The sequence below is a fragment of the Ferrovibrio sp. genome, from assembly GCF_019636075.1.
GTDB lineage: Bacteria > Pseudomonadota > Alphaproteobacteria > Ferrovibrionales > Ferrovibrionaceae > Ferrovibrio.
Window position 1 is genome coordinate 1 of sequence record NZ_JAHBYG010000026.1, and the last position, 56,150, is coordinate 56,150.

Consider the following 56,150-nt stretch of genomic DNA (forward strand, 5'->3'; position numbering starts at 1 on the left):
CTGCCCTGGCAAAGCGAAAGCGTGATGACAAGAAGGAAAGAAACCGATGCGTAAACTCCCCGCCTTGCTGCTCGGCCTTGGCCTGGCTGCGGCTGCGCTGCCGGCGCAAGCCCACGACAAATACACCCTGCTGCTGGATTGGTTCGTGAACCCCGATCATGCGCCGCTGTTCATCGCCAAGGAAGCCGGCATATTCGACCGCCATGAATTGTTGGTGGACCTGATCCCGCCCGCGGATCCCAACGACCCGCCCAAGCTGGTGGCCGCCGGCAAAGCCGATGCGGCGATTTCCTATCAGCCGCAATTGCATATCCAGGTGGCGCAGGGCCTGCCGCTGAAGCGCATCGCCTCGCTGGTGGCCACGCCGCTGAACAGCCTGGTGGTGGCTGCCGATGGGCCGGTAAAATCGATTGCCGACCTGAAGGGCCGCAAGGTGGGCTATTCGGTGGGCGGTTTCGAAGATGCGCTGCTGAAAGCCATGCTGGAAGGCTATGGCCTGAAACTCTCCGACATCACCTTGGTGAATGTGAATTTCTCGCTCTCGCCAGCGATTTTCGCCGGACGCGTGGATGCCACCATCGGCGCGTTCCGCAATTTCGAACTGAACCAGATGGCCATCGAGGGCAAGCCTGGCCGCGCCTTCTATCCGGAAGAGCATGGCGTGCCGCTCTACGATGAACTGATCCTGGTGGCGCATAAGGACAAGCTGAGCGATCCGCGCCACGCCCGCCTGCTGGATGCGCTGGAGGAAGCAGTGGCCTATCTGCACAATTACCCGCAGAAAAGCTGGGAACTGTTCATCAAGAACAACAAGTCGCTGGACGATGAATTGAACCGCCGGGCCTGGAAAGACACCGTGCCGCGCTTCTCGCAAAGCCCGCGCGCGCTGGATGGCCGCCGCTATACCCGCTTTGCCGATTTCCTGACCAAGCAGGGCCTGATCCCGAAGGCGTTGCCGGTAACCGATTACGCAGTGGAATTGCGTTGACCCTCAGACCCTGAGCAGATTGAACAGGGTTCCCGCCGCGACCAGGCAGAGTGCAGAGCCGCAAAGCCGAAGCCAGGCTTTGCGGCTGATTCTGCCACGATCCTCGGGCGGATATTTCGGCAAACGCCGCCGCAGGAAGCCCTGACCAATCGCCGGCTGCTGCAACAATTCCATAAAATCGGCAAGCGCGGCCAATGCTGGAATCCCGCTGATGCAGAGCAGCAGATAGAGCCAGCCCTCACGCGTCGCACCCAACAGGAATTTATGGCCGCCCCAGAAACCGGCCAACAGCGTCACGTATAATGCGAATACGCGGTTGACGGTATCGGGCTCACCAGCGGCCATTGATCGGCTTGGCCGGCGAAAGCGGGCAACTGATGTTGCCCGTCAGCGATCCGGCATCGTTCAGCGGCTTGAAGATGCTGGTATCGGAACGCAGATAGCGTTGGCCTTTCAGCGGCCCGCTGGTCATGGTCAGCAGGCGCTGGGCCGGATCGAACCGGTAGGCCCCGGTGCCGCCATCGAAATTGCGATAGCGTTTCTGATCTATCAGGCCGAACATCAACCCGGTCTGCGGGCTGCCCATGATCATGCCGCCGATGCTGATCGGTGCATCGCAGGCATAAACGCCGGCAGGCGGTGCGCCGACCAGATCCTGCTTGGGCTCGGGCTTCACCTGATCGAGCGGCGTGAGCGACCCCATATAGCGCAAATGCACGGCACTGCCGTCTTCCAGGCGGGTGAATTTGCAGCCCAGCAACGGATCGCGTTCGCCCCGGGATTCCAGCGTCGATTTCTGCACATAGTTATTGCTGAAAAAACGTTCGCCTGCCGGCGGGCACGGCTCATCGCGCGCAAGCGCTGGCTGGAGATATCCAGTCAGCAGCAAGGCCGTTACGGCAAACAGAGCGCGCATCAATTGCCTGCTCCGCCGGCCACGATGGAATTCACCGCACCCAGCGAATACTTGCCACCCGCCGCGATCACATTGCCGGCACCGCCCGATACGATATTGCCACCGCCGCTGGCCACGATGTTGCCCGCACCGCCGGATACGATATTGCCGCCGCCGCTGGCCACGATGGCACCGGTCTGCTTGTTGATCAGATCGGCGCCGCGGATCGCCAGCACGGTGCCGCGCGGCGCGTTCATGTTGGGCACGCGCACCACGGTGTAGCTGAGATTCACCCAGCCCGCCGCCGGGCAAGGCCGCCCCACCACGCTATTGCCCGATGGCACGATGCACATGCCCGGATCGGCATTGTTGAACTGGCCATTGCCGGAGAATTTCCATTCCTGGAATTTCGAGAAATTGCAGGTGGCGAAAAACACCTGGCCGCTGCGATTCATCTCCAGGCATTGCGAACCCTGCTGCAACTGCCCGAAGAACACATTCTCGTTGGGAACATAGCGTATATTGTTGTTATGCCGGCTCATGCTGCACGGTGCCATCACCGCCTTGCCGCCATTATTGGCCAGGCACAAGCCGCCATGGGCGAATACATCGGCACGGGCCTGCTGGACCGGCGCCAGCAAGGCAAGGCCGAACAGCGCGGAAGCAACGGCAGTGAGCATTTTCATGGATGTTTCCTCGGCTAGACAACGGCAAGGCCGCATCGGCGGCCGGCCCGACTGTAGGCGCAGCGCCATGGCCGTTAGAATCCCCCGCCCGGGGTATTTTGTGGGGGACGCTACGTTTTACGGCTGCGCATCCGGCCTGGGCTTTGCTAGACTTGAGCCATGAACGCCGTGCCTGTTGCTTCCGGTCCGATCAATGTCGTTGTGGTGGAGGATGATCCGCTGCACCGCGAACGATTCCGCGATAACCTGCGTGCCGATCCAAGCCTGGCACTGGCTGCCGAATATGCCGGCGCACAATCGGCCATCGCCGCCATTGGTGCGGCGGGCGAGCAGACGCGGCCCGATGTGCTGCTGGTGGACCTGGACCTGCCCGATGGCTCAGGCTTCGATGTGATCCGCCATACCCGCCAGGCCAGCCCGGCCACCGAGATCATGGTTGTGTCGATCTTCGGCGGCGAGACCAATCTGATCCAGGCCATCGAGGCCGGCGCCACCGGATATCTGCTGAAGGATTCCCTGCCCGACGATTTCAACGCCGCCATCCATGCGCTGCGTGCCGGCGAATCTCCGATCAGTCCGTCGCTGGCGCGCTTGCTGCTCAAGCGCTATCAGCCCGCCGAACCGCAGGCGAAAGCCGAAAGCGCCGAACCCTCGCCGCTCTCGCGCCGCGAGATCGACATCCTGGAACTGGTGGCGCGCGGCATCGGCTTTTCCGAAGTGGCCGAGCGTTTGTTCATCTCGCCGCATACTGTAAAAACCCATGTGAAGAATATCTACCGCAAGCTGGATGCGCATTCGCGCCCGCATGCGGTGTATATCGCGCGCCAGCGCGGCCTGATCGTTTCCTGATCCGTCATGGCTATGCGTTGGCCCAATCGCATGCGTGGCGCCTTGTTGATCTGGCTGGGATTGCTGGCGGGCGGTTATGCCGCGCTGTTGGCCTATATCTCTTTCACCCAGGAAAGCCGCATCTTCTTTCCGCGCGCCATGGAGCAGGCACGGGCAAACGAAATCCTGCGCCAATTGCCCGATGCGCGTTCGGTTTGGCTGCAGAGCGCCGATGGCGTTAAGCTACATGGCTGGTGGCGCCCGGCCGAACCGGACAAGCCATCGGGCCGATTGCTGCTGTATTTCGGCGGCAATGCCGAGGATGTGCATTGGCGCCTGGCAGCATCCGGACCCGGCAGGCCGGAGAATTATCCCGGCTGGGATATCCTGCTGACCGATTATCGCGGCTATGGCCTGAGCGGCGGCGTGCCTGGACAAACCGCATTGCAGGCCGATGCGCTGCTCTGGTTCGATACCGCCAGCGCCGGGCGGATCGACGGCATCGCCAAGCCGCACAGCATCGCCGTGATGGGCACCAGCCTGGGGTCTTACTACACAACCTACCTGGCGGCGCAGCGCCCGGTGGCCGGCATCGTGCTGGTAACGCCGTTCGATAGCGTGCTGGATTACGTGCGCTCGCGGTTGCCACTCTTGCCGGTGAAGCTGCTGCTGCGCCATCCGATGGAAAGCATCCGCCATGCCGGGCAGATCAATGCGCCCAGCCTTTTCCTGGTGGCCGCCAACGACGCCACCATTCCGCCGGAGCGCGCGCGCATTCTGTACGAACAATGGGCCGGCCAGCCGCGCGACTGGGTGTTGCTGCCGCAGACCAATCACGACACGATCTCTGCCGATCCGCTTTATTGGGAGGCGCTGCGCCGTTTCCTGCGCAGCCTGCCGTGATCCGCGCCGGCCTGCTGCTGCTGGTGGCCGGCTGCCTGGCGCTGCTGGCCTGGTTCAGCCTGGCGCCGCAGCCGCTGCCGGCCGAGGTGATCCGCATCGACCGGGCCGCCTTCGTGAAGGCCACGAACGCGGAGATTCCGGAACACGCGACCGCCAATCAACCTTGGGAAAACCGCAGCCTGCCGGATTTCTGGCGCATGCACCGGCCCAACGAAGCCGGCTTCGGCTGGTATCGGGTGGAATTCGATGTGCTTTACCAGCCCGACACGCCCTGGGCGGCTTTCGTATCGTTCGCCAATTCGGCCCTGGCCCTGCGACTGAACGGCGTGGAGCTTTCACGCGAGGCTGCCTTCGATGCGGTGCATCTGGCGGCCCGCACCAGCCCGCCGCATATGGCGATCCTGCCTGCCCCGCTGCTGAAATCCGGCACCAACCGGCTGGACCTGCTGTTACGGGTGGAGCGCGACATCAACGGCGGCCTGTCGGCCCTCGAGATCGGGCCGCAGCAATGGCTGTTGCCGCGCTATCAGCAGCAGCTTTTCTGGCGCAGCGACCTGCCGCGCGCGCTGACCATGGCGGGGCTGGTCGCGGCCTTGTTCATGGCGTTGCTATGGCTGCGGCGCCCGCGTGAAATGATCTATCCCTGGTTCTGCGCGCTGGCGCTGTGCTGGAGCATCCGCGCCTTGCACGTGGCGGGCAACGATGACTGGCTGCTGCCGCTGCGCCGGCCGCTGGGGCTGGAAGGCAACGATCTGTTTCTCACCGCCAGCTTCTCGCTCGGCTTTGCATTGCTTGCGATCACGGTGAACCGCTTCGCCGCGCGGCCGGCACCGATGTGGGAGCGCGGCGCGCTGGCGCTGTGCCTGCTGCTGCCGCTCACCGTGGCGCCGCTGGGCAACCAGGTGCTGGCGCCGCTGCAACCCGGCTGGTATGGCCTGGCCATGCTGTTTGCCGGCTGGGCAGCCGCAACCGCTTTGCGCCTGGCTGTGCAAAAGCGGCATTGGAGCTATTGGCTGATCCTGGCCGGCATCGCCGCCACGACTGTGGCCGGCCTGCATGATTGGCTGGTGATCACCGGGCGGGTCGGCTTCGATCCCACGCCCTGGCTGGGTTATGGCCCGCCGGTCATGCTGGCCACAATGGTGACCGCGTTGGGCGGGCGCTATTTCCATGCCTTCGACGAAGCCGCACGGCTGAACAGCGAACTTGAACAGCGCGTGCGGGACAAGACCCAGGAATTGGAACACCATTACGAACGTATCGCGCAACTGGAGCGCCTGGCCGGCATGGCCGAGGAACGCGACCGGCTGATGCGCGAGATGCATGACGGCGTCGGCTCGCAATTGATCACCACCCTGCATGCGCTGGAAAAAGGCCAGATCGGACAGGTCGAAACCGCCAGCCTGCTGCGCGGCTGCATCGACGATCTGCGGCTGATGATCGACTCCCTGGATGCCGGCCAGCAATCCATGGCCGATGCCCTGGCCAATCTGCGTTTCCGCCTGGAACCGCGCCTCACCGCCGCCGGCATCCGTTCGGCCTGGGCTGTCAACGATGGCCCGGCCAACCTGCCGCCCGGCACCGTGCTGCAATTGCTGCGTATCCTGCAGGAGGCACTGACCAATGCCTTGAAGCATTCCGATGCCGCCAATGTGCAGGTGGAATGGCGGATCGAGGACGGAGCGGCATGCCTGCGCGTGCAAGATGATGGCTCCGGCCTTGCCAAGGCAGCAACCGCGCCGGCGAGCGGAAGTGTGGGCCGAGGGATGGCGAATATGCGCCAGCGGGCCGCGCGGATCGGCGCCCGCTTGGTCGTCAGCAATGGCCCCGACGGCGGCTGCCTGGTGGAAGCCCGCCTGCCGCTGGCCAAATAGAAAGCCGGGCTCCAACGCGCAAAGAAAGCGCAAAGAAAAAGCGCCGGCAGGTTGCCCGGCCGGCGCTTTCAAATTGTTGTGAAACGTGGGCCTGGGCGCTCAGCCCATGCGGATTTCAGCCACCTGCGGCCCCTTCGGGCCCTGGCCGATGCGCACCCGCACCGACTGGCCGGGCTGCAATTCGCCGATGCCTTCGCGGCGCAGCACTTCCATATGCACGAAGATATCCTGGCCGCCATCGCCACGCGACACGAAGCCATAGCCCTTCACGGCATTGAACCACTTCACCTTGGCTTCGAAGAATTCGCCGGTGGCCACCACCGAAGGGAAACGCGGGGCGCCGCGATCACCACCACGATCAAAACCGCCGCGATCAAAGCCACCGCGATCACCGCCACGGTCGAAACCGCCGCCGAAACCGCCCCGGTCGCCCCCCCGGTCGCCGCCGCGATCAAAGCCGCCGCCGCCGCCGAAACGGTCGTTGAATCCACGATCCTGGCGCGGCGGGCGCTGGCCACGCATGCCACCGCCAGCAGCCGGGCCACCGCCACCGCCGCCGGGTTCCGCCGTGCTGGTATCCACAGAAAGAATACGGACAGCCTGCATCCCTTTGGGCCGTCGGGCCACTTCGAGCACCAGGGTCACGCCTTCATCGAGAGTTTCGTATCCCGCTTGGCGCAAGCAGGACAGATGCAGGAAGATATCGCCGGAATCATCAACCGGACTGACGAACCCAAAACCCTTCACCGCATTGAACCATTTGACCTTACCGGAAATCTCGATCAGATCCCCGTTGTCTACGCCAAAGCCCCCTTGCTCCACTGCCATATTCCTTGTGTTTTGGAACTAACAGAGAAACCCTAACATTAAATTTTCGCGCTGCCAAATCCAGAATCGCTTCGTTTCGGCCACCAATGCAGCCCGAGGTAGACCAAAGGCGAAGCCCGGTGGGCCGTCATTCAGGCATGCTTAAGGCGGCATGCTTAAGGCAGGAATGCTTAAAGGCAGGAATGCGCGCGGGCTTCAGAGCGTGGGGCCGGTTACCCGGCGCTTGGGTCGCCAGCGGGTGACCGAACGGCCATCGGCGGTGAAACGCACTTCCTGGCTATCGGGCGGCGCGGCATGAGCGAGAGTGCCGCCCATTTCAGCAGCACCGGGCTTGACCCCAGGTTTGGTCACCTGACCGCGCAGTATACGGCCCATGCTGCTTTCGCGGGAATATTGTTCGATCCGCGCCTTCACCTCTTCCTCGAAGGGCGGCAGGTCGGCCGAACGGGCGGAGGGGCTGCGGCGGCTGCCCGGTTTCGCCAGGGCATCGCTGATCGGCATGGCATGAGCGCTGGGCTTGCCAGACGCACGATGCTGCTCGACATGCACTTCATTGCCCGGACCGCCCTCGACGGCACGCTTCCACGACGGGTCGCCCAACACCAACTTGTGCAGCGCCACCACCGGCAAGGCGCCGAAGCGCTTCCAGAAGCCTTCCAGGAAGGACAGCACGGTTTCGCTCAAATTCGGCGACCAGGGATTTTCCAGGCCGGCCTGGAAAACCAGATCCAGCGTCGGCTCGGTCGGCCCGTCATCCGCCACCACGAATGTGGCAGGCATCAGCTTGGCGCCCTCGCGCATGATGGCGTAATGCGCCTGGGCCAGATAGAGCAACCAACGCAATTTAGGCAATGTCATCGCGATCCGCTCATGGGCGGCGCGTTCCAGCATCCAGAAACTGACATCGATACCGGATCGGGTGGCCGGAACCATGGCTGCGCTCTCCCGTGGCGGCAAAAAAGGCAGGCGGCAAAAGCCACGCCTGAACCTAGTTATCACAAGCCTTAGCGGCTATATCTTAACAACTGATGAATCATTGCAAGAGGAGCTTCATCCCATGGACATGAATGGCGAACAACTTATTCCCGCGCCGCGTGCCAAGGTTTGGGCTGCCCTCAACGATCCGGACGTATTGCGCCAATGCATCACCGGCTGCGAAACCCTGGAGAAGAACGCCGAGGGCGGATTTGAAGCCAGCGTGGTGGTGAAAGTCGGCCCGGTCAAGGCGAAATTCAAAGGCAAGGTTGCGTTGTCGGATATCGATCCGCCCAATGGCTACACGATTTCCGGCGAGGCCCAGGGCGGCGTGGCAGCGGGCTTCGGCAAGGGCGGCGCCAAGGTGGCCCTGAGCGATGCGCCTGAAGGCGGCACCCGCCTCACCTACATCGTGAATGCCCAGGTAGGCGGCAAGCTGGCGCAGATCGGCGCCCGGCTGATCGATGCCACCGCTGCCAAAATGGCCGAGGAATTCTTCACCAAGTTCAACACCCTGGTTTCCAGCGCGGAAGCGCCGGCCGCGCATGCCCCAGGGGAAGCCCCTGCTGGGGCCACTGGGGAAACTACCGTGGCAGCCCCTGGGGCAGCAGGTGCAGCAAATCAGGCCGCAATCAATCCTGCGCCTGTTGCACCGCAAATAGACGCAGCCGCACCCGAAACCGATGCCGGCGGCCTGCCGGGCTGGGTGTGGATCGGCGGCCTGGTCGCCGTCGTAGCGATTGTGACAGTGCTGGTTCTGAAATTCTGAGATCAGACTTTCGTTTCCAGGCGGAAACCGCATTCGCGCTTGACGCCTGCGCAGCGTTGCGCCCACACTTGTTCAGGGCAAAAGTCTGGCTCGTATATAGTCCCGTAGCCCCAAGGGAGGAAAACGAATGACCCAAGTGTCGATGACCGTCAATGGAAAGACGGTTTCGCGCGACGTGGAGCCGCGCACCCTTCTCGTTCAGTTCCTGCGCGAACATCTCGGCCTCACCGGAACCCATGTCGGCTGCGATACCAGCCAATGCGGCGCTTGCGTGGTGCATGTGGATGGCCGCAGCGTGAAATCCTGCACCATCCTGGCCGCGATGGCCAATGGCAGCCAGGTCACCACCATCGAAGGCCTGGCCAATGGCGACACCCTGCATCCGATGCAGGAGGCCTTCCGCGACAATCATGCCCTGCAATGCGGCTTCTGCACGCCCGGCATGATCATGAGCGCGGTGGATCTCGTGAACCGCAATCCCAATCCCTCGGAAGAAACCATCCGGCATGAGCTGGAAGGCAATATCTGCCGTTGCACTGGCTATCACAACATCGTCAAGGCCGTTCAGGCCGGCGCGCAAGCCATGAAATGAAGGGGATGACGCCATGACCGAACTCGGCTCGATCGGCAAATCCGTTCGCCGCAAGGAAGATTACCGCTTCATCACCGGCCAGGGCCATTACACCGACGACATCAATCGTCCCGGCCAGGCCCATGCGTATTTCCTGCGCTCGCCGCATGCCTTCGCCCGCATCAAGAGCATCGACATCAGCGCAGCCAGCGCCAAGCCAGGCGTGGTGGCGATCTATACCGGCAAGGACATGGCCGCCGACAAGGTGGGTGGGCTGATCTGCGGCTGGACCGTGAAGGGCAAGGACGGACAGCCGCATAAGGCGCCCCGCCATGACGCCATCGCGGTGGAATGCGTGCGCCATGTGGGCGACCAGGTGGCGGTCGTTATCGCCGAAACCTATGCCCAGGCCAAGGATGCCGCCGAAGCCATCGAGGTGGATTACGAGGTGCTGAAGCCGGCCATCGACCTGCGCGATGCCCTCAAGCCGGGCGCGCCGCAAGTGCATGCCGATGCGCCTGGCAATCTCTGCTACGATTGGGATTTCGGCGACAAGGCAGCCACCGATGCGGCATTCGCCAAGGCGGCCCACGTTACCCGCGTGGAATTGCTGAACAACCGGCTCTCGCCCAATCCGATGGAACCGCGTTCGGCGGTGGCGGAATACGACCGCGGCACCGACATGACCACGGTTTATGTCACCAGCCAGAATCCCCATGTGCTGCGCTTGATCCTGTGCGCCTTCGTGTTCGGCCTGCCCGAGCATAAGGTGCGCGTGGTGGCCCCCGATGTGGGCGGCGGCTTCGGCTCGAAAATCTTCAACTATCCGGAAGAGACCGTGGCTTTCTGGGCGGCGCGCAAGCTGCGCCGGCCGGTGAAATGGACATCCGATCGCTCCGAGGCTTTCCTCACCGATGCCCATGGCCGCGACCATTACACCATCGCCCATCTGGCGATGGACAAGGATGGCAAGTTCCTCGGCCTGAAGGTGGATACGCTGGCCAATATGGGCGCGTATCTTTCCACCTTCGCATCCGCCGTGCCGACCTATCTGTACGCCCTGCTGCTGGCTGGGCAATACACCACGCCGGCGATCTATGCCGAAGTGAAAGCGGTGTTCACCAACACCGCGCCGGTGGATGCCTATCGCGGCGCCGGCCGGCCGGAAGCCACTTACGTTGTTGAGCGCATCGTGGAAGCGGCGGCGCGTGAATTGAAGCTGGATCCGGCGGAACTGCGCCGGCGCAACTTCATCGCCGCCGATGCCTTCCCGTATCAAACCCCGGTGGCCTGCGTTTACGACAGCGGGCAATACGCCCTCACGCTCTCGGAAGCGCAGAAGATGATCGACTATGCCGGATTCCCGGCCCGCAAGGCGGCGTCGGCCAAGCAGGGCAAGCTGCGTGGCATCGGCATCTCCTGCTATATCGAGGCTTGCGGCATCGCGCCGTCTGCCGTGGTGGGTTCGCTGGGCGCTGGCGTGGGCTTGTGGGAGTCGGCGAAAATCCGCTTCAACCCCACCGGCAGCGTCTGCGTCTATACCGGCTCGCATAGCCATGGTCAGGGCCACGAAACCACCTTCGCGCAATTGGTCTCCGACAAGCTCGGCGTACCGATCGACCAGGTGGAAGTGGTGCATGGCGACACCGCGCAGATCCCCATGGGCATGGGCACCTATGGCTCGCGTTCGCTGGCGGTGGGCGGCAGCGCCATCTCCAAGGCAGCCGACAAGCTGATCGAAAAAGGCAAGAAGATCGCCGCCCATCTGATGGAAGCCTCGCCGGCCGATGTCAGCTATGGCAACGGCGTGTTCTCGGTGGCCGGTACGGATAAATCCGTGCCCATGGCCGCCGTGGCCTTCACCGCCTATGTGCCGCATAACTACCCGGCCGATCTGGAGCCGGGCTTCGAGGAAACCGCGTTCTACGATCCAGCCAACTTCACCTTCCCGTCCGGCTGCCACATCGCGGAAGTGGAGATCGATCCCGATACCGGCATCACCAAAATCGCCAACTGGGTGGCGGTGGATGATTTCGGCAACGTGATCAATCCGATGATCGTGGAAGGCCAGGTGCATGGCGGCATCGCGCAAGGCGTGGGCCAGGCTTTGCTGGAAGGCGTGGTTTACGACACCGAAAGCGGCCAGCTGCTGACCGGGTCGTTCCTCGACTACACCATGCCGCGCGCCGACGATCTGCCCAGCTATAACGTGGCGATGACGCATACCCCCTGCCCGCATAATCCGCTGGGCGTGAAGGGATGCGGCGAGGCCGGGGCGATTGCCGCCCCCGCCGCGCTGATGAATGCCATCACCGATGCGTTGGGCACCGAGGCGATCCAGATGCCGGCTACGCCGCTGAAAGTCTGGCAAACCATCCAGTCCCATAAGCCCGCCCTGGCGGCGGAATAAGGGAGAGCAGACCATGTATGAGTTCAACTATCACCGGCCCACCAGCCTGGCCGAAGCCAGCAAGCTGCTGGCCGGCGCCGCCGATGGCAAATTCGTCGCCGGCGGCCAAACCCTGCTGCCCACCCTGAAGCAGCGCCTGGCCGCGCCCTCCGATCTGATCGATCTGGGCGGCATTGCCGAATTGCAGGGCATCAAGGTGGATGGCGGCAGCGTCAGCATCGGTGCCGGCACCCGCCATGGCGTGGTGGCCAAATCCGCCGAGGTCGCCAAGGCCATTCCGGCTCTGGCCAAGCTGGCCGGCGGCATCGGCGACGCCCAGGTGCGCAATATGGGCACCATCGGCGGCTCGCTGGCCAATAACGACCCGGCGGCAGACTACCCCGCCGCCGTGCTGGGCCTGAATGCCACCATCCACACCAACAAGCGCACGATTGCCGCCGACGATTACTTCAAGGGCATGTTTGAGACCGCCCTGGAAGATGGCGAGATCATCGTGAAGGTGACGTTCCCGATCCCGAAGCGCGCCGGCTATGTGAAATTCCCCAACCCGGCCTCGCGCTATGTGATGGTGGGCGCCATGGTGGCGGAAACCGCCAGCGGCATCCGCGTGGCGATCAACGGCGCCGCTCCCTGCGTGTTCCGGCACAAGGAAATGGAGGCTGCCTTGGCCAAGTCTTTCTCCGCCGATGCGCTCAAGGGCATCAAGACCGACCCAAAGACGATGAACAACGATATCCACGCCTCGGCGGAATATCGTGCGCATCTGGTGGGCGTGATCGCCAAGCGGGCTGTGCTGGCCGCCGGCTGAGCACGACGAATTTTCCGCTTTTCAGGGCCATCCGGGCAATTGTCCGGGTGGCCCTTAACATTTGGGCAACCATTCCCGGTCACTTTATGGGAATCAGAATCCAGGTACCGGGGAACGCAGAAGCATGTCTGGCCCAGCAGCTAGCAAAATAGCCGAAATGGAATGCGTCATCCTGTGCGGCGGCCTTGGCACGCGCCTGCGCGAGGAGACCGAGTTCAAGCCCAAGCCAATGGTGGAAATCGGCGGGCGCCCGATCCTGTGGCATATCATGCGGCATTATTCGTCGTTCGGCGTGCGTAATTTCGTGCTCTGCCTGGGCTATAAGGGCGAAGTGATCCGCGACTATTTCCTGAATTACCGTTTTCGCAATGCCGATGTGGCAGTGACGCTGGCCGACAACAATATCGAAATCCTGGGCCAGACCAACGTAGACGACTGGCGCGTGGTGCTGGCCGATACCGGGCCGGAAACCCAGACCGGCGGCCGCATCAAGCGCGCCATCAAGCATGTGCGCGGCAAGCGCTTCTTCGCCACCTATGGCGACGGCGTGTCGAATGTGGATATCGCCACCCTGCTGGATGTGCATGAAAAGCGCGGCCTGGAAGCCACCGTTACCGCCGTGCATCCCTCCTCGCGCTATGGCGAGATCGACATCCAGGAAGGCACCGTGCACACATTCCAGGAAAAGCCGCAGGTCGGCCAGGGCTGGATCAATGGCGGCTTTTTCGTGTTCGAGCGCCCGGTTTTCGAACGCGCGTCCGATAATCCGAAAATGGTGCTGGAAACCGATATCCTGCCGCCGCTGGCGCAATCGCGCCAGCTTGCCGCCCATCATCACGACGGCTTCTGGCAATGCATGGATACCTTCCGCGAAATGCAGATGCTGAACGAGATGTGGCAGAGCGGCCGCGCGCCCTGGCTGCGCTGAGCGAGCGACCGTGGCTCCGCTTCCCGATCCGACTTTCTGGCGCGGCAAGCGCGTATTCCTCACCGGCCATAGCGGCTTCGTCGGCGGCTGGACCGGCTTCTGGCTGAGCGAACTCGGCGCCGAAGTCACCGGCTATGCCCTGCCGCCGCCCAGCAATCCAAGCTTCTTCGCCCTCACCCGCCTGCAGGATCGCATCCGCCATATCGAAGGCGACGTGCGCGACGCTGCCTCGCTTGAAACCGCCATGCGCGCGGCCGATCCTGAAATCCTTTTGCATCTGGCAGCCCAGCCCATCGTGCGCCGGGCCTATCGCCATCCGGTGGAAAGCTTCGCCGTCAACGTGATGGGCACGGCGCATACGTTGGAAGCGGCGCGCGGCTGCCCGAATCTTGCCACCACCATCGTGTTCACCACCGACAAGGTGTATCGCAACCGCGAGACCGGCCAGGCCTATCGCGAGGATGATGAACTGGGCGGCGACGAGCCCTATTCGGCTTCCAAAAGCGGCGCCGAATTGGTGGCCGAGGCCTATCGCAACCGCTATCTGGGCGAACGCGGCGGACTGGCCTGTGTGCGTGCCGGCAATATCATCGGCGGCGGCGATTGGGCGCAGGACCGCCTGGTGCCAGATGCCGTGCGTGCCTTCGATGCCGGTAAGGCGTTGGAAATCCGCAAGCCTAATGCCGTGCGGCCCTGGCAGCATGTGCAGGAAGCCGTGCGCGGCCTGTTGCTGCTCACCGAAAAGCTCAGCCAGCAGCCGGCGGATTTTTCCGGCGCCTGGAATCTCGGTCCCGCCGCCGAGAGCGCCGCGACCGTGCGCACGGTCTGCGATATCATGGTGCGGGCCTGGGGCGAGCAATCGGCCTGGACCGATACCGGCGGCGATGGCATCCCCGAAGCCGGCCTGTTGATGCTGGATAGCACCAAGGCCGCCCAGCGCCTGGATTGGCAGAACCTGTTCACCCTGGAAGAAGCCCTGGGGGAAAGCATGGATTGGTATAAGGCAGCCCTGCGCGGCGCGGATATGGCGGCTTTCACCGCCCAGCGCCTGCAGGCCTTCGCCGCAAAGGCAAAAGCCATATGAAGATCGAACAGCGCAAACTGCCTGGTGTTTATGAAATCACGCTCAGTCCGCGTGGCGATGCGCGCGGCTATTTCATGCGCTGCTATGACAAGCAGATTTTCAGCGAGGCCGGCATCCATCGCGAATGGCTGCAAGAGAACGAGGCCCGCACGGAAAAGCGCCATACATTGCGCGGCCTGCATTTCCAGCGTCCGCCGGCAGCCGAAACCAAACTGATCCGTGCCACGGCCGGTCGTGTGCTGGATGTGTTCGTCGATCTGCGCCAGGGTTCGCCCACATTCGGGCAATGGGATGCCGTGGAACTGGCGGCCGAAAAGCACAACATGGTGCTGATCCCGCGCGGCTTCGCCCATGGCTATTGCACGCTGACGGATAATTCCGTCGTCACCTACAAAGTCGACAGCGTTTATACGCCGGAATTGGAAGGCGGCCTGCGCTGGAACGATCCGGTGCTCGGCATCGACTGGCCGGCCGCCAACCCGATCCTGTCGGACCGCGACCGCGTGCAGCCTTTGCTGGCCGAAATAGAACCGCTTGCGGAGGCCTGGCAATGAGCCTGGAGATCGATCCCACCGCACAGATCAGCCCGGATGCGCGCATCACGCCCTCCGCGCGCGGCAGCCGCATCAAGATCGGCGCGCATACCCATATCTACGATTTCGTGGTGATCCGCCCAGTGGGCGGCAGCGGCGATGTGATCATCGGCGAACATTGCTACATCAACCCCCATAGCTGCCTGTATTCCGGCAACGGCATCACCCTGGGCGATTACGTGCTGATCGCGCCGGGCTGCATGATCGTGCCGACCAACCATGCCTATGGCCGCCGCGACATCCCGATCCGGCATCAGGGCTTCCTGCCCTCCAAGGGCGGCGTGGTGATCGAGGATGATGTGTGGATCGGCGCCAACAGTGTGCTGCTGGATGGCTGCCATATCGGCAAGGGCGCCATCGTTGCCGCCGGCAGCGTGGTATCGGGCAAGGTGGATTCTTACGCAGTGGTGGCCGGCACGCCGGCCAAATTCGTCCGGTGGCGCGATGCCTGATATGATGCCTGAGTTTACCCGTCAATCCCCATCGCCGCGTTATGTGGAGATGCTCGATCTCTACAAACGCATGCATCGCCATGGCGATACCCGCAACAACCTGCCAGCGGAAAAAACCTTCGATGGCCATAGCCTGGGCCCGCATGTGCCGGCCATCACCCGGTTGCTCGCCAGCTATGGCGCGCGCAGCCTTACGGATTATGGTTGCGGCAAGGCGATTGGCTACACAGATGCGGTGATCGTGGGCCATGACGGCAAACAGCATAAGGGCCTGTTGCAATATTGGTCGCCCATCGCCATCACGCTTTATGATCCCGGCAATCCGCAACACGATGCCTATCCCGAAAAGCAGACCGACGCGGTGATCAGCACCGATGTGCTGGAGCATATTCCGGCGGAAGACATTCCCTGGGTGCTGGACAGCATGTTCAGCCTGGCGCGGCGTTTCGTGTATCTCTCGATTGCCTGTTATGCCGCCGCGAAATCTCTGCCCAGCGGCGAGAATGCGCATATCACCCAGAAATCGCCGGGCTGGTGGCTGGACCAGATCGAGGCCGCCGCCATCAAGCATGGCCGGATGGATTATCACGGCGCGATCTTCGCCACCCGCACCCACCGCATAGATATTGGCTGCCGCAATGCCTGAGGCTTTGCATATCCTGGGCGCCAGCGGCCTGATCGGGGCTGCCATCGCCGCACGCCTGGCTGCGCAACAGCCACGCCTGCTTGGCCGTGGCGCCGGCATGGATACGCCTCTTGATCTTGCCGATCTGCATGCCCTGAAAGCCGGCCTGTTCGCCGGCGGCGGCACGTTGGTGCATGCAGCCGGTGTGACCGACGAGGAATTCGCCAACGATCCCGCCGCTGCCTGGCAGCGCAGTGCGCTGGGCAGCAAGGCGCTGATCGCAGCCGCCAAGACAGACGGCGTAACGCGTATGGTTTACATATCCACCGCCCATGTCTACGGCCCGCTGGAAGGCGAGATCGACGAGGCACGGCCGGTCAATCCGATGAGCGATTATGCCCTGGCGCATTACACCGCCGAGCAATGGTTTCGCCGCGCCGCCCGCGTGGATGGCATGGATGTGCTGATCCTGCGGCCCTGTGCGGTTTATGGCCTGCCGACGGATATGACGCGTTTCAAACGCTGGTCGCTGATCCCGTTTTCGTTTCCGCGCGAATTGCTGGAACGGGGCTGCATCACCTTGAAAAGCGATGGCAGCCAGCGGCGCAATTTCGTGTCGGCCAGCGCCATCGCGGCCCAGGTGGCCGGCTTTTTGGCCGAACCGGCCTTGCCCGGCCGCTGCCGGGTGGTGAACCCGGTGGGCCCCGACGACATGAGCGTGCTGGATTTCGCCGAGCGCTGCGTGGCGCTGCTGGCGCCGCTGATGCCGGCGCGCGGGCGGGTGGAACGGCCGCAGGGCAGTTCCGCACCGGGGCCCGCCCCCCTGCTCTACCGTTCGGCCTATACAAGCGCGGAGGCCCGCTCTACGCTTGACGAAACGATTCGCGCCCTGGGCGCGCGGCTGCGCATTCCGTCAACCCGAAACGCATAAATCATCAATAACGAGGACATAGCGACCATGCCATTGCCCGCGCCGGGCCCAGCCCTCGACAAGGAGATTGCGCAGAAATATCTGCACCATCTCGTCACCCATGAGGCGAAAGACACGCCCGACACCCGCAAAGCTTTCTGCGATGCCAGCGGCATCCATCCGAAGCTGCTGTATTCCAATCCGCATATCCACGATATCGCCAAGCTGTATGGCGACCACTCGAATTTCGAGCGGCTGCTGGATATGACCCTGAAGGATTATCTGTATTACCACTACTATTACATCCATCAGGGCTATCGCTACGGCGCCTCGGATCTGCAACAGCGCTGGCTGGGGCATGACCTGATCAAGACTCCGATGGATTGCTGGATCTACCAGGAACTGATCTGGGAAACCAAACCCGATATCGTGCTGGAATTCGGCGTGATGTTCGGCGGCGCAAGCCATTTCTACGCCTCGATCCTCGATCTCGTCGGCCATGGCGAAGTGATCGGCGTAGACATCACGCTGTCCAAGGTGAAGGAAATCCGCAACAAGCGCATTTCCTATATCGAGGGCTCCTCCACCGCCGAAAGCACGCGCGAGGAAATCTTCCGCCGCTGCCACGGCAAGAAGGTGCTGATCATCGCCGATTCAGACCATGAAAAAACCCATGTGCTGAATGAAGCCCGGCTGTATCATCCGCTGGTGCCGGTGGGCGGCTATTACGTGTTCGAGGATTCGCTCAACGACGTGATGGGCTATCACCCGGTGCCCAACGAAGGCCCCAAGGCCGCGGCCCATGCCTTCCTGGCCGAGAATAAATCCTTCGAGGCCGATATGCGCTTCGCCGAACGCTACATCATGACCCTCAATCCCTATGGTTTCCTGCGGAGGATCAAGCCATGAGCATCGCGATCTCCGCCGCCCCGCATATCGATACCTCGGCGCTGGTGAAGAAACTGGCCGGCGAGAGCAAGTTGGACCTGGTGGCCGACCCCACGCCCGCGCTGGTGCGCGCCTATGGCTTCCAGACGCTGTACGACATGCCCCTGCCCTTGCAGACCGATATCCGCAAGCGGCTGATCACCGAGCATAAGGCCGCCCTGGTGGGCAAGCCCGCACTGTTCGAGCATGCGGTATTTCCCTGGCTGGCCGATTGGATGCGCTGGCATTGGGGCCAGACCCCTGCGGAAGCCTGGGAAGAGATCATCGCGCTGGGCAAGGCCTGCGCCGCCAGCTATGGCCGCATCGTGCATGTGGCCGATGGTCCGCGCAAAGGCTACGACGGCTATGCCTGGCTGGATGTGCGCAATGGCAAGCAGATCGACATCCTGCTGCATCAGCTCTATGCCCAGCTCGGCGTGACCGACAAGGTCGAGATCGTTACGCTTTAATCGGTAAAGGCTTCGGCCATCAAAGGGGCGCCCGGCGCAGGCTGTGCGCCCCTTCTATTTTGTTGTTGAGATAGAATTCGTCGCGCGGGAACAGATCCGAAAGCGGCGCCTTGTCGCGCGGCATGTCTGGCGTCCAGATCAGCGGCGCCTCGGCGAACATCGCGCCATAATCCTGTACATGGGGATTGCCCAGCGTGAGATGCGCAATGCTTTGCGGCATTGCCAGGCGGCGCGCCAGTTCGGCCGCGTCGAAGGCAATCGGATCATTGCTGCCCACCAGCACCGAACTCGGCAACAACAGCAAGACATGGGGAAACACGCTGGCGAAGGTTTCGGCCACCCGCCGCGTGGGCGCCCATTGCACATACAGCCCGCCAGGCGCTAGGCGCTGGCGCACCTGCTGCAGGAATTCGCGGCTATACAGCAGGCCGCTATGCGAGCCTTCCGGCAGGATGGCATCGGCCTGGATCACATCGTAGAGCGTGGCCTCGCGCGCCAGCAGCCGGCGGCCATCGCCGTATTCCAGCGTATAGCGCGGATCTTCCAGCATGCGGTGGATAGCGCTGCCAGGAAATGCATCCGCGTAATTCTCCAGCACATCCAGCACCGGGCCGACCAGCTCGATAGCGCGCACGCTTTCGGTGGCCGGCGAAATCCCCGCCGCCCAGGGCGTGCCGCCGCTGCCAACGCCCACCGCCAGCACCCGCTTGGGATCGGGATGCAGCAAGGGCCCCACGGCGCCGAGAAACTGGTGGATCGGCAAAAACGGAATCCGCCCCTGGGAAAACCCCTGGATGAACATCGGAAAGCCCTGGGAATCGCCACCCTGGGCATCGCTGCCCTGCGGCAGACCACGGAAATACGCCACGCCGGAGCGATCTTCCGACCAGGCCACCACATGATCGGGATTGCGCTTATGCAGCCGGTTCCAGAACGTGTCGTTGTCTGGCAACACCAGGCCCACAAGCAGGCAGCCCAGAGCCGCCGCCCAGCCGACGCGCACACCCAACTGCCGGCGATTTGCGCGCGGCAGCCAGAACAGCAGCAGCAGCAGCGACAACATTGCCAGCGCCACCAGGCTACCCGCCGTACCCAGGATATGCAGCGACAGCAAACCAGTGCCCACCGAGCCGGCGGCATTGCCCGCGATATTGGCAAGCTGCACCCAGCCCACCCGCGCGCCCACATCGGCCAGATCGCGCTGCACCGCGCGCTGCACGAAGGGGAAGGTCATTCCGATCACGAAGGCCGGCGGCCCCACCACCAACAGCACCAGCAGCAGGTTCAGTGCCAGTGCCGCACCGCCCAGGCGCGAGTGATCCACCTGCAGCAGGCCATCCAGCGGCGCCACCGGCACCAGCAGCCACAACACCAGGATCAGCAAAGCCGCCAGCAGAAAACCAAAGGATTGGGTAAGGAAAAAGGCCGGGCGCGGATCGCGGATGCGGGTGGCCATGCGCGCGGCCAACGCCATGCCGGCGCCATCGGCCAACAGAAAGATGCCCAGCACGGTGGGAAACAGATAGGCGTGATACTGCCCCACCTGCCCGAACAGCCGCACCCACACAATCTCCAGCGCCACGATCACATAGCCCGACAGAAAAACCAGCAGGCACCACAGCTTCAATCCGCCCCATTCCGGTATGCCCTGCTTCGGCTTGTCGTCAGCCTTCTGCGCGATGGGAATGGTTTCCGGCAAGCGCATGAGCAGCGACAGCGCAATGCCGGCGGCAGCAAAATCCAGCACGGCGGCCAGGATCAGGGCGCCGACGAAACCGATATTGCCCACCAGCAACCAACCGCCCAGCAGCGCGCCAAGGCCGGCACCCAGCGTGTTGAGGCCGTAAAGCTTTGCCACCTTCTCGGCCACCGTATCCAGCGACGTGGCGATGGCGCGCGACAACAGCGGCAACGAAGCGCCCATCAGCGTGGTGGGCAGCACCAGGCCGATGAAACAGAGCGCGAAGATCGCCGCCGGTTCGTCCACCGTGCCGGCCAGGCCGATGGCCAGGAAATCGTAGAGAAAGAATTTGGAGATCAGCGCGAACAGCGCCACCAGGCTTTCGGCAATAGCGAAACCCAGCAGGGCCCGGCGTGGCCCCAAACGGTCGGCATAGCGGGCCCCCAGCAGGGATCCAAGCCCCAGGCCGCAAAGGAAGGCACCCACCACCAGGGCGGCACTGATCGTATCGGAGCCGGCGAAGATGCCCAGCAGGCGTTGCCAGACGATCTGGCATAACAGGGCGGCGAAACCGGAGCAAAAAAACGCAAATGCCAAACGCGCGGTCACTGCACCACCCCTGTCTGATTACGCCCCCATTACATCCAGAGTGGCGCGAAACAGCGGCGGTTGCAACCGGATCAATCTTCCTCCAGATCCTCCAGCCCTTCGCAATGTTTGATCTGGGCGCCGCTGATATTCATGTCGGTGGTATCCGACAAGGTGAAATCCATGCCCTCCAGCACGGCGCCGCGAAAATCCGTACCCACCAGCTTGGTGCTGGAAACGATAGGGTAGTATACCCGCCCGGTGCGCGTACTATCCGGCGAATAGATATCGGCGCCAGACAGCCGGGCGCCGCGCAGGGAGGCGCCGGTGAGGTCGGCGGCGGCGAAATTGGTGCCCGAGCAATCGGCTTCGTCGAAGGCGGCCCGGCGCAGATCGGTGTTGGTGAAATTGGTGAAAGTAAGCTGGGCGCGGTTGAACTGCGCGCCCGGCATCGAGGCACCACCGAAATCCATGCCGCGCAAGTCGCAGCCGGAAAAATCCAGGCCCGGCAGTTTCTCGCCGGCAAAGCGTGCGCGCTCGCCCTGGCTGCCATTGGATGCCACCCACAGCGAATGCTGCTTCAGTTTCACTTCCACTTCGGGCGGCAGGTTGATCACCCGGCGATAGACCGCGCCGCTCAGATCGGCGCCGGAAGTATCGGCCTGGCCGAGATCGACATTGCGTAGATTGGCGCTGCGCAGGTCGCAGCCGATCAGGCGCGCGCCTTCCAGCCGCGCCCCCATCAGGTTGCATTCCTTCATCTTGGCGCCGCTGAAATCGGCACCGCTCAGATCGGCGCCGGCCAGGTTCACGCCATACAGGCTGGCCCGGGCGAAATTGGCGCCCTTGGCCGAGGAAACCGACATGTCGGCTTCGTCCAGCTTGCTGTCGGAAAGATTGGCATTCTCCAGAAAGGCCTCGCGGAACGAAGCCAGTTTTTTCTTTTTTTTGCCCTTCTCGGCCGTGAGGATCATGCCGGGTCGCAGATCCACCTGCTTCAGGGTCACACCCCGCAGGATGGCGCCCAGAAAGTTGGCGCCGCGCAGATCGGCGCGGTCCAACAAGGCATCGGTCAGATCGGCACGGGTGAAATCGGCGCCGAACAGATCGGCGCGGCGCAGCTTGGCGCCCTTCAGCTTGGTTTCCTGAAACAGGCAGCCGGGCAGCACGGCATCATCCATCACCACGCCGGTGAGATCCAGGCGCGACAGGTTTTCCGCGCGGCGTTGCAGGCGCTCGGCCTCCTTGCCTTGCTGCATCAGAAAGGAGGCATGCTTCTTCAGGGCGGTAAGGAAAGCGGGGGGCGGTGGCTTAAGCTCCGCCATGGCAAACTCCGTTATCTGTCCGGGCCTGGATTCACGGTTCGGAAATCCTTGGCGCGAGCGCACAGATTACGGATATCGCCTGCGCCTGCAAGCGGCCCACCGGCAGAATGCCGGCCTTTACACCCGGCTATACCGCCTTGGCATGACGCGGGGTGGCAACCGGTATGGCATGGGCATCGAAAGCCGCCGCAGCCAGCCGCACCAGCGGCCGGTAGGCATCGGGTACGCTTACCGCCCAGCCATTCAGTTGCACGATGCCATCCTCGGCCAGACCTTGCAGCGTGTCTTGCGACGGCAACAATACCTGCGGCGCCATGCCGAATTGCCGGGCTATCTCGGCCACGTCCACCCGCAGGTCGCACATCAGGCGCTCGATCACCGCCCGGCGCAGCCGGTCCAGCGCACTCAGCCGCACGCCGCGGGTTACCGCCAGCCGCCCGGCATCGATGGCAGCCGCATAGCGGTCCAGCGGCACGACATTCTGCACATAAAGATCAGGCAAGGCACCGATGGAGGATGCGCCCAGGCCCAGCAGGGTTTCCGAGGCATCCACCGTATAGCCCTGGAAATTGCGCCGCAGCCGCCCTGCCCGCATAGCCTGCACAAGGCTATCGTCGGGCTTGGCGAAATGATCCAGCCCCACGGCTTCATAGCCCGCTGCCAGCAGGGTATCGGCAATCGCCTGGGCCTGGGCCCAACGCGCCGGGCCATCGGGCAGGCTGGCCTCGTCGATCAACCGCATATGCTTTTTCATCCAGGGCACATGGGCATAACCGAATACCGCAAGCCGGCTGGGCCCCAACGCGGCCATGGCACGGGCGGTGGCGGCCACGCTTTCGACCGTCTGGTGCGGTAGGCCGTAGATCAGATCGATATTCACCGCCGCGATGCCGGCTTCGCGCAACCAGCCGATCACCTGCGCGGTCTCGTCCAGGCTTTGCAGCCGGTTCACGGCCTTCTGCACCCGGGTATCGATATCCTGCACGCCGATGCTCACCCGGTTCACGCCGGCCTCGGCCATGGCCTGGATGGTTTCGCGGGCCAGGCCGCGGGGGTCGATCTCGATGGCGAATTCGCTGCCCGGCTGGCGCGGAAAACGCCCATAGATATGCCGCGCCAGATCCAGGATATCTGCCGGCGCCAGAATGGTGGGCGAACCGCCGCCCCAATGCATATGCCCGGCCGGCCGCTGTCCGGTCAGATCGGCCAGCATGTCCACCTCGCGCTTGAGGCGTTGCAGATATTCCGCCACCGGAGCATAGCGCCGGGTCAGCTTGGTGTGGCAGCCGCAGAACCAGCACATCGTGTCGCAAAACGGCACATGGGCGTATAGCGACACCGCCTCCCCTTCAGGCAGCCGGCTCAGCGCGCCGGCATAATCCCAGGCATCGATGCCTTCATGGAACTGCACGGCGGTGGGATAGCTGGTATAGCGCGGCACGGGCCGCGCGGCGTATTTGGCAAGCAGGTCTGCGGATAATGTCATGCCGCCTGCATAGCCGGCGGGAAACGCCGCCGCCTTGATCTCGATCAACCTTGGCGGCGGCGGAATTGCATCGGGGTGATGCCGACATGCTTGGCGAAGAACCGGCTGAAATAGGCCGGATCCTCAAATCCCAGCGACAGCGCCACCGCCTTCACCGGCAGCATCGTAAAGGTCAGGTCTCGTTCGGCCTCGCGCAACAGGCGACGATTCAGCAGGCCCAGTGCCGACAGGCCGAATGCTGCGCGGCTGATGCGATTGAGATGGGTTTCCGATACCCCCAACTGCGCAGCGTAATGGCCGATGCGGCGCTGCTGGCGGAAATCGCGGTCGATCAGGGCCTGCAATTGCATGGCCAGGCGCTGTTGCCGTCCGCTCTCGCCGGTCTCGCGCTGCGCTGTCCGCCAGAGCCGCCAGGCCGCCAGCAGGATCACCAGCAGATGCGCCTCCAGCGCGGCTTCGCGGCCCTCTGCGCTGCCGGCGAATTCCCGCGCCAGCGCTGCCACCGCAGCCGCGATATCGGCGGCCTCGTCCCGCTCGCCGGTTCCCTCGCCCTTCCGGCCGGCAAGCGGCAACCGCACCGGGCCGGCCTGCAACAACAATCCGCTCATGTCGCCCGCCATGGCCAGCAGCCGCTCGGCCCGCCCGGTCATGGCGGTAAGCACATGGCCCTGGATATCGCGGGAAAACCGGTAGCCATGGGGCACCCGGGCCGGCACCAGCACCAGGATGGGCGGCTGCAACGCAAACCTGGTTTCGCCCAGGAGGGCTTCCGCCGAGCCCGAGCCAATGTATAGAATTTGAAAGAAATCCCGGTGCCGATGGGGCCGGATTTCCCAATCATGCAGGGCCGAGCGGGCCGCGATGGACTCGCTATGGAGCCAAGATTCATGCTGATTTTTCAGCCCCTCGCCATACAGCCCGAAGGTTGGGATGGGCGGCTGAACGGTTATGAGCGGTCTGCGAGACATGTTTGGATAATCCTATCGAATGGCGCTTTTGTCCATCGCCCGTCCGGCCCGCCCGGGGATAATCTGGCGCCATAAAGCGGGAGGAATCCATGTCCACACAGGCGGGACGCACCCAGGTCGGCATCATCGGCGCCGGCCCGGCCGGTTTGCTGCTCGGGCAATTGCTGCACCGGATGGGTATCGAAAGCGTGATCCTGGAGCAGCGCAGCGCAGAATATGTGCTGGGCCGCATCCGCGCCGGCGTGCTGGAACAAGGCAGCGTTCACCTGATGGAACAGGCCGGCTGCGCCGACAGGCTGCACCGCGAGGGCTTGATCCATGACGGCACGCTGCTTTCCATCGGCGGCGAGAATCATCGCATCGATTTCCGCCAGCGCACCGGCAAGACCGTGACCATCTACGGCCAGACCGAACTGACCCGCGATCTGATGGATGCCCGCGCTGCCTGCGGCGCCCGCACGGTTTACGAAGCCGAGGATGTGCAGCCGGTGGATTTCGATGGCGATCATCCCCGCCTGCTCTACCGCAAGGACGGCGTGCAGCATGAATTGCGCTGCGATTTCATCGCCGGTTGCGACGGCTATCATGGCATCAGCCGCACCAGCGTACCGCAGGCCGCGATCCAGCTATTCGAACGGGTCTATCCCTTCGGCTGGCTGGGCGTGCTGGTGGACAGGCCGCCGGTATCGGAAGAACTGATCTACACCCACCACGAACGCGGTTTCGCGCTCTGCTCCATGCGCTCGCATAGCCGCAGCCGCTATTATGTGCAATGCCGGCTCGACGATCGGGTGGAAGACTGGTCCGACGATCGCTTCTACGACGAATTGCGCCGCCGGCTGCCGCGCGAAACCGCCGAAGCGCTGCAAACCGGCCCCTCGATCGAAAAGAGCATCGCCCCCCTGCGCAGCTTCGTGGCCGAACCCTTGCGCTTCGGTAGGCTGTTCCTGGCCGGCGACGCTGCCCATATCGTGCCGCCCACCGGGGCCAAGGGCCTCAATCTGGCGGCCTCCGATGTATTCTATCTGGCCGAGGCCTTGCGCGATTATTACCAGGAGAAATCCAAGGCAGGGATCGACGGCTATTCCGCCCGCGCGCTGCGCCGGGTTTGGAAAGCCGAACGCTTCTCCTGGTGGATGACAGCCACGCTGCATATCTTCCCGGAAAGCGCCGGTTTCGACCGCCGCATCCAACGCGCCGAACTGGATTACCTGGCGCAATCCGACGCGGCGCAAACGGCGCTGGCGGAGAATTACGTGGGGTTGCCGTTCTAACCCGCAACACCCCTGGCAAGCGCATCGCGCTTCCACTTTATCGGCCGGCCGATTTGCGCCATTCTGGCGCGTGATGAAACCTGTCCGCAGCCCTGAACCGGCCACGCCGCCGCGCAGCGCCCCGCTTTCAGCCGGGGTAAAGCCGGAGCGCGATCTGCGGCTGGATTTCTTTCGCGGCCTTTCGCTGCTGTTCATTTTCCTGAACCATATCCCCAACAATGTGGTGAGCTGGATTTCCAACCGGAATTACGGCTTCTCGGATGCGACCGAGATTTTCGTATTCATCTCGGGCTATTCGGTGATGCTGGCCTATGGCGGATTGCCGGCACGATCCGGCTATGTCGTCACCTTCGCGCGAGTGTGGAAACGGGTCTGGCAGATCTACACCGCCCATATCTTCCTGTTCATGATCTTCATCACCCATATCGCCTATGTGAGCAGCCGGTTCAATCCGGTTTTCGCCGAGGAAATGGGTATCGCCGATCTGTTCGATGCGCCGCATATCCTGTTGCTGCAAGCCATCATCCTGCGCTTCAAGCCGGCGAATATGGACGTGTTGCCGCTGTATATCGCGCTGCTTTTCGTGTTCCCCTTCCTGCTGCCGATCCTGCAGCGCTGGCCTAACCGGCTGCTCGCCGCCTCGCTGCTGCTCTGGGCCGTGGTGCAGCGCACGCACTGGAATTTTCCGGCCCATCCGGAAGGCGGCTGGTTCTTCAATCCGCTGGCCTGGCAATTCCTGTTTCTGCTGGGCGCCTGGTGTGCGCTGAAACGGCACGAGGCGCCCTGGCGCAAATTGCCCAAGCGCCCAACCCTGGCCATTGCCGCGCTTTATCTGATCTTTTCCTTTGCCATCGTGGCCACCTGGCATTATCCGCCCTGGGGCGCCTATGTGCCGGATTGGCTGAAGCTGATTCTCTATCCGGTGGACAAGACCGAGCAGGATGTTCTGCGCCTGCTGCATTTCCTCTGCCTGGCCTATGGCATCGCGCTGTTGGTGAAACCGCAGGCGGCGTGGTTCGACTGGCGCATCGCGCGGCCGATCATCCTGTGCGGCCGGCATTCGCTGCATGTCTTCTGCGCCGGCATCTTCCTGTCGTTTGCCGCGCAATTCATCCTGGTCGAATTCCATCCCGGCTATGCGATGCAATTCGCCGTCAGCTTCGGCGGCATCGCCCTGCTGATCGGCCTGGCTGAGTTGATGACCTGGTACAAGAAAGCCGAAACCGTTCCCCCATCCTCACGCTCCGGCAGTTCCATGCCGACAAAGGCGGCCGAATGATGCGCTTGGCTTCCCTCCTGCTGCTGTTGCCCCTGCTGGCATTCGCGCTGCCCGGCCAGGCTCAGCCCCTGCTGACCATGCCAGAGCGCTGCGCCTCGCCAGACAGCCTGCATTATGTGGATGCGCCCTTACACAATCTGGCCGCGCGGCTGAAAACCGACGAACCGGTGCGACTGTTCGTGCTGGGCACTTCCTCGTCGATGCGCGAGGCAACCCATGGCCTGCCGCGCACCTATATCGCCGGCCTGCCCGAGGCTTTGCAGCCTCTATTGCTCGGCCGGTCGCTCGACATCGTCAATCTGTCCCAGCGTATGCAATCGACGCAGGAGATGCGCCGCAAGATCGCCACCGATATCATCCCAGCCAGGCCCGATCTCGTGCTATGGCAGACCGGTGCCGTGGAAGCCGGGCGGCAGACCGATGTGAACACCTTCGGCGAAGCGCTGATGGATGGCTTGCAAGCATTGCGCGCCGCGAATATCGACGTGGTGCTGGTGGGGCCGCAATACCGGCCGCGGCTTTCCGCACTGGTGGATGCCCGGGCCATCAACAATTACATGGCGTTGATTGCCGAACGCGAGAATGTGCCGTTGTTTCCGCGCTATGAGATCATGCTGTACTGGTCGGAGAATGGCCGCTTCGATGGCAGCACCAACAACACCGAATTGCAGATGCGCGAAGCCGAAATGCAAAATCGCTGCCTTGCGCTCGGGCTGGCGCAGATGATCCAGCGCGCCGTGGCAATGGCGCGGAAATGATCCATCGCGGCATGATGATACTCAGCCCGCACTGGATCGGCGCCCTGCTGATACTGGGTCTTTGCATGCCGGCCGGCGAAAGCCGGGCCAGCGCATCCCAGTCAGGCAAGCCGCAATGCGACACCCCCGCTGCCCTCACCGCCCTGCAAGCGCCGTTGCCGCACGTAGCGGCGAAATTCGCCGCGGGCAAGCCGGTCACCGTGGTGGCCATCGGATCGTCTTCCACTGCCGGCGCCGGTGCCAGCCTGCCGGGCCATAGCTACCCGGCGCAGCTGGCGCGATTATGGCCGAAATATCTGCCTGGCCTGCAAGTGACAGTGCTGAACCGGGGCCGCAATGGCGAAGAGATTCCGCAAATGCTGGAGCGCTTCGAGGCCGATGTGGCCAATGCGCAACCCGATCTGGTGATCTGGCAATTCGGCACCAACGCCATCCTGCGCAATAACGGCATCGCCGCTTTCGCTGCGCCGCTGCAGGATGGCCTGAACCGCCTGCGCGCGATTGGTGCCGATATCGTGTTGGTGGATTTGCAATACGCGCCATTGGTGCTGGGCGACGCCGATCATCAAGCCATGCAGATAATGATCGGCAAGGCCGCGCAGCAAAACGGCATCGGCCTGTTCCGCCGTTTCACCATCATGAAACACTGGGTGGATAGCGGCCAGATGGTGCTGGCCCAGCAGGTCGGCCCCGATGGCCTGCATCATAACGATTTCGGCTATCTCTGCCTGGCCAAGGGCCTGGCCAGCGGCCTAACCCAGGCAACCCGCAAAGCCCTGCGTTGAGGGGCTGTGCTACTTGAGCGCCAAGCCGGCCCTAAAAAAGACGCAACCGATGCGGGATATTTTGACGAAATAATGGCAAATTCCTGTTTCATTTAAGTTCTCATGAAATATAATTTCATAGCCCATAAGCTGAAAATAAGTAGAATATTATTAGCTTAAAACCCAAGAATCACCACCTATGGTAATAAAATGAAAAAAACCGCTGCAGCAGCCTTCATCCTCTTTGCCCTGCTTTTGGCTGCTACAGGCGGCGGATATTGGCTTGGCCTGCAGCAGGCCAACCGATCCGGCGGGACAGCCAGCGCCGAGCCCTTCGAATATCTGCGCTATAGCCTTACCCGCAAACCTGTCGAACGCGACAATCCGCTGCGCAATCAGGTGGATCCCTTCGGCCGCCCGTTCCGGCCCGTTGAACAGGTCTGTCTGGATTTCAGCCGGCCGCTGGCCAAGGCGGCAAGCTATGAGGGACGGGTCAAGGCGGCGCATGTGGAAAAGCTGGGCATGCAGGTGCAACAGCAAACCCTCTGCCTGTCAGGCTGGCCAGACAATACTGCCATTCTTGATCTTGTGCTGCCTGCCGGTTTGCCTGCCGCCGATGGCGCCCAGACATCTGCCGAAACCAAGCTGCGGATAGACTTCAATCTGCCCGACAAGGAAAAACTGGTCGCCTTCTCCGGCTCCGGCTCGATCCTGCCCCAGGTCGGCGCCACAGGCATTGCCATCGAAACCAAAAATGTGGATCGCGTGCGCCTGCGCGTGGTGCGCGTGAACGACGCCAAACTGATGCGCGATTGGCCCAAACACCGGGCAAAGAAAAAAGCCACCCCTAACAATCGTGCTGACGACGACGACGACGATTATTACGATTACGACTTCAGCACCGGCCGCTTGCTTGCTGGCGGCGGCTATGTTGTCTGGGACGGTACGATGGCGGTGGAAAATCGCGGCGACACTCGTAGCATCACGAGTTTCCCGCTGACCCAGATTCTGCCTGAACGCCGTCCTGGCGCCTATCTGCTGATGATGGAAGAGGACGGAGAGGCCGCAAAACGCCGCTATATGTCCAGCTATGATGGCCCGGTTACACGCTGGCTGATCGAAACCGATATCGGCCTCACCGTGCTTCAGGGCGAGGATGGCCTGCATCTGCAAGCGCGCTCCTACGATACCGCCAAACCGATAGCCGGCCTGGATATCGCGCTCATTGCCGAAAATGGCAGCGATCTAGGCCGCGCCATCACCGACAAGGATGGCCGCGTGCGGTTCGAACGCAGCCTGCTGCAAGGGCTGGATGGCAACCGACCCAAAGCCGTGTTCGCCTATGGCAAGGAAGGTGCCTTCGCCTTCCTCGATTTGAACCGCCCTGCTTTCGATCTGTCGGATCGCGGCGTATCGGGCCAGGCCGCATTGCGACCATTGGCCACCTTTCTCTATGCCGATCGTGGCATCTACCGCCCCGGCGAAACCCTGCATCTTTCGGCAATGATGCGCCGCGACACATCCGACGCCCTGGCCTCGCCGATCACCCTGGTGATCCAGCGACCCAACGGCGCCGAGTTCCGACGCCATACGCTGCAGCCCGATGCTGGCGGCGGTGTGCATTTATCCAGCGAATTGCCGCCTGGCGCCGCACGCGGCCTGTGGACCGCGCTGGCTTTTGCCGACCCCACCGACAAACCGATCGGTCGCCTCAGCTTCGAGGTACAGGATTTCGTACCCCAGCGCCTGGCAGTGCGCGGTAGTATCAACCAACCAAACTACACCCCCGCCAATCCGCCGGCCTTGCAGCTCGAAGCACAATGGCTATACGGCGCACCGGCATCCGGGCTGCAAAGCTTCGGTGAATTGCGGATCGCCCGCGATGCCAATGCCTTCCCGCAATGGCGCGGCTGGCAGATCGGTCGTCATGACGACCCGTTCGAGGATGTACTGGCCAAACTGGCGGCGGATGCCACCGATGCGGATGGGCGAGCGACAATAGAATTATCGCGGCAGAATTTGGGCTCCACATGGCCATTGCGCGCGATCGCAAGCTTCGGCGTTTATGAGCCGGGCGGCCGCGCCACCGAAGAGCGCTTGAGCCTGCCGGTGCGCCACCGCCAGAGCTTCCTCGGCATCAAACCGGGCTTCGACGACAATAAAGTTGCCAATGAAGCCGAGGCTGTATTGTCGGTTTCCGCTTTCGACGGCGAAGGCAGGCAGATCGCGCGGCAGAATGTTGCATGGCGGCTTGAACGTGAAATATGGGATTACATCTGGTATCGCGACGAACGCCGCGGTCGCTGGACCTATCGCATATCGGTGCGATTGGAAACCGTAAAAAGCGGTGAATGGTCTCTGACAAACGATGCCTTGCAGGAAGTGCGTTTCGTCACCGATTCCTGGAGCCGTTACCGCCTGACCGTGGAAGACAAAACCGGCGACGATCCGGCCGGCAATGCCGCCGCCAGTTATCGCTTCGCCTCAGGCTATGGCAATTCCTCGCCTGACGACGAAATCCCCGACAAGGTGGCTGTTTCCGCCGACAAGGCCAGCTATCCGATCGGCGCGAAGGCAAAGCTGGCGATCAAAGCGTCTTTTGCCGGCGAAGCCTTGGTGATGGTGGCAACCAATCGCATCCTGTGGTCGCAGAATATATCGCTACCGGCCGAAGGCGCCCAGGTGGAGGTTCCTGTAACCGCCGATTGGGGGGCTGGTGCCTATGTACTGGTGGACGCCGTGCGTCCCCTGAAAGGCGGATCGGCCCGCGATCCGGTGCGCGCCATCGGATTGAGCTGGCTTGCCATCGACAATGCCGCACGCCAGGTAGCTGTGGCGATGGCGGTGCCGGACCAGGCCCTGCCGCAAAGCAGGCTGCGTGTGCCTGTATCGATCAGCAATCTTGCACCAGGCAGCAAAACCACCCTCACCATCGCCGCCGTGGATGAAGGCGTGCTATCGCTCACCCGTTTTGCCTCGCCCGATCCAGTTGACTTCTATTTCGGCAAACGCCGTCTTGGCCTGGATCTGCGCGATGATTACGGAAGGCTGTTGGATGGGCAGGCCGGGCCAGCCGGTCGCGTGCGCCATGGCGGCGACGAAGTGGGTGGTGCCGGTCTACAAACCGTGCCGACCAAAACGCTGGCATTATTTTCAGGCCCCGTTGAGGTGGATGCCACCGGCAAGGCCAGCGTGGACTTTGAACTACCGGATTTTGTCGGCCAGGTACGGTTGATGGCCGTCGCCTATAATGCCAGCCAGGTCGGCAAGGGCGAAGCCAGGCTGCGGGTGCGTTATCCGCTGGTGGCCGATGCCTATTTCCCGCGTTTCCTGGCACCGGGCGACAAGGCCCGCATGACCCTATTTGCCCAGAATGTGGACGCGCCGGATGGCACGTACAGCTTTACGGTTTCTGCCAACGGCGCGGTACGTCTGGATGGCGAGGCAAAGCTCGTACAGCCGCTGGCGGCGCGAGAAACCCATCAGGCCACGTTTGCGTTGAATGCCGACGAGATCGGCATCGGAACGATCAAACTGGCGGTGAGCGGTCCGAACGGTCTGGCCTTCAACCGCGAATGGCAGATCGAAAGCCGTTCAGCGCATTATCCGGTCACACTGGAGCACAAGCGTATGCTGACACCAGGGGAGGCTCTGGTACTAGGGCCTGAATTGTTGGCGCCGTTCCGCCCCGGCAGTGCCAAGATATCGGTGAACTTCAGCACCACGCGCGGTATCGACGCGGCCAGCCTGCTGCAATCGCTTTACCGCTATCCCTATGGCTGTACCGAACAACTAACCAGCGTGGCTCAACCGCTGCTGGGCTTCGAGGATTTCGGATTGCTGGGGGCTGCCACGCAGGCTGAGTCCGAGCAAATCCGTCGCCGCGTACAACAAGCCATTGACGCCATACTGGACAGGCAGGATGAAACCGGCGCCATCGGCCTGTGGCGGATCAATGATCGTGGGGCGGATTCCTGGCTGATCGCCTACACGATCGATTTCTTGCAGCAGGCCCGCGAACGCGGCTATATCGTGCCCGATCAGGCATTGGAGCGCTCGAAAAAATTCCTGCTCAGCCTGATATCCAGTGATCGCGATAGCCTGGATTACGATATTTTCGGTTATGGCGACCAGGCCCGGGCCAGCCATTTCCGCGCCCGCGCCTATGCGCATTATCTGTTGGCCCGCAATGGCGATCCGCAACGCGCCATGCTGCAGCGCCAGTTGGCCGAATTGCAAAATTCCGGCTCAGGGATTGCCGCCGGCTTCGCTGCAGCCGCACTAGGCCTTGCCGGTGAACGCGATCAGGCCCAGGCAATCTTCCGCCGTGGCCTCGGCCTGGTGGGAGAAGCGCAGGGCGTTTTTTACGGCACCTTCCTGCGCAACGAAGCCGTTTTCGCAACGCTTGCCATGGAAAGCCTGGGCGCCGCAGCAGCCACGCCGTTCTACGACAAGATCGCGCAAAACAGCTATGGCGTGGAGCGGCTGAGCACCCAGGAGAAAGCCTGGCTATTGCGTGCCGCCACTGCTGCCAAACGCAACACCGAAATCCGTATAGACGCTAACGGCACCGAACACCTGCGCAGCAATGTCGCCGCCTTCAGCCTTTCGCCCGCAATACAGGCCATCGGCGGCGGATATCGCATCGTCAACCGCTCGGCCAGCGAAATCGCCAGCAGCCTGGTGGTGCATGGCGCGCCCAATGCCCCATCGCCCGCCCTGCGCAATGGCTTCACGCTGAACAAAACCGTGTATAACGCGGAAGGCCAGCGCATCGATCCCACCGATCCTCAGGCGATCCGTCGCCATGATCGGCTGGTGATCGTGCTGGATGGCAGCGTTCAGGATAACCTGTATCACCAGGCCGTACTGGCCGATCTATTGCCGGCGGGCTGGGAAATAGAAACCATCATCCGCCCGCCGCTGACCGAAAGCGACGCGCCGGTGCCTTATCCCTGGATTGGCGCCATATCGCTGCCGCAATTGGCCGAGCGACGCGACGACCGCTTCGTGGCCGCCTTCGATCTCAACAACCAGCCCCGATATAATCGCTATTCATTCTTCTATGAGCGCGAGGATTCCTGGCGCAATCGCGTGCTTAAGCCGGGGCGGGATTTCCGCTTTGCCTATGTTGTGCGCGCCGTTACCGTCGGCGACTTCACTCTGCCGGCTGCCACGGTGGAAGACATGTACAGGCCGGAACGCATGGCCCGCACGGCCACCGGCCGCACCGTTGTGAGGCAGCAATAAGTGAGCCGCGTGATCGGCACGGCAAAAGGCAGAAGCAGGCTAAAGCTGGCGCTCGCGGCCGGCCTAGGCCTGCTTCTTGCCGTTGCTGCGCTCGATCGCCTGCTACCGCCCGATACCAGCCGTTACGACGATAGCAGCCGGCTGGTGGTTGATCGCCATGGCGAAGCGCTGCGCTATCTGCCGACATCCCAAGGTATCTGGCGCCTGCAGGTCGATCCCGATGCAGTGGACCCGCAATACCTGGCGCTTCTGCTGGCCTATGAGGATCAGCGTTTTCACAGGCATTTCGGCATCGATCCACTGGCAATCGGGCGGGCAGCCATCAGCAATCTCGCTGCCGGCCGCATCGTGTCGGGCGCCTCCACAATCACCATGCAGGTGGCGCGGCTGCTGCACAAACCCCGGCGCGGATGGCGTGGCAAAGTCGAGCAAAGCCTGCGCGCCCTGCAACTCGAACTGCGCTATTCCAAACGCGATATCCTTTCGATGTACCTCACCCTCGCACCGTTTGGCGGCAATATCGAGGGCGTGCATATGGCCAGCCGGATTTTCTTCGGCAAGGTTCCGGCTTCTCTCAGCCTAGGCGAAGCCGCCCTGCTGATCGCCTTGCCGCAATCACCTACCCTGCGCCGGCCGATCGACAATCCGCAAGCAGCCCTTGCCGGGCGCGCGCAAGTGCTGACCCGCCTGGCGGAAGCCGGCATGATCGGCAGCGCAGAAGCAGCCTGGGCAAAGGCAGAGCCGCTGCCCAGAGAGCGCCAGGCCCTGCCCTTCAATGCACCGCATCTGGCATCGGCCGAAGCCCGGCGCAACGCAGCACCGCCCATCATCCGCACCAGCCTGGAGGCCAGCCTGCAACGCAAGCTGGAACAACTTGCCCGCCAAGAGGCCGGCTGGTTTCCCGACCCAGCCACAATCGCCATCCTGGTCGCGGAAATACCCAGTCGCCGCATATTGGCAGCCGTGGGCCACCATGATTTCGCCGGTCCGCAAGGCCAGGTGGATATGACCATGGCCATCCGTTCGCCTGGTTCCACATTGAAGCCGTTCATCTATGCCATGGCATTCGATGCTGGAGACATCCACCCCGACACCGTGATCGACGACCGCCCCACCCGCTTCGGCACGTATCTGCCGCGCAATTTCGACCGGCAATTCCAGGGCCGTATCACCATGCGTGCAGCGTTGCAGCAATCTCTCAATGTCCCCGCCGTTGCGGTGTTGGAACGGCTTGGGCCCGGACAATTCACGGCCGCGCTGCAAACCCTCGGCGTTACAATGGCACTGCATCAGCCCAACGAACCGCCCGGCCTTGCGATTGCATTGGGCGGCGTAGGCATGACATTGCGTGACTTAGTGGGGCTTTATACATCGCTGGCCGATAATGGGCAGTATCGTCCGCTATCCGCCAGCGACCCGGCGATTCCAGCCGCGGCAATGGCAACCCACATGTTTGTCCGCCCTGCCGCTGCGCGCCAGGTCGGCGATATCCTAGCCAACGCACCCCGCCCGATGGGCATTCAGGGTATCGCCAATAATCTCGCCGATCGCGTCGCCTACAAGACCGGCACGTCCTATGGTTTCCGCGATGCCTGGGCCATCGGCTATACCGACAGCCATGTGGTGGGAATTTGGGTGGGGCGGCCCGATGGCACGCCACGGCCCGGCGCCTATGGCAGCAATACGGCGGCGCCGATCATGTTCCACACCTTCGATATCATCGACGGCCGCAGCAGCGATATAGCTCCTCTGCCAGATTCAGAGCCGCATGATACACAGGCACCGTCCCCGCGCTTGCCGCCGCAGGCCCTGCGCAACTTCCAGCGCAATGGCAGCGTGATTGCCGAGGGGCCGCGTATCCTGTTTCCACCGCCGCAAGTGGAACTCGCCCTGCCCGCCGATGGCAACGACCGCGTTGTGCTGGAGGCGCGCGGAAAACAGCCGCTGCGCTGGTATGTGGATGGCGCGCCGCTCGCAAGCCGCAGTCAGGGCAACAATGCCGAGTGGCTGCCCTCCGGCCCCGGCTTCTTCCGCATCAGTGTAATCGACGCCGAGGGCCGCAGCAGCAGCGTGCGCACGCGGCTGGTGAAGGGTGATGGACGTTAGGATGAGAAAGGAAAGTGGCGGAGGTGGCAGTCAGGAGCTAGCTGTTCTCCGCCCCCAATTCCCTGTTCCGGCCCAAATACTGGGACTTTTGGTTTTTTTGATGATTTTTCCGCATTGCAACGCCGAGTTCTCGGCTCGAATCAATAGGTTAATGAAGAATATGGCTTATGCCCGATTGGTGTCATCAGGGAATTATCAGGGAAAGGCGCCCTCGCCCTAATTTTCGCCCCCAGCCTTCGTATTGGCGGGAAAGTCCAACAATTCGAACACTTCGCCCAGTTTTGCCCTTATCAAGTCGAGCCGCGCCGCCCTGATCCGATGCTCATGCCCGGACAAGAGGAGAAAGACCTCGAGTACGTCGGACGAATGCTGGGCGAGTGAGATTAGGTGCTCTCCGCTCGGCCCGCACCGCGCCGCAAACCAGTTCTTGACCGTGCGCTCGCTCGCACCCGTCCACCGAGCGACGATCTTCACCGAATTCTGGGTCTCTCCAAGTTCATGCCGAAGCGCCTGGGAAATCGCGCTCGCGTACAGAGTCGCGGTTACATGACTCGCTTTTCCCGGAAAAACATTGCCCGTCTTTTGAAACCACATTCCGCACCTCAGTACTAACATGCGGTACTTCAGCGCATCTGGATCGGCTCAACCCAGAATTCTCGATCCTAGGACGCGCATCAGGTCACGGTTTTCCGCCACGAAATGGCTCGCCATGTTCACTGAAACAGCAGACCTCAATCTGGATAAACCGGGCGCGTTTACCAGTCTGGTGCGTGCCGCCCAGTACGTACGAATGTCCACCGAGCACCAGAAATATTCAACTCAAAATCAGGCCGACGTCATTCAAAAATACGCGCTGCGCAAAGGCTACGAAGTCGTCAGGACATACGCTGACGAAGGCCGCAGCGGACTGAGCCTGGGAGGGCGCGACGCGCTACAGAATCTTATTCGTGATGTTCAGAACTGCACCGCAGATTTCTCAGCAATTCTTGTATACGACGTCAGTCGCTGGGGCCGCTTCCAGGATGCCGATGAGAGCGCCTACTACGAATACCTGTGCCGGCGCGCCGGGATCCAGGTGATTTACTGCGCCGAACAGTTTGAAAATGACGGCAGCCCGGTTTCCACGATTGTCAAAGGCGTGAAGCGCGCCATGGCCGGTGAATACAGCCGGGAACTCTCGGTCAAGGTGTTTTCCGGGCAATGCCATCTCATTGAACTGGGCTATCGACAGGGCGGACCGGCCGGCTACGGGCTGCGCCGGATGCTCATTGACCAGAATGGCGAGCGTAAAGGCGAGCTGACGCGCGGAGAGCATAAAAGCATTCAGACCGACCGGGTGATTCTGGTGCCCGGCCCAGACGAGGAGGTGGAGGCCGTACGCTGGATCTACCACGCCTTTGTCAATGAGGGCCGCTCAGAACGTGACATTGCTGCTGCGCTCAATCTGCGCGGTCTGCGCACCGATCTCGGTCGCCCGTGGAACCGAAGCACCGTGCATCAGGTCCTGATCAATGAGAAGTACATTGGCAACAACGTGTGGAACCACGTGTCGTGCAAGCTCAAAGGGAGACGCATTGAAAACGCGCCGGCGATGTGGGTCAGAGCCAATGGCGTCTTTGATCCTTTGGTGGAGGAGGACCTCTTCCACGCGGCTCAGTCGCGCATCATCGCGCGTTCCGAGCGCCTGTCAGATGACGAGATGCTGGGCCTTCTCAAAGGCATATTCGATAAGAACGGCTATCTCTCCGGCCTGATTATCGATGAATCCGACCGGCTGCCGTCCAGCAGTGCCTACCGGATGCGCTTCGGCAGCCTGCTGCGCGCCTATCATCTGATCGGCTTCCGCCCTGAGCGGGACTACGAATATGTCGAGATCAACCGGATTCTACGGCAGATGCATCGCACGATTGTGGATGATACGGTCGCTGAGATTACCCGGGTAGGTGGAGAAACCACCAGGGATCCACAAACCGACCTGCTTCTGGTCAATCGCGAGTTCACTGCCTCCGTGGTGATCTCGCGCTGTCGCGAAACCTGGGCTGGCTCGCTGCGCTGGCATGTCCGCTTCGATACCAGTCTGCGGCCCGATATTACGGTGGCCGTCCGCATGGACGAGCTGAACCGCCAGCCGCTCGACTATTACCTCCTGCCGCGCCTTGATATGGCTGGACCGAAACTACGGCTGGCGCAGGACAACGGCCTGTCATTCGATTCCTACCGATTCGACGATCTTGAACACCTGTACACCATGGCCATGCGCGCCCAGCTTCTGGAGGTGGCCTAATGCTTCCTGAGAGAACGCCCCAGATCCAGATGATCCGGATGGACCAGATCACGGTTGTCAATCCGCGTGTCCGCAATCGCAAGGTTTTCCGCGAGATTACCGACAACATCGCGCTGCTGGGCCTGAAGCGCCCGATCACTGTCATCTGTCGTGACAACGGCACGCGCTATGATCTGGTCTGCGGGCAGGGACGCCTGGAAGCCTATCAGGCACTGGGACAGGTTGAGATCCCCGCGATTGTGGTGGAAGCCAGCGAGGAGGACTCGCTGGTCATGAGCCTGGTCGAGAACCTGGCCCGCCGGCAGCATAGATCCGTCGACCTCCTGCGCGACATCGAGGGCATGAAGCAGCGCGGGTATAGTGACGCGGAGATCGCCGCCAAGACGGGCCTGACGGTGGAATATGCCAAGGGCGTCATCCGGCTGCTGGAGAATGACGAGACCCGGCTGCTCCACTCGGTCGAGGCAGGCCTCATCCCCGTCAGCGTCGCGGTCTCGATCGCGGAGTCCGATGACGCCGGCGTGCAGGAGATCCTGCAGAAGGCCTATGAGTCGCACCAGCTGCGCGGCCGGCGCCTTTTGATGGCCAAGCGCCTGATCGAAAACCGCCGCCGCCGCGGCAGAGGTCTGCGCGGCAGCTACCACCGGACTGGTCTGGTCACTTCAGATGCGCTGCTGCGCGCCTATAAGGATGACGCCGAAAAGAAACGTCTGCTGGTGCGCAAGGCGGAAGCAACCCGCGATCGGCTCATATTCGTCACCGAAGCAGTGCGCAAACTGTTCACTGATGAGAATTTCGTCACCCTGCTGCGGGCGGAAGCCTTGGATACGCTGCCCAAGAATCTCGCCGACCGGCTGCTTGGCGGACAAGGAATCTGGAATGCGTGACCTTATGCATGCACATCCCATTGCGGTGGGTTTCGAGCCCACGGGGCACCGCATTGCCATTACTGACATCCGGCTGCTGCATCCGGTAACGGAGCAGGTCCGCGCCAGTGCCAAATATGGTCAGATCGCCTCCTCCATCCGCGAGGTTGGTCTGGTGGAACCTCCTGTGGTCGCCCGCGACCGCCGGGAAAGCGGTAAATACCTGCTGCTCGACGGACATCTGCGGCTCGACATTCTGCACGAAATGGGCGAGCGCGAGGTCGACTGCCTGATTTCAACGGATGACGAGGCCTTTACCTACAACAGGCGCGTCAACCGGCTGGCGATCATCCAGGAGCACCGGATGATCCTGAAGGCGCTTGAGCGTGGCGCATCTGAGGAGCGCATCGCTAGCGCCCTGAACGTCGATGTCGGCAGCATCAAGCGCAAGCGGCGCCTGCTCGATGGCATCTGTCCGGAGGCCGCTGAGCTGCTGAAAGACCGGCATATCGCGCTGAATGCCTTTTGGGAGCTCAAGAAGATGGTGCCGATGCGCCAGATCGAGGCTGCCGAGATCATGATCGCGATGAACCGGTTCACCATCGGCTATGTGCGGTCGCTGGTGGCGGCGACGCCTGCGACCCATTTGGTGGCTGGACGGAAGCCGCGCACGACCAGGGGGCTCAGTGGCGAGCAGCTGTCACTGATGGAACGGGAGGCCGGGAATCTTGACCGCGAGCTCAAGATCGCCGAGCAGAGCTACGGCACCGACCATCTGGATCTTGTACTGGTCAGGGGCTACCTGGGACGCCTGCTCGGCAATGCCAAAGTCGTGCGTTACCTCGCCCAGTGGCATCAGGAGATCCTGGCCGAGTTTCAGAAGATTGCCGATCTCGAAGGCCCGCCGGCAGCCGCCGGCTGAGTACGGGGACCCGGACCCACCAAGCGCGGGGACCGCAGGAGACGCCGCACGCTGGGGCGGATCGAGTGCGGGATGGGGATGGCGGCGGACCCGCCCGGAGCCCATCACCATTTTTTGCTCCACTCGGAGCATCATCTTCGCCGGCATCACCGTGCAGATACCAGCCAGATCAGGCATCGATGGAATGGACATCCAGCAGCGGCATTTTTCCGCGGATCTCGCCGGCGATAAATGAATCCGTCAGATGCGTGTAGTACCGCTCACAGATGTCGGTGCGTTTGTGACCGAGATTCTTGGCAACAGCCGCAATGGACGCACCAGCCTGGATCATCATGGAGGCATAGGTATGCCGGAAGGCATGGAATGTCATGTGCTGCAGACCAGCCTCGCGGAGCGGATCTTTCAGCCGGTGGGACGGATCGGTCGCCCGCCACTTCTCGCCATCGCCGCGCCTGAAGATCAGATCGGTCGGATGCAGGTTCTGCACGCATTCGGCAAAGAAGCGGATGCCTTCCTCATTCAGGAAGACATGCCGGCCATTGAGGTTTTTACCTGGCTTGAAGTGCACCGTTCCGGCCTTGGCATCGAAATCGGATACAATCAGGTTGACCAGTTCCATCAGGCGCGCACCGGTATAGAGGGCGGCGCGGGCCAGCCTGCGGAAGGCGGGTTCGAGCAGCGGCAGCAGCTTCTGACACTCTTCCAGAGTGAGAAACCGGGCATTGACGTTGTGGACATTCCTGAAAGCGGGGACCGCCCGCCAGACTGCGTCTGAGCTGACCTTGCCTTCACGAAACGCGAGATTGAGCGCCGCTTTAAGCGTCATGAGGTGAAGGTTCGCCGTCATCTTGCGACGCCGCTTCTCCTCTTGTGTTTTTGGCGGACCGTAATAGGCCCTTGGCTGGCCATAGGCGACATGCTTGGCCCGGGGGCTGTTGGCGATGCCTTCATGCCAGGCCCGGATTTCCGGCGCAGTGAGACTTTCGATGGTGCGGTGTCCGAAATGCGGGAGGATCGTGGCATTGGCGATCCACTGCACCCGTGTAATCGAATGCGTATGCGTTCTGGCATACGCGGCGTAGGCATCGACCGCCTGCGCGACCGTGTAGGTATTGTCGCTGCGCTGTCCACGTGGCACGCGGGCGGTCTGCCGGACCGGCGCAAACCGGCTGCCGATTTTGAAGAATTCCGGCGGATGGAAATTGTAGCGGCCGTCCGGTGTGATGCCACTGAGGCGATCGAGCCACAGATCGATCACCTTGCGGTCATAGAGACCAAAATGCGGCAGTGGCTGCGGAAACTGGATCTTCTTGAATGTGGAGATCAGTTTGGGCAGGGAGTCTGGCTTGACGCCGAGATACCGCGCCAGCTCATCCAGGGACATCAAACGGGGGGCACTGGTTTCAGGCTGTACAGGTGAGCGCATGAGACTCCCTCCTGCGGAGTATTCCATCCTATCATGCCAACCGGGGTGCACCTGCGTTCAAGTTCAAACTGCATACGGGCGCATGCAAGCAGGCCGGTGACTCGGCGCCGCATGAGCGGCGTGGGCTCTCTGCGTCGCGCTGCCCGCACGATCGACAACCTCATGATAAGGATCAGGAGAAGCGGAACAGTCCACGGAGCCGGGGTTATACCCCATGGCATCAGTGCAACAGCTAAGCGCAAAAATCTTTATCCAGGATAACCTCATCAATGCCAAGTTCGAGAGCATAGAGGACAAGGGGTCTATCATTCATTCTGATCAAGCTCATTGATCAACAGAAACGGCTCACCGAGAGCGCGGAAATATCGACCCGCGGATCTCGTCCGTTTACCAAGTCACCAACCAGTTCGGCCGTCACCGCCGCCAATGTCAGTCCCAAGTGCTGATGACCAAATGCCAGAGTCACGTTCCTGCAACCCGGCACCAACCCGACCATCGGCAAGTAATCTGGCAATGTCGGTCGGTCGCCAAACCATTGGGATTGCTCTGCCAAGCCCGGACGGTCAAATAGGTCTTCCGCATGGCGCCGGAGAATGTCAGCACGCTTCCAGTCTGGTGCCCGGGCGCCCAGTTCGACTGTCCCCGCCAGTCGCAGACCCGTCGCCATCGGTGTGGCCACAAAGCCGCGCTCGGCAAAAAGCAGGGGCATGTTTAGGGGGATCTCGCCCTCATCCACCATGACATGATATCCGCGTTCGCGGGTCAGGGGCGCCTTCACGCCAAGGGGGCGTGCCAGATCCACGGAGCCGCTTCCTGCAGCCAGGACAATGCTACCGGCCTTGAGCTCACCATCTGCCAGCCTCAGGCCGGTCGCTGATCCCGGCTCGGTCAAAATCGCACGAACATGCTGTCCTTCAATCACAGTACCGCCATCGGCGACAAATCTGCGGTACAGACTCCGCACCAGTTCGAATGGGTCGGTCGTGTAGATGGCGTCCGGGTGAAACCGTCCCGCATACATGTCCCGCTTCAAGGCAGGACACATCGCGCGAATACAAGTCGCGGAAACTGGTTCGAACTGTATGCCATGCCGCCGGAGAAGCCGATTTTCCGCTTCGGCAGCCGTGGCGGATTTTGCAGTTTCGAAAAGGGTGAGATATCCCTGATGTCGGAATAGCTGTGGCTCGCCGGCATCCACGGCGAGATGCTTCCAGGCCGGAACGGCTTCGCGGAGCAGCTTCGCCAGAATCTGTGTGCCATTGCTCACCGCACTGGGCCGAGATGCCAGAGCGAGGCGCATCAGCCATGGCAGAAGCGAAGGCAACGCCGACCAGCGCAGATGCAGAGGCCCCAGCGGATCAGCAAGCATGCCGAGCGCGCCCATGAGCACATCCGGCCGCGCCAGCGGCAGGATGTGGTCGACTGCAACCAGGCCGGCATTGCCGTAGGAACAGCCTCGGCCAACTTCGCTAGCGTCGATGACTGTTACCTGACGCCCGGCACGCTGCAGCACACGCGCACAAGCCAGGCCGATGACGCCGCCCCCGATGATGGCGACGTCAGTGACATTTAGGCTGCGGCCGGACAAAGCACTGACTTCTCGTAAACCAACGAGGCGGCGGCAAGATCCTCGATCGCGACACCCACCGACTTGAACAGCGTGATCTGGCTGTCCTGGGTGCGACCGGGATGCGTCTTGCGGGTCAGATCGAACAGGTCGCCACGGATTCCATCCGCCGAAAGCACCGAAGTCTGCAGCGGCACCACGATATCGCCTGCCTCTTTGGTTGCACCGGCACGGGTATCGACAAAGATTTCGCTGCGGCGGATTGCCTCGTCATCCGCCTCACGCATGGCCGGCGTGAAGCCGCCTACCAAATCGAGATGCGTGCCGGGCCGCAACCAGGCGCCCTGCACCAGGGGCAGCGTGCTCAGCGTGGCACAGCTGACGATATCCGCGTTGCCAACAGCCGTTTCCAGATCCGTGACTGCACTGGCCTCCAGGCCGCCCTGCCGCAGTTCCTGCGCCACCTCTTCCGCTTTCTGCGGGTTACGGCCCCAGACGGACACGGACTTTATGGGCCGCACGGCGGCATGGGCAAAGGCAAGATGCCTGGACAGCCGCCCGGTGCCGACGATCAGCAGCCTGCTCGCATCCTTGCGCGCCAGATAACGGGCGGCCAGGGCCGAGGCGGCAGCAGTGCGACGCACCGTCAGCTCACCGCCTTCCAGGATCGCCAGAGTCTCGCCTGTCTCGCCGGAAAACAGGAGATACACGCCCGACACGGCAGGCTTTCCGGCTTTTGCATTGGCCGGGAAAACATTCACCGCCTTCACACCGAGATACTTATTGGGAATCCAAGCGGGCATAAGCAGATGTACCGGCGGCTCCGGCCCGTCCGCCATCACATGGTGATGTCGCGTCGGCATCTTGCTGTCCTGAATGAAAGCCTGTTCGAGCACTTGGATTGTCGAAGCCCAGTCGAGACTCTGCCGAATTTCTGCCGCGGTAATAACCTTCACGCTTTCACTCCTTATGACAGCAATGCTGCCTACACATTCAAGCCGCCGCGCTGGCCGAATCTTCCACAAGGTGGCACTCGGCCCAGCGTTCGCCTCTGCCGCGCGCCGGTTCTTTGGTACTGCACACCGGAACCGCCACCGGGCAGCGCGGATGAAAACGGCAGCCTGTGGGAAGTTTGGCCGGGTTCGGCACGGTTCGACCAAGCCCCAGATCAGGAATGCCGGCACCCGGATCCGGCGTCAGCACCGAATGGAGCAGCGCGCGGGTATAAGGATGCTGGGGATTTCCGAACAGCTCGGCTGTCGCGGCCTGCTCGACGATGCGGCCCAGATACATGACCGCCACAGACGTCGCCATATGTTCGACGACGGCCAGATTATGACTTACGAATACGTAAGTGAGGCCAAACTCGCTCCGCAGATCGAGCAGAAGATTGAGGATCTGCGACTGAACCGAGACATCCAGCGCCGATGTCGGTTCATCGCAGACCAGAATGTCCGGCCTGAGCGCCAATGCTCTCGCGATCACAACACGCTGACGCTGACCACCCGACAACTGGCTCGGCGGACTGTCGATCAGACGCTGCGGCAGGCCAACCACATCCAGCAGTTTCCGCGCCTTCTGCGCACGCTCAGCAGAGGTTCCGATACCGTGAATCCGGAGTGGCTGCTCGATGATCCGGCCGATGGAGTGCCGCGGATTCAGCGCTGAATACGGATCCTGGAAAACATACTGGATGCGGCTGGCCACTTCGAGCCGGGGAATATCGGCCAACCGCTTGCCGTTCAGGCGCACTTCGCCGGCCGTCGGCTGGATCAATCCCATCATGATCTTGGCAAGCGTGGTCTTGCCGCACCCGGACTCGCCGACCAGCCCGAGCACTTCGCCACGGCGCAGTTGCAGAGACACATCGTCGACGGCGCGCAGATAGCGGCGACGGAACAGATGTCCGCCAAGCTGATACTGCTGGCTGACCGCTTTGACCTCGAAAATAGGCGCTTCGGACTGTGTCATCGCGACACCTCGCTGGTGGCGCCATATGAACTCACCGGCAGGATGCACCGGTAGCCCTGCCCATCCGGCAGTTGCTGCCAGTCGATATCAGCCTCGCCGCAACGCTCTTCGGCATATTGGCAGCGCTGGCGAAACGCGCAGCCCGCCAGATCGCCGATCAGGGACGGCACGACGCCCGGGATGGATGGCAGATGGGCCATGTGTTTGTGGCGGCCGGGAATCGGCAGGCATTCCAGCAGGCCACGGGTATAGGGGTGGCTCGGCCGATTGAAGACCTGGTGCACGTGGCCGCGCTCAACGATCTCTCCGGCATACATCACCGCAACCTTGTCGGCCATGCGAGACACGACGCCCAGGTCATGGGTGATCAGGATCATGCCCATGCCGAATTCTTCCTGCAGATTGCGCAGGACGCGCAGCAGTTCAGCCTGGATGGTCACGTCCAGTGCCGTGGTCGGCTCGTCCGCCAGCAGCAGTTGCGGGCCGCACATCAGCGCCATGGCGATCATCATGCGCTGACGCAAACCACCGGACAGTTCATGCGGATACTGCTTCAGTCGCTCCACCGGTGCACTGACGCCGATCTTCTCGAACAGGAACAGGGCACGTTCGCGGGCTTCCTTTGTGCTGACATTGCGGTGCTGGCGGTGAACGTCGACCAGCTGCTGCCCAATGGTCAGTGCCGGGTTCAACGAGGTCATCGGCTCCTGGAAGATCATCGCCATCCGGTTGCCGCGCAGGCGATTGAACGCCTTCTCCGGCAACGACAGGATGTCGTCCCCCTGGAACTCAAGCCGGTCGGCCGTGCGCAGCGCCTTGCGCGGCAGCAGCCCCATCAGGGCCATCGCGGTCAGCGACTTGCCGCAACCGGACTCGCCGACCAGGCAGAGCGTTTCTCCGCGCTTAAGGTCGAAATCGATGCCGCGGACGGCATGCAGTATGCCCTTGGGGGTCGGGATATCGACCCGCAATCCCCTGACGTCGAGCAAGGTATCGGTGGCACTCATCGGTTACGGCCCTCTGGCGCGGTGAGATCGCGCAGGCCGTCGCCGGTCATGTTGGTGGCCAGCACCAGCACGAACAGGAACGCGCCCGGAATGGTAATCAGCCATGGATCGAAGAAGACGTCGGCACGACCCTCGGCAATCATCAGGCCCCAGGATGGGGTCGGCGCAGGCACACCGATGCCGAGGAATGACAGGGCAGCCTCCAGCACGATCGCCTGCGCGATCTCCAGGGTCGCCACCACCAGCAGGTTGTTGACGACGTTCGGGAGAATTTCCTGCACCACGATCTGCAGATGGGAAGCCCCCTGGACCTTGGCCGCCACGATGAAATCGGCGGAGCGTATCTGCTGGGTGGTGGCGCGCATGACGATCGCGAACCTGTCCCATAACAGCAAACCGAGAACCGCGATCACCACCTGCAGGGAGGATCCGACCAGCGCCACCACGGCAAGGGCAACCAGCACCACCGGAATGGCCAGGCGGGCCGTGATCAGGAATGAAATGACCGTATCGACCCGGCCGCCGAAATATCCGGCGGCGACACCGAGCGTCGTGCCGATCAGGCATGAAAGCAGCGTGACGCACAGGCCAACGAAGAGCGAGATACGCGCCCCGTAGAAAATGCGGGACAGGTAGTCGCGGCCAACCTGATCGGCCCCGAACGGGTGATCCCAGCTGCCGCCCTCCATCCAGACCGGTGGACGCATACGCGACATCAGATCCTGGGCATAGGGATCGTGAGGCGCCAGCAGCGGCGCAAGAATCGCCATCAGTGCGAAGACAACCAGCACGGAGAAGCCGAGCATGAAGCCGGTATGCTGACGCCAGCGCGGCAGGATGCGCGTGACGATGGGCTTGGCGCCGACAGCGGACGCTACGGGCGCGGCGGTCATGAAATCCTCATTCGGGGGTCAAGCCAGGCATTGACCACATCCGCAAGGAAGGTCAGCACGATATAAAAAAGCGAGAAGCACAGGACCAGCGCCTGAATGACCGGTAGGTCGCTGCGCAGGATCGACTCCCAGGCAAGCCGTCCGGCGCCATGGATCGCGAACACACTTTCCACCACGACCGATCCGGCCAGCATGTAGCCGAACTGCGCCGCCGCCAGGCTCACCACCGGGATCAACGCATTCCGCAGGGCATATTTCATCAGCACCTTGCGGGGCACGATGCCCATGGCGCGCGCCGTACGAATATAATCGGTATCGAGGACACCGATCATGCCCGAACGAGTGAGACGCATGATGGCGGGCGCTGCGAAGTAAGACAGCACCACCATCGGCATGATGTAATGCTTCCAGCTGTCGAGGCCGGAACTCGGCAGAATCGGGAATGTCACGCTGAACGCAATCACCAGCAGCAGGGCAAACCAGAAGGTCGGCATCGCCTGACCCACCACCGCAAACAGCAATGCAAATCTGTCTATCTTCGTATTCGGATGACAACCTGCTGCGACACCCAGCGGCACACCGATGGCAACCGCCAGAAGAATGGCACAGGCGCCGAGCCTCATGGTGGTGAACATCCGCTCGACCAGGATCGACGAGACCGGCAGGTCGAAATACAGGCTGCGGCCAAGGTCACCGGTCAGGAACCCGCCAAGCCAGGACAGATACTGCAGGATGATGGGGCGGTCGAACCCGTAGGCTTCGCGGATGCGGATGATGTCCGCCACGCTGCCCGACTCGCCGGCCATGCGCGTTGCCGGATCGCCACCCGCAAACATCAGGAAGAACGTCGCCAGCGACACTGCCAGAATCAGCAGAAGTCCAGATACCGACCGACGCAGGATATAGCGATACATTCCGCCTCACTTGCTGCACTGAACCACCGACGGGATACTATCCCATCGGTGGCCGGACTTGAGGTGATTACTTCCAGGCAGCCTTGTAGAACGGCACGAACTCGTCCGGATCGACATCCAGTGACAGGTTATTCGCCTGCGCGGTGTTGACGCTGAAGGCCCACAGCGGCAGCCAGTAAGCCTGTTCGGCAACCCGCTTCTGTGCGGCCTCGTAGTGCTTCTTGCGCACATCGCGGTCGAGCGTCGTGTCGGCGATCTTCAGGTCGGCAACCACCTGCGGATCTTTCACGACGTCGTCGCCAGCGCCGCCGAAGAACGGGCTGGTGCCCAGACCGGCATCGGCGATGCCGTAAGCGCCCCAGCTCGAGAGGTACGTGGGCGCCTTGCCTTCGATGTAGTTCGTCCGCATCACCGCGGACTGCTGCTCGTTGATGCTGGTCTTGATCCCGACGGCATTCAGATTGGCGGCAATGGCCTCGACCTGCGAACGAGGGAAGGTCGTCGCCGTCAGAAGCTCCAGCGGGAAGCCGTTGGGATAGCCGGCCTCCGCCAGCAGGTCCTTGGCCTTCTTCGGATCGTAGGCATACTTCACCACATCCTTCGAGCAGGCAAAGGCAATCGGATGGCAGGCCGCGGCAATCGATTCAGATGCACCGCCCACCAGCGCCGTGATGATGCTGTCCTTGTTGACGGCATGGTTGATGGCCTGACGCACCTTGGCGTCTGCGATGGGGCTCTTGCCGCCACTGAAATTCGGGTTCATGCCCATGAAAGCAAAACGCAGGATCGGCGCGGCCTTCACTGTCAGGTTCGGCCGCGACGCCAGGCGCCTGGAGGCGTCGTGCGGCACGCGCCAGATCCAGTCCAGCTGGCCGTTCATCAGCTCGGCATACTGGACGTTCGCTTCCGGCAGCACTTTCGCGACCAAGCGCTTGATGGCCGGACGGCCCTTCGGGCTGCCCGCATAATGCTCGTCGAACCGTTCCAGCACGAACCGCGTCCCCGTGGTCGATTCGACCAGGCGATACGGCCCGGTACCGATCGGCTTCGCCGACATGCCAGACGATCCGACAGCTTCGAGATGATGCTTCGGATAGATCGGCAACGGGCCGGCAAGCATTTCCAATGCTAGCGGATATACCGCCTTCATGCGGATGCGAACCGAATACGGGCCGGTCTTCTCGACCACGTCGATCCAGCTCACCGTGATCTGGTATCGCGTGTTGTATTCCTTCTTGCTGACCTGGTTGAGCGTGTATTCCACGTCATCGGCAGTCAGTTCCTTGCCGTCGTGGAACTTGACGCCCTTGCGGATCACGAAGTCGAGCGTCTTCTCGTCGACAATCTTGTAGGACTCGGCCAGGGCCGGCAGGAATTCGCCGGTCTTGATATCCTTCATCAGCAGGTTGTCATAGAGCATGCGGGCGAGAATAAGGCCCGAACGCGAGATCTCCTTGTAGCCGTCCAGCGTGCTGACTTCTTCCTCGAAGGCGACATTCAGCGTGTCGTCGGCCTTGCCTGCCATGGCCTGGCCCGAGACGGTGGCAATCGCGATCGCCGCAGCGATGTTCAGTATCCGAATACGCATTTTAAGAACCCCCATTCCTGTTAAGCGATGAGTGAAAATTCAAGACCGTTCGGGCTCAGCTGCCCCAAACGGCGCGGAACACCCGCATCCAGTTGCCGCCCAGAATTTTCCGGATATCGGCTTCGGCGAAGCCGCGTTTCACCAGCGCCGCCGTCAGGTTCGGCATCTGGTCGGGCGTGCCCATCCCCTCCGGATAGAAATACGGCGGCGGCGGATACGCAGCCGGAGTCCAGCGGCCAGAAGCGATCGTTTCGTCGTAGAACTTCTGCGCTTCATCATCCGGCGTGTATGGCGACTGGCCCGTGAAATAGTCGATGCCGAGTGCAACGTGATCGATGCCGACCAGGTCAGCCACGTAGCTGATGTGGTCGATATACTGATCGATGGTCGGACGCTTGTCGGCGGCCACGAACGGCGGGAAGCCGACGATGCCAGTTAGGCCACCGGTCGCCGCGGCAGCCTTGATCTGCTCGTCCAGAACATTGCGGGGCGTGCCGTACACCGCTCGCGGATTTGCATGGGAGAACACCGTGGGTGCCGCAGAATTCTCGAAAGCATCCATCGTCGTGCGATAGCCGGTGTGGGAGCAATCGACGATGATGCGGGCCTCGTTCATACGGGCAATCGCCTTCAGGCCGAACTTGCTCAGACCGGCATCGGTGCGCTCTTCGCAACCGTCACCGACGCGGTTCTTGACGTTGTAGGTCAGCTGGATCATGCCGACACCGAGCGATTTGTAGGCATCGATCAGGTCGAGGCTGTCTTCCAGCGGGTCGGTGCCCTGAAAGTGAAAGATGACGCCGATCTTGTTAGTGCGCTTGGCTTCCTCGATGTCGGATGCACTACGAACCAGGATGGCATCACCGCGCTCCCGGATGTACTGAACCCAGCTGCCAAGGCCCCGCATGGTCGTGGCCGCGTTGTCCCACCCGCCCACGGTCGGGGCGATCGCGGTCAATCCGCCCTTCTTGTAGACGTCGAGCATCTCCTTCCGATGCAGCAACGGGCAAACCGGATCGATGATGATGGCATCCGCGTGAAGCGACTTCGCGTCGACTGACATTTGGTCATTCCCTCATTGGCGGCGTGGAGGCCGCAGCGAATAAACAGCGATTACGGGAGTAATCTGGCGTGATTGCGTAGTTATCATTACGACAAAAATTTTCCAATACGAAAATTATTAATCCGATTGGGAATCTGATTTAGCTTGAAATATTGGCAGTCTGGTCGCTTCCTGAGCGCGTCCAACTGCATTCCGAAATTGTTATTTCTCATTATTATACAGTTATTTAAATCGAAACCCCAATCTTCCCGGAGTGCATTCTGACTAAACCGAGGTCAATTCGTATTACCTTGAAAAAAATTTCGAATCCGATATCTAGTAAACCTAAGGACGCGGGGCTAACGCCCTATGCTCCTTTTTGGACCGGTGACGCCAACCAAAAGTCGCCGAACAGAAAATCTCGGATGAATCAGATACCTCGTTCCCCTTTACCTCAATTGCCGGACAGTTCGTCTGGCGTGGGGACGCAGTACGGCCAGGGCACCAATGTCGATCTCGGATCGCGGGTGCGGGGTATCAGACAGTCCAAGCGCATGACGCTGAAGGATGTGGCCAACCGCTCAGGTCTGGCCGTCGCGACACTGTCGAAGGTCGAAAACAACCGGTTATCGCCAACATATGAAAACATCATCCGGCTGGCGCGTGGTCTGGACGTGGATATTGCGGTCCTGTTTTCAGATCAGCCGCAATTATCGCCGCATGGCCGGCGTTCGATCACACGGCTTGGCAAAGGTAAGGTTTTCGAGACCGAAACCTACGATTACGAGATGCTTTGCACCGATGTGGTTGGTAAGCGCATCATTCCGTTGAAGGCCCGCATCAAACAGCGGGAATGGAAGGACTTTAGCCCCCTGATCAAGCATGAGGGCGAAGAAGTGATTTACGTCCTCGCGGGGCGCATCAAGCTCATCACCGAGTTCTATGAGGAAGTCATTCTCGAACCTGGCGACTGCGTCTATTTCGACAGCACCATGGGCCATGTTTGTCTAGCGCACGGACTTGAAGACGCTGAGGTGTTTTGGATCTGCTCCAGTTCCGACGCTATCAGCGTGGTTGAAGGTAGCGGCGAAGCCGGTCAGTCACGCAACAAATAACGTGAATTGTCTGACCGAACATTCGTAGCGTTTCGATTCACTCCTAATACTTTTCTGAGATTAACTTCGGTGTCGGCCTCTGCGCCGAACCTTCGATACCTCCATCTACAGACCGCCGTGCTATTTGATGTGCGCTGGACTATACGTTAATTCTGAAATCCGAGAATCAGATAGCGTTTTACTATGGAAAATCTATCGCGGGCTTGCGTCGCGTGTACGGCTGGCAAAGTAACCAGCCGTCGCGCCGTTCCGCCCTCCCCTGTCAACGCGCAGACATGCGTGCGCCGGCGTCAAGCGAGATAGTGGTCGCATTGAGATATTGGTTCTCCGCGATATGCCGCACTAGGCTTCCGAATTCCTCGGCCTGACCCATGCGGTTGGGAAACAGGATCATGCGGTTGATGATCGACTGCGACACATTCTCCGGCAGGCCGGCCACCATCGAGGTGTCGAACAAGCCGGGCGCGATGGTCACCACGCGGATGCCGAATTCGGCAAGGTCACGCGCTACCGGCAGCGTCAGCCCCATCACCCCGGCTTTGGAGGCGCTGTAGGCTGCCTGGCCGATCTGGCCCTGCCAGGCCGCGCCCGAGGCGGTGTTGATGATGACGCCGCGCTCCCCACCCACTTCGGGTTCATTCGCGCTCATGACCTGAGCCGCGAAGCGGATGACGTTGAATGTGCCGGTGAGGTTGACCGCGATGACCTTGCTCCAGGTCGCAAGCGGGAATGGCTGACCACGCGACAGCGTCTTTGCTGAATCGGCCACGCCGGCGCAGTTCACGGCGACGTGGATAGTGCCAAAAGCCTGCACTGCCGCATCAATGCCGGCCTGCACGCTGGCTTCATCCGCCACGTCGACGCTGCGGACGAGGCCATTGACGCCAAGTTCGGATGCAAGCATAGCCAGCTTCGTCTCGTCGCGGTCAAGGCCAACCACCCTGGCGCCGGCGGCCGCCAGGATCTTGCAGGTGGCAAAGCCAAGACCGGATGCGGCGCCGGTGACAACGGCGACCTTATTTTGGAGATTCATTGTTTTCCTCCCGGGAATGAAACGGCAGTGTTTTAACGGCCGAGGATAATGACGCTGGCAATCGCCTCTTCGATGCCATGCAGGCCGCCGCCATTTTCGGCCAGCGCCAGTCGCGCGCCTTCCACCTGACGAGGACCGGCTTCACCGCGCAGCTGCGTCACCAGTTCGAAGACCTGCGCAATGCCGGTGGCGCCAACCGGATGGCCCTTGGATTCCAGGCCACCAGAGGGATTAACCGGGATACGACCGCCCAGCGCGGTCTCGCCACGCTCCGACATCGGGCCGCCCTCGCCGAAATCGCAGAAACCGAGATTCTCGATCTGGATGATTTCGCCCATCGCGGTCGCGTCATGCACCTCGGCCACCGAAATATCCTTCGGACCAACACCAGCCTTTTCATAGGCACGCTTGGACCCCAGCGCCGTGCAGTGCTTCTCGACTTCGGTGGGATCGCGGTCGCTGCCGGACTGCAGCACGCTGGCCAGCACCTTGATGGCGCGGCTTTTGTCGATGCCAAGTCGGCGCAGGCCAGATTCGGTGACCAGCACCGCAGCAGCGGCGCCATCCGAGATCGGCGAGCACATTGGCAGGGTCAGCGGGTAGGTGATCGGCGGCGCGGCCAGGATCTGATCGACCGTATAGGCATCACGGAACTGCGCCAGCGGATTGTGCACCGAATGGGTATGGTTTTTTGCGGCAACAGCGGCGAGATGACGCTGCGTGGTGCCGAAACGCTTCATATGCGCACGCGAAAAGGCGGCGTAGACATCCATGAAGGCGCTGTAGGGTTTCGGCGAGGTCGTGCCGTCTGGCACCTCTACGCCGTCGCCCAGCTTCAGCAGGCGCTCGCGGATCGCCGGGATGTCCTGCACGTCCCAGGCACCATCGAAAGCCGAGAACATCAGCTCGCGATCGGTGGAGAACATCTTCTCGGCACCCAGCGCCAGCGCGACATCCCCGTCGCCCGCCTTGAGGAAATTGACTGCCAGGTTAAAGGCCGTGGCGGCACTGGCGCAGGCATTCTCTACATTGACCACCGGAATGCCGCCGACCCCCATGCTGCGCATCACCACTTCGCCGCGGATCATGTGCTGGCGTTCCATGTGGCCCTGCGCCGAATTTGCAAAGAAGGCGGCTTCTGCCGGCTGGCCCTCCAGACCGGCATCCTTCAGCGCACCCTGCACCGCTTCGGCGGCCATGGTCTTGATCGTCTTGTCGAGCTGGCGGCCGAAATACGTCATGCCCACGCCGGCGATGTAAACCTGTTCCATCCTTCCCTCCCTCAGGGCTCGTCCTTGGATAAGCGCTGCCGGCCATCCAGGGACCTCACGGCGCTTGCCAATATTTCTTTATAGTCTACATTATGACTTATAATATTATTTAATGACTCATGAGTCAATAAACGGAGGGAACCCTTGAACACATCCGCTGATTCCAGCGTCCTGATCGAGGTTCGCGATAGCGCCGTCTGGATCACCCTCAACCGGCCGGCCGCCCTGAATGCCATCACGCCGGACATCGTGGCCGGCATCCAGGCAGCGCTCGACCGCGCCGAGCGGGACGATATCCGCGCCGTGGTGCTAAGCGGCAGCGGCCGCGCCTTCTGTGCCGGCGCCGACCTCAAGTTCGTGCGCGCCACCAGCGGCGAAGATGGCCAGAACGTCAGCAAATTCCTGAATTCCGTGCTAGACATGATGACGCGGCTGGAACGCTTCCCGCGGCCGGTGATCGCCGCCGTGAATGGCCTGGCGATGGCGGGCGGGCTGGAACTGCTGCTGTGCTGCGACATGGTGATCGCGGCGCGGTCGGCCCGCCTTGGCGACGCCCATGCGAATTTTGGCCTTCTGCCGGGCGGCGGCAGTTCGGTGCGTCTGCCACGCAAGATCGGCCCGACCCGCGCCAAGTATCTGCTATTTACCGGTGAGTCGGTTCCTGCCGAAGATCTGGTGGCTGCCGGTCTGGTCAACGAGGTGGTGGAGGATGCCGACCTGGTGGCTGCCACCGGTCGCCTGGTGGCCAAGCTGGCGGTGAAAAGCCCGCTGGTGCTGCGGCGCATGAAGGCGCTGGTCGATGACGGGCTGGAGCAGCCATCCGCCCAGGCGCTGCGGCTGGAACTGCTGGCGTCGGAAGTGCATGCGCACAGCGCCGATCTGAAGGAAGGTCTGGCCGCTTTCGTGGAAAAGCGCCAGCCGCGCTTTACCGGACGCTGACCCAGGGAGAGCCCACGATGACCGAGACGCGTTTTGCGCGACTGCGCGCCATTCAGGCCAATGCTTATGCGCAGGCCCCTGCCATCCGCACCCTGTTCGATGCCGCCGGCCTGCACCCGGATCAACTCAGCGATGCCGCCGCCCTGGCACGTCTGCCGGTGTTCAAGAAAGAGGCGATGATCGAGCGGCAGCGCCTGGCCCCGCCCTATGGCGGTTTCCTGGCCGCGCCGGCCACGGACATCGAGCGTATCTTCGTCTCGCCCGGCCCGATCAACGAGCCGCAGTTCCGAGGTGAGATAGACGGCCTAGGTTTCGGCGCCGCCTTTGCTGCTGCCGGGATCGGCGGCGGCGATGTGGTGCTGAACACCTGGTCCTATCATCTGGTGCCGGCCGGGTTGCTGCTGGATGAAGGCCTGCGCAGCACCGGTGCCAGCGTCATTCCCGCCGGCACTGGAGGCAGCGAAATGCAGGCCAAGCTGATCCGCGACCTTGGCGTGACCTGCATCTGCGCGGCCACGGCCTATTTCGTCACCCTGGCCGAAACACTGGAACAGGCCGGCCACGAGCTGCCGCGCGATTGGGGCGTCACGTCCGCCCTGCTGGGCGGCGAATTCGGCGACTGGATGGGCAAGCGCCGCAGGCTGGAGGTGCGTTATGGCCTGCGGACCTTCTCGGTTTATGCCACAGCGGATTTCGGCCTGATCGGCTTCGAACGCGACACTCAGGAAGGCTACGAAATCCACCCCGACCGCATCGTGCAGATCTGCGATCCGGTCAGCGGAAACCCGCTGCCGGTGGGCGAGCCCGGTGAAATCGTGGTAACGACGCTGCGGCCAGGCTGGCCACTGATCCGCTTCGGCACCGGTGATGTCGCCATCGCCCGCGCGCTGTATGCCGATGGCAGCGTCGCACATATCTCCATGCTGCAGGGCCGCGTCGGTCAGTCCGTGAAGGCGCGCGAGATCTTCATTTATCCACGGCAGCTGGAGGAACTGGCGATCGCCATCCCCGGCATCCAGCGTGCCCAGGCCTCGATCACCCGCGAGGGGCATCGCGACTGCGTCACGCTGCGCCTGGCCCTGCAGGATGGTATCGATTCCAGCAGCGTGACCGAACCCGCTCAGGCGAAGTTCCGCGAACTGTCACGCCTCAAGGCCGACCATGTCGAGATTGCCGGCAGCACGGAGCTGAACGCTGAAGCGCCACTGGTGCGCGATCTGCGACAGTAAATTCTGGCTGGCTCAGCCGAGCCAGCGCTTGCGCCGCCGATAGTGTTTGACATCGCGGTAGCTCTTGCGCTCGCCCTGGA

General features: G+C 62.2%; 48 protein-coding genes and 1 pseudogene. 28 read left to right on the forward strand and 21 right to left on the reverse strand.

The features are described 5' to 3' along the window. Positions 1-46 precede the first annotated feature (46 nt). A complete protein-coding gene (locus KF827_RS11880) occupies positions 47-988 on the forward strand; it encodes an ABC transporter substrate-binding protein (protein WP_291005447.1) in 942 nt (313 codons plus the stop codon). A 3-nt stretch (positions 989-991) separates the two neighbouring features. Here the strand turns inward: KF827_RS11880 and KF827_RS11885 are convergent, their stop codons facing one another. The 3 genes from KF827_RS11885 to KF827_RS11895 are packed head-to-tail and all read right to left on the reverse strand — an operon-like array spanning position 992 to position 2,569. Continuing rightward, the gene (locus KF827_RS11885; protein WP_291005449.1) at positions 992-1,333 is read right to left on the reverse strand and encodes an NINE protein; all 342 of its coding nucleotides are present in this window, start codon (positions 1,331-1,333) and stop codon (positions 992-994) included. Then, entirely contained in the window at positions 1,320-1,904 is a 585-nt protein-coding gene (locus KF827_RS11890; protein WP_291005451.1) for a hypothetical protein, read from the reverse strand. The genes KF827_RS11885 and KF827_RS11890 overlap by 14 nt, the downstream gene beginning before the upstream one ends. After that, positions 1,904-2,569 (reverse strand): hypothetical protein, encoded by a 666-nt coding sequence (locus tag KF827_RS11895; protein WP_291005453.1) that lies wholly within the window; start codon positions 2,567-2,569, stop codon positions 1,904-1,906. The genes KF827_RS11890 and KF827_RS11895 overlap by 1 nt, the downstream gene beginning before the upstream one ends. Positions 2,570-2,728: 159 nt before the next feature. On the opposite strand from KF827_RS11895, the gene KF827_RS11900 reads away from it, so the two are divergent. The 3 genes from KF827_RS11900 to KF827_RS11910 are packed head-to-tail and all read left to right on the forward strand — an operon-like array spanning position 2,729 to position 6,174. Continuing rightward, positions 2,729-3,418, forward strand: coding sequence for a response regulator transcription factor (locus KF827_RS11900; RefSeq protein WP_291005454.1), 690 nt, complete (start codon positions 2,729-2,731; stop codon positions 3,416-3,418). 6 nt (positions 3,419-3,424) lie between these two features. After that, positions 3,425-4,300, forward strand: a complete 876-nt coding sequence (locus KF827_RS11905; RefSeq protein WP_291005457.1) for a hypothetical protein — start codon at positions 3,425-3,427, stop codon at positions 4,298-4,300. Next, the gene (locus KF827_RS11910) at positions 4,297-6,174 is read left to right on the forward strand and encodes an ATP-binding protein (RefSeq protein WP_291005460.1); all 1,878 of its coding nucleotides are present in this window, start codon (positions 4,297-4,299) and stop codon (positions 6,172-6,174) included. The genes KF827_RS11905 and KF827_RS11910 overlap by 4 nt, the downstream gene beginning before the upstream one ends. 99 nt (positions 6,175-6,273) lie before the next feature. Here KF827_RS11910 and KF827_RS11915 read toward each other — a convergent pair whose 3' ends face one another. Then, the gene (locus tag KF827_RS11915) at positions 6,274-6,996 is read right to left on the reverse strand and encodes a cold-shock protein (protein WP_291005462.1); all 723 of its coding nucleotides are present in this window, start codon (positions 6,994-6,996) and stop codon (positions 6,274-6,276) included. A gap of 201 nt (positions 6,997-7,197) precedes the next feature. Further along, positions 7,198-7,935 carry a hypothetical protein gene (locus KF827_RS11920; RefSeq protein ID WP_291005464.1) on the reverse strand — a complete coding sequence of 246 codons (738 nt, stop codon included), beginning with the start codon at positions 7,933-7,935 and terminating at the stop codon, positions 7,198-7,200. Positions 7,936-8,059: 124 nt separating this feature from the next. On the opposite strand from KF827_RS11920, the gene KF827_RS11925 reads away from it, so the two are divergent. The 12 genes and pseudogenes from KF827_RS11925 (at position 8,060) to KF827_RS11980 (ending at position 18,524) form a co-directional block, all read left to right on the forward strand. After that, entirely contained in the window at positions 8,060-8,746 is a 687-nt protein-coding gene (locus tag KF827_RS11925; RefSeq protein WP_291005467.1) for a carbon monoxide dehydrogenase subunit G, read from the forward strand. Positions 8,747-8,873: 127 nt separating this feature from the next. Continuing rightward, complete coding sequence (locus KF827_RS11930) at positions 8,874-9,338, forward strand: (2Fe-2S)-binding protein (RefSeq protein ID WP_291005470.1); 465 nt, start codon at positions 8,874-8,876, stop codon at positions 9,336-9,338. A 13-nt stretch (positions 9,339-9,351) separates the two neighbouring features. After that, positions 9,352-11,727 carry a xanthine dehydrogenase family protein molybdopterin-binding subunit gene (locus tag KF827_RS11935; RefSeq protein ID WP_291005472.1) on the forward strand — a complete coding sequence of 792 codons (2,376 nt, stop codon included), beginning with the start codon at positions 9,352-9,354 and terminating at the stop codon, positions 11,725-11,727. A 13-nt stretch (positions 11,728-11,740) separates the two neighbouring features. Then, complete coding sequence (locus tag KF827_RS11940; protein WP_291005475.1) at positions 11,741-12,535, forward strand: xanthine dehydrogenase family protein subunit M; 795 nt, start codon at positions 11,741-11,743, stop codon at positions 12,533-12,535. 157 nt (positions 12,536-12,692) lie between these two features. Next, on the forward strand, positions 12,693-13,463 hold the full coding sequence (rfbF, locus tag KF827_RS11945) for a glucose-1-phosphate cytidylyltransferase (protein ID WP_291005478.1): 771 nt from the start codon (positions 12,693-12,695) through the stop codon (positions 13,461-13,463). Positions 13,464-13,473: 10 nt separating this feature from the next. Further along, a complete protein-coding gene (rfbG, locus tag KF827_RS11950; protein ID WP_291005481.1) occupies positions 13,474-14,547 on the forward strand; it encodes a CDP-glucose 4,6-dehydratase in 1,074 nt (357 codons plus the stop codon). Further along, positions 14,544-15,101 carry a dTDP-4-dehydrorhamnose 3,5-epimerase gene (rfbC, locus tag KF827_RS11955; protein WP_291005484.1) on the forward strand — a complete coding sequence of 186 codons (558 nt, stop codon included), beginning with the start codon at positions 14,544-14,546 and terminating at the stop codon, positions 15,099-15,101. The genes rfbG and rfbC overlap by 4 nt, the downstream gene beginning before the upstream one ends. Before the next feature lie 320 nt (positions 15,102-15,421). Further along, positions 15,422-15,592 (forward strand): annotated as a pseudogene (locus tag KF827_RS19535) (DapH/DapD/GlmU-related protein); the annotation flags it as partial. 1 nt (position 15,593) lies between these two features. Then, entirely contained in the window at positions 15,594-16,238 is a 645-nt protein-coding gene (locus KF827_RS11965; protein WP_291005488.1) for a hypothetical protein, read from the forward strand. Continuing rightward, positions 16,231-17,148, forward strand: coding sequence for an SDR family oxidoreductase (locus KF827_RS11970; protein ID WP_291005491.1), 918 nt, complete (start codon positions 16,231-16,233; stop codon positions 17,146-17,148). Before KF827_RS11965 ends, KF827_RS11970 begins: the two co-directional genes overlap by 8 nt. A 27-nt stretch (positions 17,149-17,175) precedes the next feature. Further along, the gene (locus KF827_RS11975) at positions 17,176-18,036 is read left to right on the forward strand and encodes a CmcI family methyltransferase (RefSeq protein WP_291005494.1); all 861 of its coding nucleotides are present in this window, start codon (positions 17,176-17,178) and stop codon (positions 18,034-18,036) included. Further along, the gene (locus tag KF827_RS11980; protein WP_291005497.1) at positions 18,033-18,524 is read left to right on the forward strand and encodes a hypothetical protein; all 492 of its coding nucleotides are present in this window, start codon (positions 18,033-18,035) and stop codon (positions 18,522-18,524) included. Before KF827_RS11975 ends, KF827_RS11980 begins: the two co-directional genes overlap by 4 nt. Positions 18,525-18,543: 19 nt before the next feature. Here the strand turns inward: KF827_RS11980 and KF827_RS11985 are convergent, their stop codons facing one another. The 4 genes from KF827_RS11985 to KF827_RS12000 all read right to left on the reverse strand — a co-directional run bounded on the left by KF827_RS11985 (position 18,544) and on the right by KF827_RS12000 (position 24,572). Then, positions 18,544-20,814, reverse strand: a complete 2,271-nt coding sequence (locus KF827_RS11985) for a fused MFS/spermidine synthase (RefSeq protein WP_291005500.1) — start codon at positions 20,812-20,814, stop codon at positions 18,544-18,546. Between the two features lie 71 nt (positions 20,815-20,885). Further along, entirely contained in the window at positions 20,886-22,118 is a 1,233-nt protein-coding gene (locus KF827_RS11990; RefSeq protein ID WP_291005503.1) for a pentapeptide repeat-containing protein, read from the reverse strand. A 127-nt stretch (positions 22,119-22,245) separates the two neighbouring features. Then, on the reverse strand, positions 22,246-23,604 hold the full coding sequence (gene hemN / locus KF827_RS11995; protein WP_291005506.1) for an oxygen-independent coproporphyrinogen III oxidase: 1,359 nt from the start codon (positions 23,602-23,604) through the stop codon (positions 22,246-22,248). A gap of 44 nt (positions 23,605-23,648) precedes the next feature. After that, entirely contained in the window at positions 23,649-24,572 is a 924-nt protein-coding gene (locus KF827_RS12000) for a helix-turn-helix domain-containing protein (protein WP_291005509.1), read from the reverse strand. Positions 24,573-24,661: 89 nt separating this feature from the next. Between KF827_RS12000 and pobA the strand changes: the two genes are divergently transcribed. The 6 genes from pobA to pbpC all read left to right on the forward strand — a co-directional run bounded on the left by pobA (position 24,662) and on the right by pbpC (position 36,003). Next, a complete protein-coding gene (pobA, locus tag KF827_RS12005) occupies positions 24,662-25,846 on the forward strand; it encodes a 4-hydroxybenzoate 3-monooxygenase (protein ID WP_291005512.1) in 1,185 nt (394 codons plus the stop codon). 73 nt (positions 25,847-25,919) lie between these two features. Further along, positions 25,920-27,125 carry an OpgC domain-containing protein gene (locus KF827_RS12010; protein WP_291005575.1) on the forward strand — a complete coding sequence of 402 codons (1,206 nt, stop codon included), beginning with the start codon at positions 25,920-25,922 and terminating at the stop codon, positions 27,123-27,125. A gap of 5 nt (positions 27,126-27,130) precedes the next feature. Further along, positions 27,131-27,883, forward strand: coding sequence for an SGNH/GDSL hydrolase family protein (locus tag KF827_RS12015; RefSeq protein ID WP_291005515.1), 753 nt, complete (start codon positions 27,131-27,133; stop codon positions 27,881-27,883). Positions 27,884-27,894: 11 nt separating this feature from the next. Beyond that, on the forward strand, positions 27,895-28,668 hold the full coding sequence (locus KF827_RS12020) for an SGNH/GDSL hydrolase family protein (protein WP_291005518.1): 774 nt from the start codon (positions 27,895-27,897) through the stop codon (positions 28,666-28,668). Between the two features lie 189 nt (positions 28,669-28,857). Then, positions 28,858-33,897: an alpha-2-macroglobulin gene (locus KF827_RS12025; protein WP_291005521.1), complete on the forward strand. Its 5,040-nt coding sequence runs from the start codon at positions 28,858-28,860 to the stop codon at positions 33,895-33,897. Beyond that, positions 33,898-36,003, forward strand: a complete 2,106-nt coding sequence (gene pbpC, locus KF827_RS12030) for a penicillin-binding protein 1C (protein WP_291005524.1) — start codon at positions 33,898-33,900, stop codon at positions 36,001-36,003. A 216-nt stretch (positions 36,004-36,219) separates the two neighbouring features. Here pbpC and KF827_RS12035 read toward each other — a convergent pair whose 3' ends face one another. After that, entirely contained in the window at positions 36,220-36,597 is a 378-nt protein-coding gene (locus KF827_RS12035) for a hypothetical protein (protein WP_291005527.1), read from the reverse strand. Between the two features lie 115 nt (positions 36,598-36,712). On the opposite strand from KF827_RS12035, the gene KF827_RS12040 reads away from it, so the two are divergent. The 3 genes from KF827_RS12040 to KF827_RS12050 are packed head-to-tail and all read left to right on the forward strand — an operon-like array spanning position 36,713 to position 40,075. Next, positions 36,713-38,287 carry a recombinase family protein gene (locus KF827_RS12040; protein WP_291005530.1) on the forward strand — a complete coding sequence of 525 codons (1,575 nt, stop codon included), beginning with the start codon at positions 36,713-36,715 and terminating at the stop codon, positions 38,285-38,287. 38 nt (positions 38,288-38,325) lie between these two features. After that, positions 38,326-39,174: a plasmid partitioning protein RepB C-terminal domain-containing protein gene (locus KF827_RS12045; RefSeq protein ID WP_291005532.1), complete on the forward strand. Its 849-nt coding sequence runs from the start codon at positions 38,326-38,328 to the stop codon at positions 39,172-39,174. Beyond that, entirely contained in the window at positions 39,167-40,075 is a 909-nt protein-coding gene (locus tag KF827_RS12050; protein WP_291005535.1) for a plasmid partitioning protein RepB C-terminal domain-containing protein, read from the forward strand. The genes KF827_RS12045 and KF827_RS12050 overlap by 8 nt, the downstream gene beginning before the upstream one ends. 169 nt (positions 40,076-40,244) lie before the next feature. Here KF827_RS12050 and KF827_RS12055 read toward each other — a convergent pair whose 3' ends face one another. The 9 genes from KF827_RS12055 to KF827_RS12095 all read right to left on the reverse strand — a co-directional run bounded on the left by KF827_RS12055 (position 40,245) and on the right by KF827_RS12095 (position 50,504). After that, the gene (locus tag KF827_RS12055) at positions 40,245-41,501 is read right to left on the reverse strand and encodes a site-specific integrase (protein ID WP_291005538.1); all 1,257 of its coding nucleotides are present in this window, start codon (positions 41,499-41,501) and stop codon (positions 40,245-40,247) included. Between the two features lie 331 nt (positions 41,502-41,832). Continuing rightward, positions 41,833-43,089, reverse strand: coding sequence for an FAD-dependent oxidoreductase (locus tag KF827_RS12060; RefSeq protein ID WP_291005541.1), 1,257 nt, complete (start codon positions 43,087-43,089; stop codon positions 41,833-41,835). Then, complete coding sequence (locus KF827_RS12065) at positions 43,071-44,024, reverse strand: ornithine cyclodeaminase family protein (RefSeq protein ID WP_291005544.1); 954 nt, start codon at positions 44,022-44,024, stop codon at positions 43,071-43,073. The genes KF827_RS12060 and KF827_RS12065 overlap by 19 nt, the downstream gene beginning before the upstream one ends. A 37-nt stretch (positions 44,025-44,061) precedes the next feature. Continuing rightward, complete coding sequence (locus tag KF827_RS12070) at positions 44,062-45,039, reverse strand: ABC transporter ATP-binding protein (protein ID WP_291005548.1); 978 nt, start codon at positions 45,037-45,039, stop codon at positions 44,062-44,064. Then, positions 45,036-46,046, reverse strand: coding sequence for an ABC transporter ATP-binding protein (locus KF827_RS12075; protein ID WP_291005551.1), 1,011 nt, complete (start codon positions 46,044-46,046; stop codon positions 45,036-45,038). Before KF827_RS12075 ends, KF827_RS12070 begins: the two co-directional genes overlap by 4 nt. Then, positions 46,043-46,939: an ABC transporter permease gene (locus tag KF827_RS12080; RefSeq protein WP_291005553.1), complete on the reverse strand. Its 897-nt coding sequence runs from the start codon at positions 46,937-46,939 to the stop codon at positions 46,043-46,045. The genes KF827_RS12075 and KF827_RS12080 overlap by 4 nt, the downstream gene beginning before the upstream one ends. Beyond that, the gene (locus KF827_RS12085) at positions 46,936-47,853 is read right to left on the reverse strand and encodes an ABC transporter permease (protein WP_291005555.1); all 918 of its coding nucleotides are present in this window, start codon (positions 47,851-47,853) and stop codon (positions 46,936-46,938) included. Before KF827_RS12085 ends, KF827_RS12080 begins: the two co-directional genes overlap by 4 nt. Positions 47,854-47,920: 67 nt before the next feature. Beyond that, entirely contained in the window at positions 47,921-49,441 is a 1,521-nt protein-coding gene (locus KF827_RS12090) for an ABC transporter substrate-binding protein (protein WP_291005558.1), read from the reverse strand. Between the two features lie 55 nt (positions 49,442-49,496). Next, a complete protein-coding gene (locus KF827_RS12095) occupies positions 49,497-50,504 on the reverse strand; it encodes a dipeptidase (protein WP_291005560.1) in 1,008 nt (335 codons plus the stop codon). A 404-nt stretch (positions 50,505-50,908) separates the two neighbouring features. On the opposite strand from KF827_RS12095, the gene KF827_RS12100 reads away from it, so the two are divergent. Next, complete coding sequence (locus tag KF827_RS12100; RefSeq protein WP_291005562.1) at positions 50,909-51,598, forward strand: XRE family transcriptional regulator; 690 nt, start codon at positions 50,909-50,911, stop codon at positions 51,596-51,598. Positions 51,599-51,860: 262 nt separating this feature from the next. On the opposite strand, the gene KF827_RS12105 is transcribed toward KF827_RS12100, so the two are convergent. Both KF827_RS12105 and KF827_RS12110 read right to left on the reverse strand, forming a co-directional pair. Next, positions 51,861-52,631: an SDR family NAD(P)-dependent oxidoreductase gene (locus KF827_RS12105; RefSeq protein WP_291005566.1), complete on the reverse strand. Its 771-nt coding sequence runs from the start codon at positions 52,629-52,631 to the stop codon at positions 51,861-51,863. 32 nt (positions 52,632-52,663) lie between these two features. Continuing rightward, on the reverse strand, positions 52,664-53,902 hold the full coding sequence (locus tag KF827_RS12110) for a thiolase family protein (RefSeq protein WP_291005568.1): 1,239 nt from the start codon (positions 53,900-53,902) through the stop codon (positions 52,664-52,666). Positions 53,903-54,046: 144 nt separating this feature from the next. Here KF827_RS12110 and KF827_RS12115 point away from each other — a divergent pair, with 144 nt between their 5' ends. Both KF827_RS12115 and KF827_RS12120 read left to right on the forward strand, forming a co-directional pair. Beyond that, positions 54,047-54,841 (forward strand): enoyl-CoA hydratase/isomerase family protein, encoded by a 795-nt coding sequence (locus KF827_RS12115; RefSeq protein ID WP_291005571.1) that lies wholly within the window; start codon positions 54,047-54,049, stop codon positions 54,839-54,841. A 17-nt stretch (positions 54,842-54,858) separates the two neighbouring features. Beyond that, a complete protein-coding gene (locus KF827_RS12120; RefSeq protein WP_291005572.1) occupies positions 54,859-56,070 on the forward strand; it encodes a hypothetical protein in 1,212 nt (403 codons plus the stop codon). The last annotated feature ends 80 nt before the right edge of the window (positions 56,071-56,150 follow it).

Excerpts from the sequence above, each read along its gene's own strand:
- KF827_RS11990 (WP_291005503.1), bottom strand. The coding sequence starts at position 22,118 with ATGGCGGAGCTTAAGCCACCGCCCCCCGCTTTCCTTACCGCCCTGAAG.
- KF827_RS11895 (WP_291005453.1), bottom strand. The coding sequence starts at position 2,569 with ATGAAAATGCTCACTGCCGTTGCTTCCGCGCTGTTCGGCCTTGCCTTG.
- KF827_RS11940 (WP_291005475.1), top strand. The coding sequence starts at position 11,741 with ATGTATGAGTTCAACTATCACCGGCCCACCAGCCTGGCCGAAGCCAGC.
- KF827_RS12095 (WP_291005560.1), bottom strand. The coding sequence starts at position 50,504 with ATGTCAGTCGACGCGAAGTCGCTTCACGCGGATGCCATCATCATCGAT.
- KF827_RS11920 (WP_291005464.1), bottom strand. The coding sequence starts at position 7,935 with ATGGTTCCGGCCACCCGATCCGGTATCGATGTCAGTTTCTGGATGCTG.
- KF827_RS12075 (WP_291005551.1), bottom strand. The coding sequence starts at position 46,046 with ATGAGTGCCACCGATACCTTGCTCGACGTCAGGGGATTGCGGGTCGAT.
- KF827_RS12000 (WP_291005509.1), bottom strand. The coding sequence starts at position 24,572 with ATGTCTCGCAGACCGCTCATAACCGTTCAGCCGCCCATCCCAACCTTC.
- KF827_RS12010 (WP_291005575.1), top strand. The coding sequence starts at position 25,920 with ATGAAACCTGTCCGCAGCCCTGAACCGGCCACGCCGCCGCGCAGCGCC.
- KF827_RS12070 (WP_291005548.1), bottom strand. The coding sequence starts at position 45,039 with ATGACACAGTCCGAAGCGCCTATTTTCGAGGTCAAAGCGGTCAGCCAG.
- KF827_RS11930 (WP_291005470.1), top strand. The coding sequence starts at position 8,874 with ATGACCCAAGTGTCGATGACCGTCAATGGAAAGACGGTTTCGCGCGAC.
- KF827_RS12120 (WP_291005572.1), top strand. The coding sequence starts at position 54,859 with ATGACCGAGACGCGTTTTGCGCGACTGCGCGCCATTCAGGCCAATGCT.
- KF827_RS12040 (WP_291005530.1), top strand. The coding sequence starts at position 36,713 with ATGTTCACTGAAACAGCAGACCTCAATCTGGATAAACCGGGCGCGTTT.
- KF827_RS12020 (WP_291005518.1), top strand. The coding sequence starts at position 27,895 with ATGATGATACTCAGCCCGCACTGGATCGGCGCCCTGCTGATACTGGGT.
- KF827_RS11890 (WP_291005451.1), bottom strand. The coding sequence starts at position 1,904 with ATGCGCGCTCTGTTTGCCGTAACGGCCTTGCTGCTGACTGGATATCTC.
- KF827_RS12085 (WP_291005555.1), bottom strand. The coding sequence starts at position 47,853 with ATGTATCGCTATATCCTGCGTCGGTCGGTATCTGGACTTCTGCTGATT.
- rfbC (WP_291005484.1), top strand. The coding sequence starts at position 14,544 with ATGAAGATCGAACAGCGCAAACTGCCTGGTGTTTATGAAATCACGCTC.
- KF827_RS12050 (WP_291005535.1), top strand. The coding sequence starts at position 39,167 with ATGCGTGACCTTATGCATGCACATCCCATTGCGGTGGGTTTCGAGCCC.
- KF827_RS12080 (WP_291005553.1), bottom strand. The coding sequence starts at position 46,939 with ATGACCGCCGCGCCCGTAGCGTCCGCTGTCGGCGCCAAGCCCATCGTC.
- KF827_RS11885 (WP_291005449.1), bottom strand. The coding sequence starts at position 1,333 with ATGGCCGCTGGTGAGCCCGATACCGTCAACCGCGTATTCGCATTATAC.
- KF827_RS11980 (WP_291005497.1), top strand. The coding sequence starts at position 18,033 with ATGAGCATCGCGATCTCCGCCGCCCCGCATATCGATACCTCGGCGCTG.
- KF827_RS12055 (WP_291005538.1), bottom strand. The coding sequence starts at position 41,501 with ATGCGCTCACCTGTACAGCCTGAAACCAGTGCCCCCCGTTTGATGTCC.
- KF827_RS11935 (WP_291005472.1), top strand. The coding sequence starts at position 9,352 with ATGACCGAACTCGGCTCGATCGGCAAATCCGTTCGCCGCAAGGAAGAT.
- KF827_RS12025 (WP_291005521.1), top strand. The coding sequence starts at position 28,858 with ATGAAAAAAACCGCTGCAGCAGCCTTCATCCTCTTTGCCCTGCTTTTG.
- KF827_RS12110 (WP_291005568.1), bottom strand. The coding sequence starts at position 53,902 with ATGGAACAGGTTTACATCGCCGGCGTGGGCATGACGTATTTCGGCCGC.
- KF827_RS12100 (WP_291005562.1), top strand. The coding sequence starts at position 50,909 with ATGAATCAGATACCTCGTTCCCCTTTACCTCAATTGCCGGACAGTTCG.
- KF827_RS11880 (WP_291005447.1), top strand. The coding sequence starts at position 47 with ATGCGTAAACTCCCCGCCTTGCTGCTCGGCCTTGGCCTGGCTGCGGCT.
- KF827_RS11900 (WP_291005454.1), top strand. The coding sequence starts at position 2,729 with ATGAACGCCGTGCCTGTTGCTTCCGGTCCGATCAATGTCGTTGTGGTG.
- pobA (WP_291005512.1), top strand. The coding sequence starts at position 24,662 with ATGTCCACACAGGCGGGACGCACCCAGGTCGGCATCATCGGCGCCGGC.
- KF827_RS11970 (WP_291005491.1), top strand. The coding sequence starts at position 16,231 with ATGCCTGAGGCTTTGCATATCCTGGGCGCCAGCGGCCTGATCGGGGCT.
- rfbF (WP_291005478.1), top strand. The coding sequence starts at position 12,693 with ATGGAATGCGTCATCCTGTGCGGCGGCCTTGGCACGCGCCTGCGCGAG.
- KF827_RS11905 (WP_291005457.1), top strand. The coding sequence starts at position 3,425 with ATGGCTATGCGTTGGCCCAATCGCATGCGTGGCGCCTTGTTGATCTGG.
- KF827_RS12090 (WP_291005558.1), bottom strand. The coding sequence starts at position 49,441 with ATGCGTATTCGGATACTGAACATCGCTGCGGCGATCGCGATTGCCACC.
- KF827_RS11975 (WP_291005494.1), top strand. The coding sequence starts at position 17,176 with ATGCCATTGCCCGCGCCGGGCCCAGCCCTCGACAAGGAGATTGCGCAG.
- KF827_RS12045 (WP_291005532.1), top strand. The coding sequence starts at position 38,326 with ATGGACCAGATCACGGTTGTCAATCCGCGTGTCCGCAATCGCAAGGTT.
- KF827_RS12105 (WP_291005566.1), bottom strand. The coding sequence starts at position 52,631 with ATGAATCTCCAAAATAAGGTCGCCGTTGTCACCGGCGCCGCATCCGGT.
- KF827_RS11925 (WP_291005467.1), top strand. The coding sequence starts at position 8,060 with ATGGACATGAATGGCGAACAACTTATTCCCGCGCCGCGTGCCAAGGTT.
- KF827_RS11965 (WP_291005488.1), top strand. The coding sequence starts at position 15,594 with ATGATGCCTGAGTTTACCCGTCAATCCCCATCGCCGCGTTATGTGGAG.
- hemN (WP_291005506.1), bottom strand. The coding sequence starts at position 23,604 with ATGACATTATCCGCAGACCTGCTTGCCAAATACGCCGCGCGGCCCGTG.
- KF827_RS12035 (WP_291005527.1), bottom strand. The coding sequence starts at position 36,597 with ATGTGGTTTCAAAAGACGGGCAATGTTTTTCCGGGAAAAGCGAGTCAT.